The following is a 57041-nucleotide window of genomic DNA, read 5'->3' on the forward strand; positions in this document are numbered from 1 at the left end:
GGCGGTGAAGAGCGTGCCCAGGATCCCCACCGGCATGGCGAGCATGACGGAGAAGGGGATCGCCCAGCTTTCATAAAGCGCCGCGAGACAGAAGAAGATCGCCGCCAGAGAGAGCATGTAGAGCATCGGCGCTTGCGAGCCGGATTCGCGTTCTTCGAGCGACAGACCGGTCCAGGCCACGGCAAAGTTGCCGGGGATCTGCGCCACGAGGCTCTCGATTTCCGCCATCGCTTCGCCGGTGGAGACGCCCGGAGCAGGGGAGCCCTGAATCTGCATCGACGGCGTGCCGTTGTAGCGGTTCAGACCCTGCGGCCCGTAGATCCAGCGCTCGGAGGTGAAGTTCGAGAACGGCACCAGCTCGCCGGAGCTGTTGCGGACCCGCCATTTTTGCAGATCGCTCGGGGTGGCGCGGGAATCCGGTTCGCCCTGAACATAAACGCGTTTGGTGCGGCCCTGGTCGTTGAAGTCGTTGACATAGGAGCCCGCCATGGCGATCGACAGCGTGTTGCCGACCTCGGAGGGGTTGACCCCCATGGCACCCGCCGCACGCCAGTCGATGTCCAGCTTGAACTGGGTCGCATCCTCCTGGCCCGAAGGACGCACCGAGGCAATCAGCGGGCTTTGTGTCGCCATGCCCAAAAGCATGTTGCGCGCCTCCAAGAGCTGTTCGTGGCTCTGACCGGCCGGGGCCTGAATATAGAAGTCAAAGCCCGAGACGTTGCCCAGTTCGATCACCGCAGGCGGCACGATGGGGAAGGCCATGGCTTCCTGAATGCCCATCATCGCCGGGAAGGCGCGGCCTGCCATGGCTTGGACGGATTGCTGTGCCTCGGGGCGTTCTTCCCAGTCTTTCAGGCGGACAAAGGCGAGGCCGTTGTTTTGCCCCACACCGGAGAAAGAGAAGCCGACGACGGAGAAGACCGAGTCCACGTTATCGCTCTCGGCGGAGAGGAAATAGTCGCGGATCTGGTCGGTGGCGGCCTGGGTGTTTTCTACGGTGGAACCCGACGGGCCTTGGACCAGCGCCATCATGATGCCCTGGTCTTCGTCCGGCAGGAACCCGGTGGGCGTCTGCATGAAGAGCCAGACGATGCCACCGCCCATCAGGGCATAAACGGCCACCATGCGCAGCGGACGGCGGATGATGTAGCCGACCGTGCCGCCGTAGCCGCCAGAGATTTTGTCGAAAGCTTTGTTGAACCAACCAAACGGTCCTCGCGACGCGTGATGCGCGTCCTTGCCACGCAGAATTGTGGCGCAAAGGGCGGGTGTCAGGGTCAAAGCGACCAGAACGGAGAGCATCATCGCGGAGACGATGGTGATCGAGAACTGGCGATAAATCACGCCGGTGGAGCCGCCGAAGAAGGCCATGGGCACGAACACTGCGGAGAGCACCAATGCGATGCCGACGAGGGCGCCGGTGATCTGGCCCATGGATTTCTTGGTGGCTTCACGAGGGCCGAGGCCTTCCTCTTCCATGATGCGTTCGACGTTTTCCACCACAACGATGGCGTCATCGACCAAAAGACCGATGGCGAGCACCATGGCGAGCATGGTGAGCACGTTGATGGTAAAGCCGAAGGCCGCGAGGATGGCGAAGGTGCCAAGGATAACCACCGGCACGGCGAGCGTCGGGATGAGCGTCGCGCGGAGGTTTTGCAGGAACAGGAGCATCACGAAGAACACCAGAACGATGGCTTCGATCAGGGTTTTCTGTACCTCGTGAATCGAGATTTCGATGAAGGGCGTGGTGTCGTAGGGGATCACATAGGTCATGCCCTCGGGGAAATATTGGGCATAGTCCTCGATCTTTTCCCGCACGCGATGCGAGGTGTCGAGCGCGTTGGCGCCGGGTGCCAACTGGATCGCCATGCCGGAGGCCGGTTTGCCGTTAAATTCCGCAATAGTCATGTAGTTTTCCGCGCCCACTTCGACACGGGCCACATCGTCGAGCAACACAAGCCCGCCGTTCTGTTCCGAGCGCAGGATGATGTTGCGGAAATCTTCCGGCGTTTCCAAAAGGGACTGCGCCGTAAGCGTCGCGGTAAAGGCCTGACCGTCGGGCGAGGGCAAGGAGCCGAAAGAGCCAGCGGAAATCTGGGCGTTATAGCCGGAGATGGCACCGGTCACATCCGTCGGCGTCATGTCAAACGCGGCAAGTTTCGACGGATCCAGCCAGATGCGCATCGCGTATTTCGCGCCGAACACCTGTGTGCCGCCCACGCCTTCGATCCGACTGAAGGCATCCACGAGGTTGGAGTTGAGATAGTCCGAGAGGTCGGCCTGGTCCATGCTGCCGTCTTCGGAAATCACCCCGATCACCATCAGGAAGCCAGCGGAAGATTTTTCCACCGTCACACCTTGGCGCTGCACCGCATCGGGCAACAGCGCCGTGGCCTGTGACAGTTTGTTCTGCACCTGCACCTGCGCGATGTCCGGGTCCGTGCCGGTCTCGAACGTCAGCGTGATCTGCGCCGAGCCCGAAGAGGTGGAGGACGAGGACATGTAACGCATGCCGTCGAGACCCGTCATCTGTTGTTCGATGATCTGGGTGACGGTATTGGCCACGGTTTCCGCCGAGGCACCCGGATAGGTGGCGCGCACGGAGACGGAAGGCGGCGCGATCTGCGGATATTGCGCCACGGGCAGGGTGAAGATCGACAACAGGCCGACCCCCATGATCAGGATGGAAATCACCCAGGCAAAGACCGGGCGGTCGATGAAAAAACGAGCCATATAATCAGGTCCTTATCGGGTTATTCGCTGGCTTCGGGCGCAGCAGGCGCCTCTGCACTTTGGTCTTGCGGGGCCACGGTGGCGCCCGGAGCGGCTTTTTGCAGACCGGCCACGATCACCCGGTCGCCTGCGGCCACACCGCCGGTGACCACCCAATTCGCGCCCTGATCGCTCACCACGTCCAGAATGCGCTGTTCGACCACGTTCTCGGCATTCACCACCAAGGCCATCGGACGGCCGCGACGATCGCGGCTGACGGCCTCTTGCGGCACGAGCACGGCATTGGGCACCACGCCCTGGGGCATCTCGACCTGCACATACATGCCCGGAAGCAGGAAATGATCCGGGTTCGGGAAGGACAGGCGCAGAACGGTCGTGCCGGTGTCCTCGTTCACATAGGGCTCAGCGGCGGACAACTCGCCACTATACTCATAGCTCAACCCATCGGAGAGCGTCAGTGTCACGCTTTGATCAAAGTCCTCAACCGTCTCCGCCTCCGAGCCGTTGCGGCGCCACCGCAGGATGTCTGCGGCCGCCTGGGTCACGTCGACATAGATCGGATCGAGCGCGCGGATCGTGGTCAGGGCATTGGCCTGACCGGCGGTCACCAGCGCACCCTGGGTGATCTCGCTGAACCCCGTGACCCCGGAAATCGGCGCACGAATTTCCGTGCGGTCCAGGTCAATCTCGGCAGAGAGAAGATTGGCTTCGGCCACTTTCACTGCGGCTGCGGCGGAGTCGCGCGCGGCGATGGCGCTGTCGAGGTTCTGCTGGGCCACCACGTTGCGGGTGCGCAGTTCCTCTTGGCGGTTGTATTCGATCTCCGCCGATTTCAGTGCGGCTTCGGCTTGGGCGAGGCTGGCTTCGGCGACGGCTTTTTGTGCCTCATAGGTGGCGGCGTCGATCTGATAGAGCGGATCGCCCTCGGAGACCGTGCTGCCTTCCTGGAACAGGCGCGATTGGATGATGCCGCTGACCTGCGGGCGCACTTCGGCGGCGGAGGAGGCGGCAACACGCCCCGGCAGTGGCGCGGAGAGGGTCACGTCTTTGGCCTCCAGCGTCACGACGGTCACCGGCGTCGGGGGCGGGCCGTCCTGAGCCAGCGCCGGAGCGGCCAGTGCGAGGGCCTGCGTGAGGGCAAGAACGGGCAGGGCCCGGCGCAGAGAGGGGGAAAAACGGCTGTGCATGAGGGTCTCCGAGGAAAACATCCCGGCCTTTGCGAGACCGGGGAAGGGAAGCAGGCGCAGGGGCCAGCGAATTCTATGACATTTTTGTATGTCAAACGTGCGTCACATGTGATTTTACGAGTTGTGCTTGAATTTCGATTAAAGAAACCCGATAGTTTTGTAAAGCGGTGCCGCCGGTTGTGGCTGTGCGCCACCGCTCAATGGGGTGTGGGGAGGTGCAGATGACAAAAAAACAGGCAAATGACGCGCCTTGCGATCACGCGCCCGCCGCGCGGCGGCGCGGGCGTCCGGTGCAAATGGATATGGCCGCGCGCGAAGAGCGCATTGTCGAGGCCGCGAGTTCACTGTTGACCGAGGGCGGGTTCGACCATGTCACCATGGCGGCCATCGCGCGGCGTGCGGGCATGTCGAAACGCACGCTTTATGAGCATTTCGAAAGCCACGAAGCCCTGTTGGGGAGTGTCATTTCGCGCATGGGGGAGCGGATTTTTCGCCCGCTACGCCCCGAGGATGAAGGGCGCTCGCTGACGGAGCGCTTGCAGATTTTGCTGACCCTGAACAAGCCGCCGGGGGCCGAGAAGAGCAAGCTGGAATTCCTGCGGACCCTGATTGCACGGGCGCAGACCTATCCGACGCTGTCGCGACAATTGCTTGAAAACGGACGCGGGCGGTTGATCGGCCATGTCTCCGAAGAGCTGGCCCGCGCAAGCCGGGCTGGCGAGATCGAACTTGCGCCCGACGCTGCCGCGCTTGCCGCGGAAATGTTGGTGAATTTGACCTTCGAGGATCCGGTGCCGCGGCTGTTGCTGTGTGTCGAGTGCGATCCCTCGCCGGAAGAAATGGTGCGCCGCCGCGATCTGGCGATTTCGCTGTTTCTTCACGGCTGCGGTGCGAAAAACTTGGGCGCGTCTGACTGAAAATGAGGCAGGCGGGGCTGCGTGTCGGCCCATCTGTCGAAATCGCGGGCCTTTGCCGTCGCGCGCGGTAAGGTCTCGGGACGGACGACAGAGACGAGACATGACATGAGCGCCTATTCCTGCACGCTTGGCGGCGAAAACTTTCGGTTCAAAACCCTCGCGGAGGTCATGGCCAAGGCCACGCCCGCGCGCTCCGGCGATGCGCTGGCCGGGCTGATGGCCGAGAGCGATGTGGAACGCGTCGCTGCCCAGATGGTGCTGGCCGATCTGCCGCTTAAGGTCTTTCTCGAAGAGCTTTTGATCCCCTATAACAGTGACGAGGTCACGCGGCTGATCGTCGACAGTCATGACGCGGCGGCCTTCGCGCCGGTGTCGCATATGACCGTCGGTCAGTTCCGCGATTGGCTCCTGTCAGATGCCGCCACGCCCGCCGCACTCGCCGCACTTGCGCCGGGGCTGATGCCGGAAATGGCCGCCGCTGTCTCAAAACTCATGCGCAACCGCGATCTCATCGCTGTGGCCCGCAAAATCACCGTCGTGACGGCATTTCGAACCACGCTGGGCCTTGAGGGCCGCATCGGCTCGCGTCTTCAGCCAAACCACCCGGCGGATGACCTGAAGGGCATCGTCGCCTCCACCCTCGACGGGCTGTCCTATGCGGTGGGTGACGCGGTGATCGGCATCAACCCGGCGACCGACAATATCCCGACCGCGATGACGCTTTTGTCGATGTTGGACGACCTGCGTGCGCGCTACGACATCCCGACGCAAAGCTGTGTCTTGACCCATGTCACCAACTCGATCGAGATCATCGAGCGCGGTGCGCCTTTGGATTTGGTGTTCCAATCCGTCGCGGGAACGCAGGCTGCGAATGAGGGCTTTGGCGTGACGCTTGCGATGCTCAAAGAGGCCCATGAGGCCGCGCTGTCGCTGGGTCGCGGCACGGTCGGGCAAAACGTGATGTATTTCGAAACCGGGCAGGGCAGCGCACTTTCCGCTGACGCGCATCATGGCATTGACCAGCAGACGCTGGAGGCCCGCGCCTATGCCGTCTGCCGCGCCTATGATCCGCTCATTGTGAACACCGTGGTGGGGTTCATCGGGCCGGAGTACCTCTATGACGGCAAAGAGATCATCCGTGCGGGGCTGGAGGATGTGTTCTGTGGCAAACTCCTCGGTCTGCCAATGGGGTGCGACGTCTGTTACACGAACCACGCCGAGGCCGATCAGAACGACATGGATGTGCTGATGACGCTTCTGGCCAATGCCCGCGCGCAGTTCCTGATCGGGGTGCCGGGCGCCGATGACATCATGCTGAATTACCAAAGCCTCTCGTTCCACGACATCGCTTATCTGCGCAATGCGTTGGGGCTCAAGGCGGCGCCGGAGTTTGAGGCGTGGTTGGAGGTCATGGGATTGGTGAACGAGAGCGGCCATCTGTTGCAAAGCGATCTCGGTGCGCAGCGGCTTTTGGAGGCGGCGCAATGAGTGATGTCGTCAAAGACCCATGGGCCAAGCTGCGCGACGTAACGCCCGCCCGCATCGGCCTTGGTCGCAACGGCGCCGGGCTGCCGACAGGGGCCAATCTCGAGTTCCAATTTGCCCATGCCCGTGCCCGCGATGCGGTGCATTCGGCATTGGATGTGGCGGCTTTGGAGGCAGAGCTTGCGCCCTTCGAGGTGATCCGTGTCACCTCCGCAGCTATGGATCGTGCGAGTTACCTGCGCCGTCCCGATTTGGGGAGGAAACTGGGGGCGGGTGAGGCAGAAAAACTGAACGCCAGACCGCCCTGCGACGTGGCCTTCGTCATCGCCGACGGCCTGTCCTCGGCGGCGGTGCAGGCCCATGCGGCGGCTGTCGTGCACGCCGCCTCCGAGAAACTCGACGGTCTTACCCTTGGCCCTGTCACCATCGCCACCCAGGCCCGTGTCGCCATCGGGGACGAGATCGGCGCGGCTTTGGGGGCGCGTCTCGTGGTGCTTTTGGTGGGTGAACGGCCCGGCCTCACAGTGGCCGACAGCCTTGGCGCTTACCTGACTTACGCGCCCACTCCTGGCACAAAAGACAGCCAGCGCAACTGCCTGTCGAACATCCACGGCAAAGGCGGGATGAGCTATGGTCAAGCCGCCGCCAAGATCGCCTGGCTCACCCGCGCAGCGCTCGAACGCGGGGTGACCGGCACCGGTCTCAAGGAGGAAAGCGGGTCGCTGGAAATAGAAAATGCCCCGCTGATCGACGGGGCATAATCCATATTTATCAAACTATTGCGTGGGTGTCTTACATCGCCGCCGCAACGGTCGTCAGGCCATTGTCCACCGCGTCCAGAATGCGGTCGATGTCGTCGGCTTTCGAGATTAGCGCCGGCGAGAAGCACAGCGTGTTGTTAAAGCCCGGCACCGAGCGGTTGGTCGCGCCGATGATCACGCCCTGCTTGTCGCATTCGGCCACGACCGCCTGCACCAGCTTTTCGTTCAGAGGCTCTTTCGTCTCGCGATCCGCCACCAATTCGGCGCCACAGAACAGGCCAAGCCCGCGGGTGTTGCCGATCAGCGCATGCTTGTCCATCAGCGCGGCCAAACCGTCCTGAAGCCGCTGGCCCATCACCTTGGTGTTGTCCAAAAGGCCCTCTTCCTCGATGATCGCCACGTTCTCGATCGCCGCCGCAGGCCCGCCGGTGCAGCCGCCAAAGGTGGAGATGTCGCGGAAGTAGTTCAGCGGGTCTTCGGCGTTGTCCTTGAACATGCCGAACACCTCGTCGGTGGTCAGCATCACGGCGATGGCGGCATAGCCCGAGGCGACGCCTTTCGCGGTGGTGACGAAATCCGGTTTGATGCCGTAGTTCTGATAGCCGAACCACTCGCCCGTGCGCCCCATGCCACAGACGACCTCGTCGATGTGCAGCAGGATGTCGTATTTTTTGCAGATCTCCTGCACCTTCTCCCAATAGCCTTTGGGCGGCGTGATGACACCACCTCCCGCCGTCACCGGCTCAAGGCAGAGCGCGCCCACGGTGTCGGGGCCTTCGCGCAGGATCACCTCTTCGATGGCCTCAGCGGCGCGTTCGCCGTAATTCTCGACGTCCCATTGTTTGCGATACTCAAGGCAATGCGGCACCTCGACGAAATCCGGCACAAAGGGGCCGTAATGCGTCGCGCGTTGTTTCTGACCGCAGGCGGACAGAGTGGCCACGGTGGTGCCGTGGTAATCGCGGTCGCGGTAGAGGATTTTCGACTTCTTGCCGCCGTAGCGTTGCGCAGAAATCTGACGGACCATTTTAAAAGCCTTTTCATTGGCTTCCGAGCCGGAGTTGCAGTAATACATGCGCGACAGACCCGGCGTTTTCGCGGTCAGAATCTCGGCAAATTTCGCGCCGGGAACGGAGCCCGCAGAGCCCGCGAAATAGTTCATCTTGATCAGCTGATCGCGCACCGCATTGGCGATCCGCTCGCGGCCATAGCCGACGTTCACGGTCCAGACACCGCCGGAGACCGCATCCAGAAATTCGCGCCCGTTCTGGTCCCAAACCGACATGCCTTTGCCCTCGACAATGATCCGCGGATCACGGCTGTCCAGAAGCTGGTGCTGGAACATATGGTGCCAGACGTGGGCGCGGTCGGCCTCGACGATGGCGGAGAGATCATTGTCATGCATTGGGGAAACTCCATTCTTGACCCGACAATCCAGTCGGGCGTGCGCGAGCGGTCATAGTCTCAGTCAAAAGCAATTATAAGGACAGATCAATGGGGCGGGCTGTCTGGACTCACTCTTTCCATTCTCTGGCACCTTTGCCGTCGCCGTTTTTGCGGCAAGGAAAGGGTATGACAAAAGCATTCACCCCTCCCGCCGACGCCGTGGCCGCCATCGCCGCCTATCGCAACCTCAACCTTGTGGGTGGCGCGGGGGTGACCGTGGACCGTGGCCTCGACGTGTTGAACCCTGCCACAGGCGCGGTTCTGGGCCAAGCGGCGGCTTCCGGTGTGGCGGAGACCGAGGCAGCGGTGGCGGCAGCGAAAGCGGCGGGTTCGGGTTGGGCCGCCATGCCAGCGCGCGAACGCGGCAAGGCGGTGGCCGCAGGTGGACGTGCCCTGTTGGAGCATTTCGAAATCGTGGCGCAGGTTCTGGCCCGCGAGACCGGAAAAGCGATCCGCACCGAGTGCAGGGGCGAGGTGAAGACCGCCGCAGACATCCTTGAATTCTATGGCGGATTGGGGTCGGAGCTTAAAGGCGAAACCATCCCGTTCAACCCGCGCATGTTGACTATGACCACCCGCGAACCGCTGGGTGTGGTCGCCGCGATCGTGCCGTGGAACGTGCCTTTGGTCCTGATGATGCTGAAGATCGCGCCTGCGCTGGTGGCGGGCAACACGGTGGTGGTGAAGGCGTCCGAGGAAGCGCCTTTTGCCACCTATCTGGCCGCAGACATTCTGATGCAATTCCTGCCCGATGGCGTTTTGAACGTGATCAACGGCACTGGCGCCGACTGTGGCGCGGCGCTCACGGCGCATGCGGATGTCGCTAAGATCACCTTCACCGGCTCGGAGGCCGTGGGCGAAACCGTCTACAAAGCGGGGGCCGCGCGCATCGTGCCGGTGTCCTTGGAATTGGGCGGCAAATCCCCGATGATCGTCTGCGACGACGCCAATCTGGACAAGGCGGTGGCGGGCGCCATCTCTGGCATGCGCTTCACGCGGCAGGGGCAAAGCTGCACGGCGTCCTCGCGGATTTATGTGCATGAGAGCCTCTATGACGCCTTCCTCGCGGCGTTGATCGAGGCGTTGAACGCGCTCAAAATTGGCGACCCGCTGGATGAGGCCACAGACATCGGCACGATCATCAACGCCAAACAGGCCGCCGTGGTCGCGGGCTATGTGGCGCAAGCCGAGGGCACAGAAGGCGCGCGTGTGATCCGCTGTGGTCAATTGCCCGAAGGCGCCAATCTGACCCCCGATCTCTTTGCTCTGCCGACGCTGTTGCTCGACCTGCCCGAAGATCATCCTTGCGTGCAAAACGAGATTTTCGGCCCCGTCGCCGTGATCCAGAAATGGTCCGATTATGACGATGTGATCGCGAAAGCCAATGACAGCCGCTACGGGCTGGCCGCCACCGTCTGGACCGAAAACCTGTCCCGCGCTTTGGATGCCACGTCGCGGCTCAACGCGGGCTATGTGCAGGTGAACCAGAACCTGACGATCCAGCCCAACGTCTCCTACGGCGGTTTCGGGCGGTCGGGGCTGGGCAAGGAGGCGTCTCTGGAGGCGATGCTCGCGCATTTCACGCGCTCGAAGACGATTGTTATTGCGATGGATTGAGGGGCGCTGAAAAGCAGGGAAAGGTTTTGAGGAAGTGGCGTAAGTCGGGCTTGCGTCCAGAGAGGACATTGGCCACGAGGGTGTGCGCCGGACCGTGGGCAGGCGCTAAAACATCTGAATGATGCGCTTTATGTTGGCAAAATCCGAAAAAGATCAGATCGTTGCGCGAGGATTGCAATGCGCCTGACCGCCGGGACGGTCCGGCGCACGCCCGGCGCCTTCGGCTTGATTCCGGGCGGTTGTGCTTCGTTTGCAGGAAAGGTTTTCCGATAGCCGTAAATCAGCTTTTCTGAGCGCCGCGAACCGCTTCAATCACGACCCTCAACTCCGCAATTCCCGGCGCGATCTTGTCAAAGTCAATCGCGCCGAAGCCCAGCCTTAGGCGGTTGCGCGGCGCGCCCTCGCGCAGATAATGCGGTGTGCCGTCCTCGACCAGAACGCCGCGCGCTTCGGCCTTGTCCTTGACCAATCCGGCCTCGACACCCTCGGGCAGGGTGATCCAGACACCCGAGCCGCCGGTGGTCATGGTCACCTCACAGCCGGGCAATTGCCGGTCAATCTCGCGCAGCATTTCGCGCCATTTTTCCGCCATCCCACGCCGATGCCGCCGGATGTGGGCGTCGTAATGGCCTTCGGACAGAAACAGCGCCATGGCGCGTTGGGCCAGCGCGGACGGATGGCGATACATCAGGCGCCGCAGGTGACGCAATTCGCGGATCACCTCGCGGTCGGCGGCGATGAACCCCAGTCGGATGCCGGGAAACAGCGGTTTCGTCAGCGAGCCGATGTGGATCACCCGCCCCGTGGCATCGAGCGCCTTGAGCGTCGGGTGTTGGGCGCCGACGAAGTTCAGCTCATGTTCGTAATCGTCCTCGAGAATGAGGAAATCCTGCGCGGCGGCGGCCTCCAGAATGGCCAGACGGCGCTCCATCGGCATGGTGATATTGGTCGGGCTCTGATGCCCCGGTGTCAGGTAGACCATGTCCGCCTCGGCCAATTCCGGCCCGGGTTTCAAGCCCTTGCGGTCCACCGGCAGGGGGATGACCTGCGCGCCTTGAGCGGCAAAGATGTTGCGCGCATCGACATAGCCGGGGTCCTCGATGACAATGCTGCGTCCGGGCGCCAGAAACAGGTTGGCGACCATCCAGATCGCGTTTTGCGCGCCCACGGTGATCAGCAATTCATCGGGTTCGGCGCGAAAGCCGCGCTGGGGCAGGATGCGGCGCGAGATTTGATCGAGTAAAAGCGGATCGTCGGCGTCGACCCGGTCGTCTGCCCAGGACCCGACATGGCGCGTCGTGCCCGCCCGGCGCAGGCAATCGCGCCAGCGGGCGACGGAAACCTCGTCGCGCCCGACCTGGCCGTAGAGAAACGGGTAGGGGAAGTGCCGCCAATCCTTGCGCTTGTCGATGTTGATCTGCTCAGAAAACCTGCGCGGCAAAAAACGGTCGAAATCGGGGGGCGTTCCGCCACCGCTTTGACGACGCGGCGGCGCGACGTTGAGTTTTTCGCGGACGAAATTCTCGTCGATGAAATAGCCGCGCCGGGGTTTTGCGGTGATGAACCCGTCCTGATGCAAGCGGTCGTAGACAATCGAGATCGTATTGCGCGAGACCTTGAGCGTCTTGGCAAACTCGCGCGACGAGGGCAGTGGATCGACGGGCGAAAGCGCGCCGTCGAGAATGGCCTGAATGAGGCGCTCCTGAATCTGATGCTGAAGCGAGGCGCTTTGGTCAAAGCCCTGTTCGAAATACCGGTCCAGCATCCTCGTGTCTCTTCTGCCCAAGGGCCTCTGGCCCGTTTCGGTTCTGCCAGTGTGGCGGGCGCTCTCCTTGCGTCAACGCCACTCTATTGTGCAGCGTGGTGCCGTCCAGAGGGGAAAGCGCCTCTGGTCCTATAGTTTGCCCCTTCTGGCTCTAAATTGAGCAGAAGCCGCCCTCCTAGGCTTTTGCAAGAGCGGTCTCTGATCGGTCTCTGACCAGTTTCGGGCCAGAGGACCGCCGCATAACAACCAAAAAGTTCACGGCAAAACGTTCACGGGGAGTGACATGACGACATTCAAAACCAGCAGCCGCACCAACACTGGCCTCAAGCGCCGCAGCTTTCTCAAAGGGTCCGCCACAGTTGTGGCCGGCCTCGCAGCCCCCACCATCGTGAGCCGGTCGGCTTTGGCGTCTTCGGGCGAGATCAACGTGATGATGTGGTCCGACTACCTGCCGGAAAGCTTCGTGACGGCCTTTGAAGGCTCGACCGGCATCAAGCTCAATTTCACCGGCATCGGCTCCAACGAGGAGATCATCAACAAACTCAAAGCCACCGGCGGAGAAGGGTTCGACATCGTCTCGCCGACCGTGAACCGCAACCTTTTGTGGGCGGAACTGGGGCTTTTGCAGCCCTTCGATATGACGAAAATCGCCATTGAAAAGGTCAACCCGGCGATGGCTCTGGGCGAAAAACACTGGAACTTCGGCGGCGAAGGCACGTTTTGGGTGCCGCATATCTGGGGCACCGAAGGGGTTGCTTGGCGCACCGACATGTTCACGCCTGCGGGCGAGTTCCCGTCGTATTACGACATTTGGGACGACGCCAATGCGGGCAAAACCATGGGCCGCGGCCATTCTATGTTGTTGGGGCTTGGCCTCGGCATGGAACGCCTTGGCATGATGGAGCCGGGCTCGATGTGGGCGGCCTATGAAAGCCCTGAGAAAATGACCGAGGTCTGGACCAAGGTTGTCGAGCATGCAATTGAAAAGAAAGGCAATATCAAGCTGATCTGGAATGATGCCGACACTCAGAAGAACGGGCTTTTGAACGAGGGCGTCATTGTCGGCCAGACCTGGGACGGCCCGCCGATCGCTCTGAAAAACGAAGGCGAGCCGGTGATGTACCGCGCGCCGGTCGAGGGCGCGATGGCCTGGGTCGATGGCATGGCGATGCCGACGGGGGCGACCAATATCGAACAGGTCTATGCTTTCATCGACGCCTGTTACAACCCGGAATGGGCCGGTGAGGCGATCAAGACCCATGGCTATAACTCGCCGGTGCTGGGCGCTGATGCCTTTGGTGGTGAGATCTATGCCAAGAACTTTGCCGATGCCTATCCGGGCGAGGCCTTGGCGAACCTCAACGCCTGGCCGGCAGAGGCGCCGTGGTATTCGGAAATGCGCACCGAATTCACCAATAAATTCCTCTCCGCCTAATTCCGATCTGGCCCCGTGCGGATCTGCGCGGGGCCTTTTCGCACTCAATTCATAAGAGAGGCAACATGCCCGACCAGACCCCAGATCGCATCCCCGACCGTTCTGTCCTCCTCGATCACGTCTCCATCCGCTTTGGCAACTTCACCGCTGTCGACAACGCCAATCTGAAAATCAATTCCGGCGAATTTTTCTCCTTTCTCGGGCCGTCTGGCTGCGGCAAGACCACCATGCTGCGCTGTATTTCTGGCTTTTCCGAACCGACCGAGGGCAAGGTTTTGATCGGTGGCAAGGATATGGCCGGTGTCGGCCCGAACAAACGCCCGACCGCGTTGATTTTCCAGCATCTGGCGCTTTTCCCGCTGATGACTGTGGCCGAGAACATCGCCTTTCCTCTGGAGGTGCGGGGCGTGTCTAAAAAAGAGCGGCGCAAAAAGGCGGACGAATTGTTGGACATGATCGCCCTGCCGGGGATCGGCGACAAGAAGGTCTCGGAACTCTCCGGCGGCCAGAAACAGCGCGTGGCGATTGCTCGTGCGCTGGCCGTGGAGCCGGATATTTTGCTCTTGGACGAGCCTTTGTCAGCGCTCGATCTCAAGCTGCGCCAGCACATGCGCACGGAGCTGCGTGCTATTCAAAAGCAGGTCGGCGTGACCTTTATCTACATCACCCACGACCAAGGCGAGGCGTTGACCATGTCCGACCGTGTGGCCGTGATGAGCCGCGGTGTGATCGAACAGGTGGGCGAACCGGATCGAATTTACAATCGTCCTCGGTCGGCTTTCGTGGCGTCTTTTGTTGGCGAAAACAACGCGTTGCAGGGCGTCATCAAGGGGCAGTCGGGTGACTTGGCAGCCCTTGAGACGCCGATGGGCACCTTTGAGGCGCGTGTCGGTGGCGGGCGTAAATACAAGGCAGGTGACGAGGCGCTTTTGTTTGTGCGGCCGGAACAGCTCATTCCCTGTGCAACCGAAAACACGTTTCAGGCGACGCTTTCCCGTCAGGAATTCGAAGGTGCGACCAACCATGTTTTTGCCAAGGCTGGCGACACGGAATTGCGTATCTCCATGGTGAACGCGGGGCTGGCGGGCAGCTTGCCGGGGCAGGGCGAAAGCCTGTCGTTAGGCTTCGCGCCGATGAATGGCACCATCCTTCCGGTCGGCCATATGGCGAGTGAATCATGAAACAGTTGAAGCTCGCTTACACCACCTTGCTCGCCAAACACGGCATGGGGGCCGCGCTGTTCATCGCCATCGCGGTGACGCTTTGGGTCGTCGTGTTCATCACCCTGCCGCAGCTTTCGATGCTGGATTATTCCTTTCGCTTCAACCTGCCCGCCGATCAGCTCGGCACCGAGGCGGATCACTACACGCTGGAGCAATATCGCAGCTTTTTCTTCAACGCGGACGGCTCCTTCAACACGCTCGACATCATGATCCTGATCCGCACGCTGATTGCGGCGCTGATCGTGACGATGATCGATGTGCTGATCTGCTATCCCATCGCCTATATCCTCGCCCATGGCGCCAAGGGCGTCGCCGCGCGGCTCATGGTGATCGGGCTGGTCATTCCCTATTGGATCAACGAGATTCTGCGCGCTTTTGCCTTTCGCGTCTTGTTTGGCTCCACGGGTGTCGTGAACACCTGGGGGATGCAAATGGGGCTTTGGGACGCGCCGGTGGATTTCATCCGCGCCGATGTGGCGCTCTATTGTGGTCTCGCCTACGCCTATATCCTCTTGATGGTGTTTCCGATGTACAACGCCATCGAAGCGCTGGATCACACCCAGGTCGAAGCCGCCCGCGACATGGGCGCGCCTTTGTGGCGGGTGCATTGGCGGGTGGTCTTGCCGATGGCGAAACCCGGCATCGTCTCGGGGGCGACGATGGTTTTCATGCTGACCGCAGGGGCACTGGCCGCGCCGCAAATCCTGGGCGGGCCCTCGTCCCTGTGGTTCACGCAGCTCATCTATCAATGGTTTAACGAATCCTCGAACTGGCCCAGAGGCTCGGCCTATGCCGTGGTGCTTTTGGTGACCTGTATCAGTTTCGTTTTGCTGATGATGCGGGTGTTCAAGGTCTCCGTCGGGGAGATTGGCAAATGAGCAGGCACACGCTTTTCGGCGGCGCCTATGCGCTTGCCTTCTTCGCTTTCCTCTTCGGCCCGCTGGTTATCATGGCGACGACCGCTTTCAACTCCTCGCGCTTTCCGCGTGTGGCGCCGTGGGAGTGTTTCACCACCGGCTGGTTCGGCGAGTTGTTCGGCAATGCGCGCCTGATGGAAGGCTTGATGAATTCCGTGATCATCGGCGTGGGGGTCGTGGCCTTGGCCGTGCCCATCGGGCTGGCGGGGGCTTTGGCCTTGTCCGAGCTACCACCCAAGCTGCGCTCGATGCTCTACACGGTGTTGATCCTGCCGATCCTGATCCCCGGCGTTGTTTTGGGGATTTCGACCATCGTGCTCTGGGGCCAGATCACGCGCGGCACGGGAGCGGGGTTCTTGTATAACGGCTATTTCCTGACCATCGTGGGCCAGATCACCTTTGTCTCCGCCTATGCCATGTTGGTGTTCATCGCGCGACTGCAACGGTTTGACGCGACCCAGACCGAAGCCGCGCTGGATTTGGGCGCCACGCCCGGTCAGGCCTTCCGCAAAATCCTCTTGCCCTTCATGGCGCCCGCCATCGGCTCGGCGGCGTTCATCACGCTTTTGGCCTCCTTCGAGAACTACAACACGACTGTGTTCACCGTTCTCTCTGAAAGCACCTTCACCACGGCCTTGGCCTCCAAAGTGCGTCACGGCACCGATCCTTCGCTCTCTGCGCTGGCGGTGATCATCATCACGCTGACACTGGTCGGCGCGCTCACGAATGAGGCCTATCAGCGCCGCAAAGAGGCCGAAGCCGGTGGCCGCGCCTCGCGCTCGCCGCTTTATGCCAATCCGGTGACCCGCGCGCTGACCCATCCCGGCATCGTGTTTGCGATCCTCGTGACGGCGATCGGCGGGATAACTTACGCGGGCTCGCAATATGACAGCTCGGTCTGTGAGGCCGCCGTGTTGCAGGAGAAACTGGATCGTCAGGAAGAGCTGCGCGCCGAACAACGGGCGAGGATCGAAGCGCAGGAAGCGGAGCAGGGCGTGACCGTGCCGAAACCCGACAGCGCCTTTGGTGGGGCCTTCGGGGGTGTTGGGACACCTGCCGCACCCGCGGCTCCGAAGCCCGAAAGTCCGTCGGCTTTTGGTGGGGCGTTTGGCGGGATCACGGCTCCGAAAACGGAGGAATAGGAAAGGGGGCCAAACGGGCCCCTTTTTCTTCGCCCGAATAGCACCGCAGGTGCCGGGCGAGCGCCTGCCCGTTCCGGCGGGCTGGCGCTTTTCTGCGTCTGACGTCGTCTCAATGGACTACGGATTTGGCTGGCATAAACTGCACTGCTCAAAGCTCGGAGCGCCACCCCACGGGCAGGCGCTCGCCCTTTGTGAATCCGATCACTCCGGGATCGTCCGCGCGTAGCCCTCTGTCGACAAATCGCGCAACTCCTTGAGCATCTCAACAAAGCCCGCAACCTGATGTGCACAGGTGGCCGCACCCTTCTCAGCCGTCGCCAGATGCGCCTCGCCCACCGTGCCTTTCGGGTTCAAATCCTTTGAGACCCACGCGAGGTTCACCGGACCAATCGGAGAAATCGGCGCGGTCTCCGCCGTCGAACGGAAATCCTCGGCCATCTCCATATCCACCAAAGCGGGCTTGAAATGCAGCATCAAGGAGGTCTCAAGATCGCCGCCATGGATGCCAAAATTGCTCTCTTGCGCGCTATACATGCCCTCGGGTTTGCCGAAATTGCCCCATTGGCATTTCACGACCATCATGCCCGCCTGCACGCGCAGCTCACGCCCCAGAATGGAGATCAGGTCCAGATTTCCGCCATGGGAATTGACGATCACCATCTTCTTGAGACCGGCGCGGGCCACGGAAAGCCCGATCTCGGTCCAGGCGTCCAAAGCCGTTTTGGCCGTATAGGTCAGCGTGCCCTTGGCGTGGATATGCTCGTTCGACTTGCCCACCGCCTGCACCGGCAGGATGAGGATGTCGAGATCCTCGGGGCAGGTCGCGCGCAACTCGGCCAACATGCCCTCGTTGATGTAAGTGTCCACGCCCACAGGCAGATGCGGCCCATGCTGTTCCACGGCTGCGGTAGGCAGGATGACGATGGTTTTCTCGGGGTCAAAGGTGGCGAATTCCGTGGTGCGGAACTCGGCCCAGTCAAAGCGTCTCATGTGATGTCCTTCGGTGTGTAGGTCGCGTCCAACCTTGAGCGCAGATAATCGGCGCCGGTGACCGCGGGGTATTTGGCCTCGCCCGTGCCCGGCAGAGCGGCAATCACGCTGTCAGGGTTCGGGTCGAGGAAAAAGGCGATGGAGCGGCGGGCGGTTTTGGGCGGCAACACCCGGTGCGGGGTCGAGACATAGATGTCATTCGACCAACGCATCAGGCAATCGCCGATGTTGACCACGTATGCCCCCGGCACATGCGGCACGTCGATCCAATCGCCGCCACGGGGGCGGACCTGCAACCCGCCGACACCGTCGGTCATGAGCATGGTCACAGAGCCGTAATCCGTATGCGCGCCTGCGCCGATGCCTTCGCCGTCCGGGGCCGCCGGGTAGGAGAGCACACGCAGCGTCGCCATCGGTTCGGTGAAGTGCGGCGGGAAGTAGCCTTCGGGCAGGTTCAAATCCATCTCGAACGCCCGGTGCAGCGCGACCGAGAGGTGCAGCACGGCGTCGTAGTAATCGAGCATGGTATCGCGAAAACCGGGCACCTCGGGCCAGACATTCACACCACGAAACGGCTCACCGGCAACGACGCGCGGGTCGTCAGAGGGAAGATCAAAGCCGACGTTGAACGCCTCTTTGCGGTCCATCTGGCCGGAGGTCTCGTCCAAGGCTTCGGAGCCCTGACAGGCCCAGCCCCGGTTGTGCGGGTTGTTTCGAATGTCGATTTTCGCTTTTTCCGCCATGGGCAGCGCGAAAAATGCGTCGCCCTTGGCGAAGACATCCGCGATCAAATCCTCTGGGATGCCGTGGTTCGACACGAGAAAGAACCCCGTGTCGCGGCAGGCACGCCCGAGGTCTGTCACGAAGCCGTCGACGTCCGTGCCTGTGGCAAAGCGGCTCCAATCGAGAACAGGAATGTCCATTTACCCCTCCTTCGGCGCAGGCGCCGCGATCAATTTGTCGAGCCGCTTTTGAACCCGCGTCAGGTGTTTGGCGCGGCTATCCGGCGTCGAGCTGTCCATCAGGAAATGCGCGGCAAAGGCGGTTTTGCACCGCTTGGCCAAGATCACCCGAAGCCCGCGCATGAGCGTGCGTTTGCCGGGTGCTCCGACAAAGAAGGTCAGCCAGCGCGAGGCGCCGCAGGTGGTGAAAACGCCCAGCTTGGTGATGTGGGTCAGGCCGGGTTTGATGTCATCGCCCTCTTTTTGCGGCATGATGAAGGCGACGCCCGACACCATGGTGCGGTCGAGCCAGCCCTTGAGCATGGCGGGCAGGCCGTACCACCAGGTCGGATAGACGAAAATAAGGCTGTCGCACCACTCAAGGTCCGTGCAGTCGCGGTCCACGAGGACGCGGTTCTCCGGCACGTTTTCGTAGATTTCATGCTCATGGGCGGAGAGCACCGGATCGAAGCCCTCGGCATAGAGATCGCGCAGGCGATACTCCACGCCTGCGGTCTCAAGGCGCGCGACCACGAGGTCGCGGATGCCGCGGTTAAACGAGGTCTCGCGCGGGTGACAATAGACGACGAGGGCGCGTTTCATGACTGAATCTCCCCCGCGCGGAACAAAGGCCGCAGGCCGCCGCGCGCTCGCCTGACCGTCCCGCGGTCTGGCGATTTTGCTGTCGAATTGCACTGACGAGAATGCGCAAGGACTTGGCTGGCATAAAGCACTTTGCTCAAAGGGTGTTTCGCCAGCCCCCGGTCAGGCGACCGCGCGGCGTCTTGGGAGGTCTGCATCACATCGCCTCCATTTCGCGCCGCACCCGCTCCAGATGCGCTTTGAGCTTCGGCTCCGTGTTCCGGTTCATGTCGTAACAGGCGATGTATTTTTTCTTCGGCATGCCACAGGCATACCACACCGGCCGGGTGACGCATTTGCGGGGCGGGTCGCCGTTCATCATCGCTCTCAGACGTGTGCCGCCATAGGTGGTGCAGGCGTAGAGCTTCTTGATGTTGGTGAGACCCGGACGGACCTTGCCATCCACCAGTTTGAAGCTGACGCCCGGAAGGAAAATCCGGTCGAGAAAGCCCTTGAGGATCGCCGGATAGCCGAAATTCCACACCGGGAAAACCATGACCAGCGCATCGGCGGCCTGAAGCCGTTCGACGTATTCGCGTACTGGTTCGATATTGGCGGGCTCGTCGTGATAGCCGCGACGGTCCTCCATCGTGAGCACCGGTTGAAAGCCCTCGACGTTCAAATCGCAATCGTCGACCTCCCAGCCGGATTTGGTGAGCGTCTCCACGACCACCTCATGCACCGCCGCGTTGAAGCTTTCCGGGCAGGGGTGGGCGTAGAGGACGAGAACGCGTCCTTTGGAACTCATTCCTCACCTTCGCTTTCTGGCTCCGGTTTCGGCGTGATCTTGGCGTAGGAATACATGTCGGCGTAGTCGAAATCCGGCTCGTCCCAAGCGATCATCTTGCCGGGGTTCAAAAGGCCCTTCGGGTCCGCCTCGCGTTTGAAATCGAGCTGGCGTTTGTCGGTCGACTGACGCCCGCCTTCCTCCAAGGTGTAGCGATGCGGGTTGAAGATCATGCAATCCATCGCCTCGTGTTTGGCGACCAAGTCATCGAGCTGCGCCTTGTCCTTCGGGAAGACAATCGGCAGACCCGCAAAGGACAGCCCTGCGCCCTCGCGCATGACTTCGAGATGCATGTAGAGATCGTCCTTGAAGGTTTCATAGGCACTCATGATCTTTTCGATGTCCGACCCGTAGCGTACCTGAAGATAGGTCAGGTCTTTCTCGAACTTGAGCGCGCGCAGCGTGGTATGGTTCCAGCCATATTCATAGACCGGACCGGGGTGGCGATCCCATTGCACATCATCGGAGCGGTAGATCACCTCCGCCCCCTCATAGCGGTCCAGAAGCGTCTGGAAGCCCGCCATGGAGTGCGGCGCGACCATGAGGCCACAGAGGTGGTCACTCTCGGTGACATGGGCCTTCACACGCTGGAAATACTTATGCGCGATGGGGGCGGCATAGACCGAGGCGAGTTTGATCAGAATGCCCGGCTCGGAGGTCAAAGCGCCTGCGAATTCAGTCGCCATGCGGAAGGTGTCAAAGCGCACGAACATCTCGACCCATTCGTAGGCGGGGGCGAGCGGCATTTCGATCTCGGTGATGATGCCGTTGGTGCCATAGGCGTGGGAGACGCGGTGCAGCTCCTCGCCGGTGAACTCAAGCGCGCGCGGTTCGGCCTCCATGGTGATCACCCGCAGGCGGTCGATGTTGCCGAGATCGCGCAAAGCGCCCCAGTTTGCGGACCCGACCCCACCGGAGCCGCCCGCGATGAAGCCGCCAAGCGAGGCCTGCGAATAGGTCGAGGGGAACATGCGCAGCTCCTGACCCGACTTTTCTTTCAACTCGGCGTCCATCTCCTTGATGATGATGCCGGGTTCGGCGACGACATAGCCCGCGCCGATCTCCTTGATCTTGTTCATCTTTGTCAGATGCATGACGCAGCCGCCGGAAAGGGGCATCGCCTGACCGTAGTTGCCGGTGCCGCCGCCGCGACAGGTGACGGGCACGTCATGTGCGTAACAGGTCTTCAAGACCTCGATCACCTCGGCTTCGGAGGTCGGGTTGACCACGAAATCGGCCTGAAGGTGATCCATCTCGGCCTTCAAAACCGGCGAGTACCAAAAGAAGTCGCGCGATTTGTTGCGGACGGTGGCGGGGTTTTCTTCGATGTCCAGATGGGACAGGGCGGCCATGGCCGCAGCGGAATTTTTGTTCATGATATTAGCTCACGATCTCATCAAGTTCAGAGTAAGACGGCAGGGTGCGGTCAATGGGATCTCCGTCCCTCAAAACCACCCTGTCGGATTGCGGGCGGGCGAAGAGCTCGGTCCAGCCGCGTGCGTTGCAGATGACCAGATCGGCAGGGGCGCCGTCCGTCAGGTTTGGGGTGTCAAACCCACAGGCCCGCGCCGGATTGGTCAGAAAGGCATTCACCCAGGGCACATCCGTGTGGTCGAGGTGACAAATCCGCGTCGCCTCGCGCATCACCTCGATCATGTCGAGATCGCCATAGGCGTAGAACGGATCGCGGGTGTTATCAGAGGCGAAGGAGACGTTGACCCCCGCCGCGTTCAACTCATGCGCCATGGTGACACCGCGCCAACGTGGCGTGCGGCCCTTGTAGCGGTCTTGCAGATACATGTTGCACATCGGCAGCGACACGACGTTGAGCCCGGCCTTGGCGACGAGCGCGATGATCTCTTCGGCCACCTCGTCCGGCATCACCGAAATGGAACAGCAATGGCCCACCGTGACGCGGTTCTTGAACCCCAGCTCGATCACCGTCTCCGCAATGGTGCGCAGCGTGTCGGAGGTCGGATCGTCTGTCTCATCGACGTGGAAATCGACGTCGAGATCATAGATCACCGCGAAGTGGAAGAAATCCAGCAGCCGTTCTTTCAGATCCGGCACCGGGTAGGTGACAGAGCCTAAGATCTGTCCGGCGTCCGCGACGATTTTCGCAATGGCCGGGAAGTCGCCCTGATCCTTGAAAACCTTGTCGATGGCGACCAGACAGGAGGCCTGCAACTCGATCTTGCCCCCCCATTTGTCTTGCATCCGCTTGACCACGCCAAAGGACGACGACGCCAGCGCGTCCAGGCTGTCGATATGGGTGCGGATGGCCTTGGTGCCATGGGCATAGGCGCAGCGCAGCGCGAAATCCATCCGCGCTTCGACATCCGCCGCCGTCCAATTCGCGTGGTCCGCGTGAACGGTCTCCAAGGCCCCCATAAAGGAGCCATCCGGGTTCGAGGCGCGGGGCCAAATATGGCCCTTGTCGAGATGCGTGTGCATGTCGACGAAGGCCGGAAAGACCATCGCGCCTTTCATGTCGATCTGAGGTATGTCGATCACGGTTTCGGCCGGTTGCCCAGCGTCCGTTTGCGTGATCTTTCCATCTGTGATCGTGAGATCGGTGGTGATGAGGTCCCCGGATTGGCCCATGAGGCTGGCCGGGACCGTGACATTTCGAAGTGTCTTCGCGCCGCTGGGCAGAACGCAAAAGCTCATATAAGTCCTTATGACTCCCGTTTGATCGCACTTTCGTGCCATTTGTGCAGCAATGCGTGAGAGAGCAAAGAGGCTGCGGTGAAGATCACGACACCTGTCGCCGCAATCAAAAGAAGGGCCGCGAACATGCGCGGAATGTTGAGGCGGTAACCGGCCTCAAGAATGCGAAACGCCAGCCCCGATCCGATGCCGCCGGTGCCTGCGACATATTCGGCCACAACGGCGCCGATCAGGGACAGACCACCCGCGATGCGAAGCCCGCCCAAGAAATAGGGCAGAGCGGTCGGCAGTTGCAAATAGCGCAGCCGCTGCCAGCGCGTTGCGCCGTAGATTTTATAGAGATCGCGCAGGTTGTGGTCCGTCGAATTGAGGCCGAGCGTGGTGTTCGACAGGATCGGGAAAAACGCCACGATCCAGGCACACAAGAGCAGCCCCGCAATCCGGCTATCGACATAAATAAAGATCAGGGGCGCGATGGAAACCACCGGCGTCACCTGCAAGATGACGGCGAAGGGGTAAAACGACATCTCGAAATAGCGCGACTGGGTGAAGAGGATCGCAAGGCCCACGCCGCCAATCACAGCGACCGCCAGCGCGGCCAGCGTGATCTTCAGCGTCACAATGAGCGCATCCGACAACATGCCCCAATCCTTGATCAGCGTCTCAAGCACCAACCCCGGCCCCGGCAGGATGTAATGCGGAATGTCGTTCCACACCACCATGCGGTCCCAGAGGAAAATCGCCAAGGCGATCACCAACACGGGCAAAAGCCATTTCGCAATCTTTTCGCGCTTTTCAGCGCGGGCGTAGCGCAGCTCTTCTTCGTCCACGAGAGTTGCGGTGTTCATATCTGTCGTGCTCATGCCGAGGCCCTCGTGCCATGTTCATTCATTGCACCATGCAGCGCGTCGGAGGCCTTGCGGCACAGCTCGGCATATTCCGCAGAGGTCCGAAACTCCTCGGTGCGCGGGTAGGGCGCATCGACGGTCACCTCGGATGACACCCGCCCGGGGCGCGCCGCCATGACGACGATGCGGTCCGACAGGAACACGCTCTCAAACACCGAGTGGGTGACGAAAATCACCGTGCATTTCAATTTGTCACGCAGCTCCAACAGATCGTTGTTCAGCTTGTGCCGGGTGATTTCATCCAGGGCCGCGAAAGGTTCGTCCATCAGGATCAGCCGCGGCTCGGTCACAAGAGAACGCGCGATGGAAACGCGCATTTTCATGCCACCCGACAGCTCGCGCGGATAGCTCTTTTGGAACTTCTCCAGACCCACCATCTTGAGCGCCCACATGATCTCGTCTTGCACGTCGCGAATGGATTTGCCGCGCAGACGGAAGGGCAACCAGACGTTCTGTTCGACTGTGGCCCAGGGCATCAGCGTCGGTTCCTGAAACACCACGCCCAGATCGCCGGTCTTCTGCCCGCCTTCCCAGTTGATATGCCCGGAGGTTGGGCGCATCAGGCCGGAAATCAGCCGCAAAGCCGTGGATTTGCCACAGCCCGACGGCCCCAGAAGCGAAATGAAATCGCCTTGGTTCACGGTCAGGTTCATATCCTTGAGCGCCACGACCGTGCCGCCGAAGACCTTGTCCACATTGGACATCTCCAACAGTTTGTCGCGCTGGCCCATGGGCGGAATGGATGGGGGGAGGGTCATGTGCGTCTTTCGAAATCAAAGGAGGCGAGGGCGGTGAAAAGCGTGATCCGCCCTCGCTATGTCTTTGGGAAATGGACTTTATTTCAGGTCCATGCCAACTTTTGCGTTGGTGAACTCAAGCGTGTAGGCGGCGGAGTAATCCAGACCCGCTTCGATGACGCCGGCGTCGACCATCTTGTCGTAAAAGTCCGCGATCTTCTCGTCGGTCATCGCCCCGATGCCCAGCTCAAGCGCGTCGCCGCTGTCGACGATGCCTTCGGATTTCATCTTCTCAATCGCGAAGTCGATCTTGTCCTGGGTCATGTCCGGGTTGTCGGCCATGATCATCTCATTGGCGGCGGAGTTGTCGTTATAGAGATAGTTGTACCAGCCCTTCGCCGACCCATCGACGAAACATTTCACCGCCTCCGGGTTTTCGTCGATGGTCTTTTGCATCGTCTCGATGGTGGTCGCATAGGTCGAATAACCGGCGTCCGCGATCAGGAAGACGTCAGGCGTAAAGCCGCCCTCTTTCTCGATCACATAGGGCTCCGACGACAGGTAGCCCTGCATGGATTTCATCTCATCGGCCAAAAACGGCGCCGGGTTGAAGGTGTAGGGCTCGCGCTGCTCAACCGTGAACCCGTAGGCGGCGATCATCCACTGGTAGTAAGACGCAAAGCCGTTGTCGCCGATCAGGAGCGTGGTCTTTTTCAGGTCTTCGAAGGTTTCCGCGACGCCCGGATGCGCGATGATCACCTGCGGGTGTTTTTGGAAGGTGGCGGCCACGGCCACGACCGGAATGCCCTCTTTGGCGGCGTTGAAGGCCTGCAACAGATCGCCGCCCATGTGGAACTGGATCTTGTCGGCCATCATCAGCGCGCGGTTGTTCACCTGCGGGCCGCCGGGCTGAATGGTGACGTCGAGGCCGCAGTCCGCATAGGTGCCGTCGGCCACGGCTTGGTAATAGCCGCCGTGCTCGGCCTGCGCCAGCCAGTTGGTGCCAAAGGACACAGGGGTCAGGTCTTGCGCCATGGCTCCGGTGAGCGCAGTGGTGGACGTGGTCGCGGCAAGGGTCAGCCCCGCGAGGACGCGTTTCATGGTCATGTAAATTCTCCGTGGGTGAAATTCCGACCCCCACGTTAGTGAGCCTCTTGTGCGGAGAGCAGCAGACGCGGGGCGTGTTCTTGTGCACAATCTGCAAATGCCAAAATAGAGGGCAGAATTCTGGCCGCTTGGTCAAATTACAGGCAGTGGGTGGGAAAATCGGATGCGGAATTGTACACAATGGCGGCGTTCCGGGGCCCGAAATGGCACCGTGATCCGGCCTTTTGGCGAATCTGACAGAGACTCATCCCGGAGCATTTCATGCACAAAGCCCTGACCCCATCCTCCATCGCCGCGCCCTTTGGCGCCTATTCGCATGGCATCGCCTCCGCGCCCGCGGGGCAGGTCATCGTGACGTCGGGTCAACTTGGTCTGGCCCCCGATGGCACCTGTCCCGAAGGCGTCAAAGCCCAAGCAGAACAGTGTTTCGCCAATATCGACGCGATTTTGCAGGAGGCCGGCGCGACACGAGACACGGTGGTGCGCGTGAGCGGCTTTGTCACCGCCCGCGAGGACTTTCCAACCTATATGGCGGTGCGCGATGCCTGGCTTGCCGATGTGACGGTGAAACCCGCCTCGACGCTTTTGATCGTCACAGGCTTCACCCGCGAAGAGTTCAAGGTCGAGGTCGAGGTGACGGCGGTGGTGCCTGCTTAATTTGCAACCACAGCGCGTGCCTGTTTTTTCGGCTTTCCGGCGTCTAGCCTTTGAAATCCGGGTTCGGCATCGGGTTCGACCAGGCCCGTTTGCCCGCCCGGTCCATCACGGTGACCCGCAACCACGGACTTTCGTGAAATCGCATCAAAGGCACCTCGGCGCGGGTCAGGCTTTCGCCATGCACCGCCAGTGCCGCCGAGCCGTGGCCTTGGACGATGACGGTCGCCACCGCGCTGCACGCCACTGTGACGGCCTTCTCCGTCACCTTGATCTGGCGCAGCTCCGGGCCTTGGCTGCTATAGAAATCGCCGCGTTTCAGAGCCGCTAAAAGGGCCTCAGGGGCGTTCTCCTCTGCTTTGACCATGACCCAGCCGCCGAAATGATCGGGCTCGGTGAAATGCGCGTCATCGGTGGCGATCACCGTTAGATCGCGGCCTTCCGAGAGCAACAGATCGGCATAAAACGCCCCATCCGCCCGGTCGCAGCCCATGGCGCAGCCGTGGTTGTAAATCTCCACTGCATGGGCTGCCTCAATTGAGCGGGCATCGGCCAAGCTCATTCCCGACCACTGCGGATGCGCGACGGCGACGAAAGCGCCCGCGTCGCGTGCCCGCTGCGCCAGCTCCGGTCCGCTTTCCTGACCGTCCACAGGGACAAAGGCCGGGGAATGTGAGCGGGCGAACTCCAAAGGCAACCCGACCGCAAGAATGTGCCACAGCTCGCCATTCTCCATCGCGCCGGAATGCAGCTCGGCGCCGAAAAGCGTCGTAAAACCCTCGTCGCGGAACGCGGTCGTGTCCACCAGCGGATAGTCATAGATGCCGACGAAATGATCGGTCAGGGCAATGAAATCATAGCCCTCCGCCTTATAGCGACGGCAGACCTCGGCGGGGTCCAGCGCGCCGTCCGAGCGGTTCGAATGGGTGTGCAGGTTGCCGCGATAGAAACGGCCGGGGGCGGTGAAGGCGGATGGGATCATGGTTTGCTCCATTGGTCGAACGCGGGTTTAGGAGCCGCGCGTGACATCACCGTGACAGAGTAGCAAAACCCTGCCGCGGGTCATGGAGCCAGAAGCCGAAAATGTTGGGATCAGAGCTTGACGCCCATGCGTTTGAGCACGGGGGCCCATTGCTGTTTCATCGGCGCGTATTTCGCCTGAGACTGGTCGAAAATCGACAGGCCTTCGCGCGCCAGATCGACATAGGCGGCGCGTTCGGAAATCATCGTGACGATTTCCTGCCCGTTGGCCTCGAGAAACTCCTTCAAAAGCCGCCCGTCCTTGCGCCGCGGGTCGATGCGCGAGCCGATGGGCAGGATGTCGACCTTCTCCTTGCGGATGCGTTTGAGATCGCGCAGCGTCTTCAGGAATCCTTTGACCGCCAGCTCGTCGAACATTGAGGGCATCACTGGCGTGACCATGAAATCCGCCTCTTTCAGAAACGGCTTGGCGTCCTCCGCCTCAAGCCCCGCGCCGCTGTCGATCACCAGCCATTCGGTCTTTTTCGGCACCGAGGGCCGCGCGCCGCTTGATCCGGGCCCGGACCAGTCGAGCACCGGAATATGCGCCGCATAGGCCGAGCGCCGTTTGCCCCACATCCGGGCGGATTGCTGCGGGTCGGCATCGGCCAGCGCGACCTTGCGCCCGGCGGCTTTGAGCGCGGCCGCGAGCGTGATCGCCGTCATCGTCTTGCCGGAGCCACCTTTGCTGTTGGCGACGAGAAGCGTCTTCACGGGTCACGATCCTTTCTTGGAATTCTTCTTGAGGAATTTGCGGATATGGTCGCGCAATTCGCGCGAGGCGGAGGTGTCCATATCCTCGCAAAGCGCCACGAACTCATCCCGGTCCGCCTTGGGCAGGCGGATGATCAGGGTGCTGTCTTTTTTGGTCTTAGGCGCCATGTTTCCATCCTGTTTTGCCTATACGCTGTATATACGTGTCAAAGCAGGGGTCAAGAGAGGCTCAGCGGTTTTTACGCGTTTTTTCCGGTCTTTTTCGACGCTTACAAGAGAGCGGCCGATGCACGGTGGCAGCGGAAAACATCAATAAGACATTGGTCTCGGATCAGACCCCGCCCGAATGTACCACCTCGTAATAGATTTTCTCAAGCTCTTCCTTATGTTCGGCTTCTTCGTTGGCGAGGAAGGTGAAAGCCTCTTTCAAGGGCCCCTCGGGCGCCGTGTCGGCCAGTTCCGTGTACTGATCCATCGCCGCCGTTTCGCGCAAAAGCGCGTATTGAAGTACGGTCTGATCGTCCGGGTTCTCGCCCAGATCGGGCACCTGCACACAGTCGGAAAACTTGCCATCCGCCACGGGGCGCTGGATTTTTTCGGCCATCACGTCGGAGACTTTCGGGTCATTGGCGAGTTTGGTGAACAGGTCCACGTGACCCTGTTCCTCCTCGGCCAGTTCATCCACAAGCCAGCGAATGTTTTTCGACACTTTCGGCGCCAGAGCTTTGTAGAAATCCCGCGCCACGACTTCGAAGGACGTCGCCGTGTCCATGATCTCCTTGACCGTGGTCAGGCCGGAGAGTTTTTCCTTGTTGGCTTCACTCATTGTACTTTCTCCCTTTTGGCCGCGAGCATTTTGCCCACGGAGACGGCGACGCGATGCCCGTCGGCCACGGCATGGATGACGTCGGGGCCAGAGACCGCATCGCCCGCCGCCCAAAGCCACGGTTCCGAGGTCTGCCCAGTGCTGTCGATCATGATCCGGCCCCGGTTCCATTCGAGTTTCTCGGTCAGCGCCTCGCCCAAGAGCGAAATATCGGCCATTTGCCCGATGGCTTCGACGACCATCCCGGCGGGGTGGATCATCTCATCCGCCTCGTCGTATTTCGGAGCAAAGCGGCCTTGGTCGTCGAAAATGGCCTGCACTTTCCAGGTTCTGAGGCCCATGACCGTCTCGCCGTCGAGCACGATCTCCTGCGGCCCGCGCGCTGGGTAGATTACGCAGCCTTCTTCCTGTGCCTCTTCGATCTCTTCGCGGTCAGCGAGGAAGCGATCGAGGTCTTCGAGCGCGGTGACCGTGACGCCGACCCGACCGTATTTGATCTTTTGCAGCCGCGCCATGCTTCGCGCGATGTCCATCGCCACGTTGCCGCCGCCGATGACGGCCACCTGTTCGGGCACGGGAACCTCAACGCCTGCCGTGATCCTGCGCAACAGGTCAATCGCGGCTTCGGCTTTGTCAGACCCTGGCACACGGGTCGAGCGGCCTTGGTGCAAGCCGATGGAAAGCACGACGGCGTCATAGGCCTTGGCAAGCTGCTCCATCGAGATTTCATGGCCCACCCGCATGTTGCAGCGGATCTCTACGCCCATGGCCTCAATGACGGAAATCTCGTGGTCCAAGACGTCATAGGGCAGGCGGTATTCCGGGATGCCGTAGCGCATCATGCCGCCGGGCTTGTCCAGCGCCTCGAACACCACAACCTTGTGGCCTTTGCGGGCGAGATCGAAGGCGGTGGTGAGACCCGCAGGCCCGGCACCGATCACGGCGACCGACTGGCCGGTTTCGGGCACATCGGGTTTCTGGATCAGGTCGAAATAGCGGTCTTTGTCCACGGAATCCGTGATCGCGCGTTTCAGCCAACGGATCGCAATCGCATCGCCTTCGTGCATCGCGGCGCAGGTGGTTTCGCATTTGTGGGTGCAGATGCGCCCGCAGGCCTGCGAAAACGGGTTGGTCTCATAGAGCAATTGCAACCCGCCCTCGAAATCACCGTCGCGGACCTTGGCGATATAATCCGGGATGTCCATATGCGCCGGGCAGGTGGCGACGCAGAGCCCGCATTCGACGCAACGGTCGGCCTCAATGACGGCCTGCTCCGGCGTGAACCCGTCGACGATCTCGCAGAAATTGCCAATTCGGTCCTCGGGCGCCAATTCCCCCATCGGCGCGCGGGTGGTGCCGGTCAGGCGGCGGGTGTCTTCGCGTTGATAGCCTTTCGGCTCCAGATCCCAGCTCTTGCCATCGACGCCGGGGACGAAGCGAAACGCATCGGGGTCGCTGTCGACCCAGGTGTATTCGTTGGACATCGTCAGAGACCCGGTCATGCAGACATCGACGCACAAAGCGCACCAGCAGCAGCGGCCATAGTCGATCATGGGTCTGAGCCCCGAGTCTCCGGGACCGGCCTCTTGGCCCTCGACCGGCACCATATCAATGGCGGCGTTTTGGCAAATCTCTTCGCAGGAGCCACAGCCAATGCATTTGTCCATGTCATTCTGGTGAAAGCCGCGATAGCGATCCGCGCCCGGCCGGTTGAACGGGTCTTTGATGGTCACCGGATCGTTGATCACATGTTTCCACGCGGTGAAGGGGGAGAGTACGTCACGAAGGGACATGTCGGGTTACCTCTCGATCTCGGGCGGATAGGTGTGCAGCGACACCATGAGCGCCGCGATGTCGGAAATATTGGTGCCGGGGATGAGGTGTTCGAGCAAAGCCATGGCGTGGGTGTACGACGGCCCCCGGACATTGACGCGGCGGGGATAGCCGGTGCCGTCGGTGACCAGATAATAGCCATATTCGCCGCGCGAGCTTTCGCCCTTGATATAGGTCTCGCCGCGCGGGATTTTCCAATGCAGCACGTTGGGCAGGTTGGTCATGACCTCGCCCTCTTTCGGCATCTTTTTCAGGATCTGCCGGATGAGTTGAATGGTCTCATGCAGGTCTTTGAACCGCACGAGGGTGCGGGCGTAGATGTCCGACGCGGTCTCCGTGTGCACTGTGAAGTCGAGCTGATCGTAGACCAGATAGGGGCTGTCTTTGCGCACGTCTTTCGCCACACCGCCGGCGCGCGCGTTCGGGCCGGTGACGCCGTAGGTCTCAAACAGCGCCGGGTCGATCACGCCCACGCCTTGAGTACGGGTTTTGAACACAGAGCTGTGGAACATCAGCTTTTCGGCGTCGGCCAAGTATGTCTCGGCGGTCTGAAGCACCTCTTCCATCCGACCCTCAAAGCCCTCGGGCAGATGCGCCCGCACGCCACCCGGCAGGATGAACATGTGATAGATGCGCGCGCCGGTGAGTTCCTCGAACCGATCCAGCATGATGTCGCGGGTGTAGGTCATCCATTGGCCCACGACGCCAAGGCCCAAAGCGCCGGAAATGCCACCCATCGCCATCATGTAGCTGTTGAACCGACCCATTTCCAAAATCAACGTTCTGATCCAATTGGCCATTTCGGGCACTTCGATGCCCGCCAGCTCCTCAACGGCGGCGGCGTAGCAATATTCGTTGAAATCCGGCTCCGGCACGCAGACGCGGCAGACGATGGGAAAGACCTGAATGAAGGTCCGGCGCTCCATCAGTTTCTCAAAGCCGCGGTGCAGATAGCCGACATGGGTCTTGCCCTCGACGACCTCATCGCCACAGACGGTGAGTTCGACCGACATATTGCCGGTGATGCCGGGGTGGTTTGGACCGTGCCAGAGTTTCAGGTACTTGCCGGTCTCCAGATCGACCTCGATTTTGCCATCGGGGCCGGGGGCGGGATATTGCGAGCGGTCGGGCTTAAACGAAAACATCACTTGGCTCCTTTCGGATAATCCGCATAGAGCGTCTTTTGCATATGCGTTTTCGGGTCATGGGTGACGCGGCCCGGGCGGTCGTTGTAGGTCTGCTGTGAATACGCCAGCGTGTCGAAATCGCGCCGGTAGGGGGGCAGGTCGGTCCAGCCCTCAAGGATAAACTCCTCATCCACACGCGGGGAGCCGGGGAAGGTGATGCCGAACATCTCTCTGAGCTCGCGCTGATAGGTGGCCGCCGTCGGCCAGAGGTCGTGGATTGTGTCACCGGTCGCGTCTTCACGGTCCAACATGACCCGCAGCGCCAGCGTCAGGTTGGCGACGCGGTTGTTGACCATATAGGTGAGCTGGAACTGCTGCTCTTCGATCCAGTCGACGGCGGTGAGCAATGTCAGATGGGTGAACCCCTCGACATCGCGCAGCTCGGTCAGGATCGCGCGCAGCTCGAAGCGTTTGACGGTCACGAAACACAGGTCATCGCGTTGAAACACCGGCGTTCCAAGGTGATAGCGGTCTTTGAGGCGGTATAGGATGTGTCTCATGATGCTCACCAATTGTAATCCGGCATGTCCCAGTCACGGATCACCGCCTTTTGGTTGGCTTTGTACTGGTCGAAATTTTCGGCATAGAGGTTCGCGCCTTCGCCCTTGCCCTCTTTGATCACGCGCTTGAGTTCCATGAACCCATGAAGCAGCGCCTCGGGCCGGGGCATGCAGCCCGCGACATACATGTCCACGGGCAGGTAATCGTCGAGACGCTTGATCGTGTTGTAACTGTCCCAATACATGCCGCCGTTGATGGTGCAGGAGCCAAGGCCCATGACATATTTCGGCTGTGGCATCTGCTCATAGGCGCGGATGGCGCGTTTGAGGGTTTTGACCGACAGATAGCCGGAGATCACCAGAAGGTTCGCCTGACGCGGGGTGGGCCGCCACTGGATGCCATAGCGATAGGCATCGAAGCGCGGCGTCATCAGAGGGCGCATCTCGATCGCGCCGCAGCCGGTGCCAAAGCCCAGAATCCAAAGCGAATTCGCCCGCGCCCAGTTGTAGAAATCTTCTACAATCTTGGAATAGGCCTTGGGGTGAACCTTGGGTTTGGCTTCGCAGAAATAATCCCGCAGCGGGTCGATGTCGATTTCCTGCCCGTCGGGGGTTGTGACCTTGCGCGGGCGCAGCTCTTCGCGGAGCGGCACCTCTGTGTCGGGGTTCTTGAGGAACTTGTCGTCAACGTCTTTCATAGGATCACACCACCAGAATGGAGAGGACGCCGATGGGCAGCCCCCATTTGAGGAAGAAACGGATGCTCTGCTCGACCCGGAACCGGGGATGCACGACACCGATCACGACGGAGATCATGTAGAGGCAGAACACTTTGATCGCGAACTCGGCCCAGCTCGTGGCGCCCCCGAAGAAGAGGTTCATGTAGATGACCGTCTTGGCGACCGGGAAGAGCACGCGATTGGTCTGCATCAGAGCAAGGTAGGAGGAATGGTATTCGGTCGGCGGGCCGATGGGGATTTCCTGCGGCGCCATGGCGACATCGAAGGGCGAGCGCATCATGGTGCCGACAAAGGCGACCATCGCGGCGACTGTGGCCAGAGGATTGGTGAAGACCGTCCAGTTGAAGATGGAGCCCTGTTGGGCGGCGACAATCTCGGTGATGTCGAGGGTCTGGTATTGGAGAGAGAGCGCAAAGACGCCCAAGGCCAGAGGCAGTTCGGCCATGGTCACCTGCGCCAGACCGCGAGAGACGCCGATGGCGCTATGTGGATGGCCGCTTTCGCCAGCCCCCAAAGCCATGCCAAGCGTGCCGAAGAACACGAAATAGAGCGCAAGGATCAGATCGCCTGCATAGGAGAAGTTCTGATGCCATTCGGAGCCATAGATCGTCGGGACGAACATCAAAAGGCCGACACCGCCCGTCAGCCGGAACACCGGCCCGAGGTAATACATCACGCCATGGGAGATCTTGGACCGCAGCGCGATGTTCTTGAGCAAATCGACATAGTTCTGCCAGACCGGGATGCCGTAACGCCCCCCGACCCGCGCACCGATCTTGCGCACCACGGCGGTCATCACCATGCCGTAGTTGATCACGATGAAGAGCGTCAAAAGCGCATAGGCGATCTGGACCCATTCGAAATTCGGAAACGCGGTCATGACGAGGCTCCCATGCTGATCAGGTAGACGGCGATGACGAAGAGCAAGAGGTGCACCGCATAGGTCTGGCCGTTGCCGGTGTAGAGTTTGCGGCTGAACTCGGCGGTGCCATGGAGCGCATTGGTGACGCCGGTCCAGAAGCTTGTGGACACAGGGGTCTCAAGGAACCCCATCGCCTTGCGGTAGGGCGCAAAGAAGTTCCAGGCGAAATGCGTGGTCTGCGGTTTGAACGGGCGTTCTGCCGAGAAGACGATGTTGAATTGTTTCACGCGCTGGGCGTTGTGGTTCATCCAAATGAGCAGGCCCAGCACGGTGACGAACACCACGATGATCACGCCCCAGATCGCCACAGGGTTCCAGGTGCCGTAGGCGCTGTTGACGATCCGCCCGGACCACACCAGCGGCTGATCCCCGAAGAGCGTGCCAATATAGCGGTCCACGCGCTGAAGGATCATGCCGGGAAGGGCGGCGAAGGCGATGAGGAAGGCGACAAACAACATCTGCGGCAGGATGATCCAGAAGGGGGCTTCTTTGACTTGGCGCAGGTTGTCCTTCGGTTGACCGAGGAAGATCGTGTGGATGAGCCGGAAAAGATAGAGAAAGCCCACAGGCCCCGCCATGAAGACCAATACCATAGGAAGGCGCAGATCGGTGGACATGATCGCATTGTAGAAAATCCAGCGCCCGCCAAAGCCCGACAGCGGCGGCACGCCGGACATGGCGATGATGCCGACGAGCACAGAGACAAAGCTCAAAGGCATGAGGGTGATCAACCCGCCCATCTGGTACATGAGCCGCGTGTGGGTGCGTTCTTTCACACCACCGACGGCGAGGAACAGCATGCTCTTGTAGACGAAATGGTTGATCGCGAACATCATCGCCAAAAGCCAGCCGAGATGGTTCATCAGAGCGAGACCGAAGACCGCGTAGCCCATCTGGGAAATGGAGCTATAGGCGAGAAGCCGTTTAGCATCCTCTTGGAAGGCGGCGAGAACCGCGCCGATAAAGGCGGAAAGCGCGCCCAGCCAGACGAGAAGATGGGTGAGGTCGACCCCATAGAGGCGTTGATGCCCCATCTCCATCACGAGCACGAACAAGCCGAAGAGACCTGCCTTCAAGAGAATGCCTGACACCATGGGGGAGACATCCGTCTCGGCTTCGGCATGAGCCCCGGGGAGCCAGATATGCAGCCCCATCGCGGCGGTTTTCGTCAGGAACCCCAGAGCCAGAAGGACAAAGACCCAAGGCGCCAGCGTGCCGGTCAGCTCGGAGAGATCTTCGATCCAGAATATCCGCTGGCCTTGGGCCGCGAGGGCAAAGCCCGCCAGCAAAGCAAAGGCCCCGCCCAAAGAGAAGAGGATGTAGGACAACGCATGCGGCTCGCTTTCCTTGCCGCGCAGAATGAGGAAATAGGACCCGATGGTGAGCATTTCCCAGGCGGCAAAGAATTGGAACGCGGTGAAAGCCTCCAAAAGCAGCGCCATCCCCGCATACATGATCATCGCGGGCGCATAAAATCCCATGCGACGGCCCTGATGATGGAAAGACGCGAGGAACAGCACCGCACCGCCCAGCATCATGATGATCATGAACACAAGGCGCAGCGGGTCGAGGTCTTGGTAGGAGATCACGAACCAGACCACGAGGCCCGCCATGGCAATGGCGTTTTTAACCCGCGCGGGCAGGATGTCCATCGGCAGGAACAGAAGCGCGAACAAGAGGGGCAGGGCGGTCATCACATTGCCCTGATCGCTCAACGCGCCCCAGACCCAACCCAAGCCCCAACCCGCGAGCATGGCGATCAGCACGATGGTCTCACGGCTGAGATGATAGGTCAGGCTGCGCTGGGCGTCGTGTTTGATCGCCTTGCCGAACCAACGGAACAGTACACCCGCCTCGATGAGCGCCGCGATCAGGAAGATGGCGAGCATCGGCAGCTGACCCGTGGCGGCGAATTCATGCACCAGCACCCATTTGGCATAGAACGCGGGGAAGGGCGGCAGGCCGGTGAGCATGGCGATGAACGTCGCGAAGGCGACGACCAGAGCCGGGTTTTGGCATAGGGCGGCCCAGTCGGAGAGGGTGCGCCCCTTGACCATGCCGGAAAGCCAGAACAGCCCGGCTTTGGCCACGGCATGCGAAATCACGATCCCGCCCGCGACATAGGCAAAATCCGCGCCCAAAAGCGCCTTTTGCCCGACGACCAGCAGGACAAGTCCGATCTGGCCGACGGAGGAATAGCCCAACAGCCGCCGATCATGGCTTTGCGACAGCGCCAAAAGGTTCGCGCCGACAAAAGTGACGATCCCGACGCCCGTCGCCAGCGGCAACCAAGCGGGACCTGCGGCGGTAAAGAGCTTGTCTGCGGCAAAGAGTGCGGCCGTGCCGGAGGCGGCGGAGAACAGCGCTGAAAATCCGGGATGGGCGGATTCGTAAATGTCCAAGGCCCAGCCATTGGCGGGGAAGGGTTTCAGCTCCAAGACCAAAGCTATGAGCACGAGGAAAGTGGCCAGAGAGGCGCCTGTGAAGGCCATCGGAGTGGCCGCGATGTCGTCGATATTGAGCGAGCCATGGGCGTGATAGGTGAAGATGACGCCCACCAGAAGCAGGATCGAAATCACCTGAGAAACAATGAGATATTTGAACCCGGCGGCCAGCGCGCGGGTGTCTTTCGACAAAAGCACAAGCCCGGCGGTGGCGATCACGATCAGCTCTATGAAGACGAAAAGGTTGAACAGGTCGCGCGTCAGGATCAGCCCCGACAGCGCCATGATCAGCACCAAAAGCACCGCCATCGCCCGGCGCCCCAGCCGCATCAGATCGGCGCGCATATAAAAGGCGGACAAAAGCCCCGTGAGGGTGACCACGGAGATTAACGCCGCCTCTGCGCCGCCCATGAACAGGTTGATCGCAAAGGGCGGTCGCGCGCCTGCGGTCAGGATTTCGACGGGCTGGGTCTGGCCCAGGACCAATCCCACGACCCAGGACAGGGCCACGAATGACATGGCGGCCAGCGCGGCGATGGTGACGTAAAACGCCGGGCGTTCGGAGGTGCCGCGCAAAAGCCCGAGGATGAAAGCGGCGCCGAGGCCGGCTGCGAGGATGAGAAGAGGGCTTACCATTTCAGCTCCGTAAAATCAGAGATGTCGAGGCTGCCGCGGGCGCGGAACAGCCGGTAGGCATAGGCGAGCATCAAGGCGGTGACGCCGAGGCCGATGACGATGGCCGTGAGGACGAGCGCTTGCGGTACCGGGTCGGTGATGCGCGTTGCGGCCTCTGCCACGGGGACCGCCTCATCAAGGATTGGCGCGCTGCGTCCGGGCAGGTAGCCGACCGACACGAGCACCACGTTCACGCCGGTGCTGGCGATGGTGAAACTCACGATCATGCGGATGATGTCGCGGTTGGTGAGCGCGCCGTAAAGGCCCAGAAGGATGAGAGAAAATCCCAAAGCCATGGCGATCTGAGACAGCATCATTGCGCGTCCTCCGTGTCTTCAAGCGAGGTGAGGATCGAGGAGAATTCTGCCCCAACCTTGAGCCCGATGAGGATGTAGATCAGCGGGATGGCGCCTGCGGAAAATACCGACCCGAACCAGCCCAAAGGCAGGATGCGGTTGTCGAGAAAGCCGCCTGCGAAGATCATGCCCAGAAGGCCAAGGATCACGTAGATCAGACCCGCCGAGCTCTCGATCCGGGAAATCAGGCGATGCGAAAACCGCTCCGCCGGATCGGCGAGAAGCATCAACAAAAGGCCCGAGGCCACAATCGCCCCGCCTTGAAACCCGCCGCCCGGGGTCAGGTGGCCGTTGGCGAAAACATAGGCGCCGAAGAGCAAGATCACCGGCACCAGCATCCGCGTGCCCGTGGTCAGCAATTCGCCCGAGGGCAGAAACCCCGAACCGGAGCGGCCTTTCGGCGCTTTCGATTGGGCCAGAACCAGCCCGACAATGGCGGCGGTGAGGAACAGAACCGTCACTTCGCCCAATGTATCGAGGCCACGATAGGTGACGATGATCGCGGTGACCACGTTCTGCGCGCCGGTCTCTGGCACGGTCTGGGTGGCGTAATAGCTGGCCGTGCGGTTCAGCGTCTCATCGGGGGTGAACCCCACGAAAAGTGCGAAAAACACCGTGCCCAAGAGAGCCAGCAACACGAGTGGAATGAAACTGCGTGTGGTCATTTCGAACCCTCCCTACGGATGCGGCCCAGAACGAAAAAGAACAGGAAGGTGGTGAGGCCCGATCCGATTGCGGCCTCGGTCATCGCCACGTCAGGCGCGGCGAGAAGGAGGAAGAGAACCGAGGCGAAAAGCGACACGAGACCGGCGGAGAGCACAGCTATGGCGGTCGAGCGGGTCGTAAGCGCCATGAGCGCCGCGCCCAGAGTTGCGACGGCCAGAACGGCGGCCACGAGGGTCAAAGCGGTCATGCCAAATCCTCCGCATCTTCGTCGAGCCTGTCGGCCTTGGTCTCCGGCGTCATCGGCGCGTCGGAACGATGCGCGGCGCGGGCCAGAACCTGGGATGACAGGGGGTTGGTGAACATCAGGAAAAGCATGATCAGAAGGAGCTTGATCGACCACGAAGGCATGATCAGGGCGGCGCCAACCAGTACCATAAGCGTGCCCAAGGTGGTCGCTTTCGTGCCCGCCTGAATGCGGTTGTATATGTCGGGCATGCGCACAAGGCCAAGGCCGCCAAGCGCCAGAAACAGCGCCCCGCCGAGCATCATCAGGGCACCGATTGTATCGAAAAATCCTGACATCATTCGCCCCCCTCCAGATAGCGCGCGGCGACGATGACGCCGAGGAACGACAGGAGCGCATAGACCAGAGCGACGTCGAGATAGATCGACCGACCGGTGATCAAAGCGGCCAAAACGATGCCAGTGACGGAGATGATCGTCAGCACGTCAAAGGCGACCACGCGGTCCAAGGCGCGCGGGCCTTTGACGAACCGCCACGCGGCCAGAGCGAAGGCCGCAAAGACCAGACAGCCCGCCAATATGAGAAGCACGTCAGCCATACATCACCTCCAGATAGCGTTCGAAGCCGGCGACGATCTCTTGTGTCGCGGCCTCGATGTCGGTGCTTTGGGCGACCACCCAATGCACATAGAGAAACTCGCCCTTGATCTCGCAGGTCAGCGTGCCGGGCGTGAGCGTGATCGCATTCGCCAAAAGCAACCGCCCGACCGGATCGGTCAGTTTCGTGCGCACCTTGACGATGGCCGGATCGACCGGCAGCGCAGGCGTCAGGACCAATTTGGCCAGCGCCAGATTGGCCTTCACCAGCTCTTTCAGGAAATAGCCGATGAACAGGATGGCCGCGCCGATCCCCGCAGGTGTCAGGTGGAACCCCGAGAGAAACGACAGGTTGCGGGCGAAGAAGATCGCGATCACACCCGCGACAACGAGGCCGCTGATCAGGGTTGCAATCGACAGAGAGCCGTTGAGCAAAATCCAGAACAGGAACAGCGTCGCGAACAACCGTGTCGCGAGCGGGCGCCAAGGCGCGGCTGTTCCTTTGGAGAGTAAACCCGTGTCGCTCATTTGTGAGGCCTCCAAACTGTCTAAAGTGCGGTCGAAACGTTGGGTCTGAGCGTCTGGCGCACACCTCCTCCGTTCGGCGCCGCGATGGCGGGCCGTCATCCTCTCGGGAAAACATGACCTTAGGGAAAGACGGGCCATATCGGGGGAGGGTTCGCGCTGTCCTGAGGGTCTTAAAGCACATATTCAAATCTCTCGATTTGACCTCGGACAAAGAAACGGGATTTTTAGGGGGCAGAAAGGCTATTTCTGTTTTCTTATGGAACGGTTTAGGACAGAAATATCCGCATCTTTTTGAAAGGCCGATCATGACCCAAGCTGCCATCCTCGTCTCCGCCCCCTCTTTCACCGACGACGAACGCGCCCGGATCGAAGAGGTGGGCGTAACGGTTTACGCAGTTACGCCGGAAGAGCGCGCGGCCTTGCCCGAAGAAGTGCGTGCGGGCGTGCGCGCCATCGCGAACAAAGGGCACAAACCCATCGACGGCGCGCAGATGGATCTGTTTCCGAACCTCGAGATCATCGCGCAATTCGGCGTCGGCTATGACGCCATCGACGTGGCGGCGGCCAGCGCGCGGGGCATTCGGGTGACCAACACGCCGGATGTCTTGAACGAAGATGTGGCCGATCTGGCGCTGGCGATGATGCTCGCCTGGTCGCGCGAGATCCTGCGTGGCGACGGCTGGGTGCGGGACGGCACTTGGGGTCAGGGCCAGGAATTGCCGCTCAATCGCAAAATGTCCGGCGCGCCTGTGGGGATCGCGGGCATGGGCCGGATCGGGCGCGCCATCGCTGATCGCTGCGCGGGTTTTGGCATGCCGGTGCATTACACCTCGCGCAGCGCAAAGGACACGCCGGAGGGCTGGACCTATCACGGTGAAGACGTCGTGGCGCTGGCTGAGGCGGTCGAGTGGCTGGTCGTGGCCGTGGTGGGCGGCGCGCATACCCAAGGCTACCTGTCGCGTGAGGCGATCCAGGCGCTTGGGCCCCGTGGCGTGGTGATCAACATCGCACGCGGCACCTGCATTGACGAAGAGGCTTTGATCGAGGCGCTTGAAGCGGGCGAGATCGCCGGGGCGGGGCTCGATGTCTTCTACAATGAGCCACATGTGAACCCGCGTCTGATCGCGCTGCCGAATGTGCTCTTGCAACCGCATCAGGCGTCTTCCACCGTGGAAACGCGGCGCGATATGTCCATCGCGCAATGTGCCAATCTGGCCGCTTACTTCGCGGGCCTGCCGCTGCCGACGCCGGTGAACTGACGCGCGGGGTCCGGGCAGCGGTCATGGCAAAAGACCCACACCTGCGCAGAGTTGTGCAAATTTTGAACGAAAACCTGTTTCACGGCGTTTCACAAAGGGCTTTAAGTGGCTCATACGTATGAGAAGACTGCGAAAGGACGAAGGTCGATGAAATATCTGCTCTTGGTGGGGGGGCTTTTGGCCTTGGCGGGGTGTGAGGCCCCTTTGACATCCGAAGGCTATCTTCAGGAGCTTCCTGAAGGTTTGGCAGAGGTGGCTGCGCCGAACCAGAATTTGGCGGCGGTTCAGATCAACCCGGAAGATGGCTGTTACTGGTATCGCCACGACGGCCCGGTCGAGACGACCTTGTTGCCGCTGCGTGCCAAGAACGGTCGCCCGATCTGCACCGAAGCGCCCGCGACGCTTGAAACCGCGATGTGATCACCTTCACAGGACGACATGAAAAAGGCAGGCTTAAGAGCCTGCCTTTTTGTTTTCGGTATTGCCTGTGGTGCTTGGCCGGGACGCTTAGCTGGTCGCGGTCACGTAATGCTCGGCCGGGTAGAGGTGCGCCGTCACGCCGGTTTCCGCCCGGTCATAAAGATCAATGACATGCGCCATCACCATGCGCACACAGCCGGAACTGGCGCGGGTGCCGATGGAGCGCGGGTAGGGCGTGCCGTGGATGCGCAGGTAGGTGTCGCGATTGCCGACATAGAGATAGAGCGCGCGCGAGCCCAAAGCGTTGCGCGGACCCGGGTCCATGCCGTCGGCAAATTGCGCGTAGGTTTCCGGTTCGCGTTTGATCATCGCGGGGGTCGGTGTCCAGGTCGGCCATTTCGCCTTGCGCCGGATCGTGTAGGTGCCGGGGGTGTAAAGCCCGTCCCGCCCGATCGCCACGCCGTAGCGCATCGCAGTGCCGCCCTCTTCGACGAGGTAGAGATAGCGCGCAACCGCATCGACATGGATGTCGCCCGCTCTCAGACCGGCTTTGGCCTCGACCCGACGCGGCAGGAACCGGCTGTGCAGGCCCCAGGGGTTCGAGGTTTCGAGGTTGAAGTCCGCAGGCGTCACCTGTGCGTCCCATCTGTCCCAATCGCTTTTCGTCGCAGCCATGGCGGGCGTGGCAGCCACCGTTCCAAGGGCCGTGGCGCCAAACAGCGCGGTGGAGGTTTGGATGAAATGGCGACGGGTTAACATGGCGAATTCCTTTACGACTGAGCAGAGCGTAGTGATGGATGAGGTGGCAGCCCCAAGTGCGTTTCTTCCTAGGCTAAACCGATAAAAACGCAAGGCGTTCCCGCAGGGGAGTCACTTTTGCGTGTGAGTTTTCAGGATATTTTCAAAACGCGTGACCGATTTGAGGCGAAATATCCCCTCTGACCGGGCCAGTTGGTTACGCGAATTTGCTGAGATGAAGGGCGATAGAGATCGCCCAACTGGTTTAACGATTAAAGAAAACTCTAATATCAGACTCTGGTCAGGTGTTTTGCCTGACCAGAGTCAGAGGGGTCAAAACGACCCCGTGCCCATCACTCGGCTCGGGTCCGGGCCTTTTTCCATTTCGGCGAATTCCTCATAGGTGCGGTATTTGTCGAGAATGCCCGATTGTGCCATCTCAAGAAGCTCGGCGGCTTCCTCGGGGCGCGATTGCGTGAGCTGACGATAGCGCAGCTCGCCATAGGCGTAGTCCTTGAACGGCAAGGTCGGGCGCGGGCTGTCGAGCCGGAAGGGCGGCGTGCCCGTGCCATGCAGTGCCGGATCGAACCGCAACAGCGGCCAATAGCCGGATTTCACCGCTTTTTGCTGTTGGTTCAACCCTTTGCGCATGTCGATGCCATGGGCGATGCAATGCGAATAGGCGAGGATGATCGACGGCCCGTCCCAGGCCTCCGCCTCGCGGAAGGCTTGCAAGGTTTGCTGCGGATTGGCGCCCAAGGCCACCTGCGCGACATAGACATTGCCATAGGCGATGGCCTGAAGCGCCATGTCTTTGCGGTTGGTGCGCTTGCCTGCGGCGGCGAATTTGGCGATTGCGCCCAAGGGCGTGGCTTTGGAGGCCTGACCGCCGGTGTTGGAATAAACCTCTGTGTCCATCACCAGAATATTGACGTTGCGCCCCGACGCCAGCACGTGATCGAGCCCGCCATAGCCGATGTCATAGGCCCAGCCATCGCCGCCGACCAGCCAGATCGCGCGTTTGACGAGATGGTCGGAGAGGGACAGCAAATGTTCAATGTCTTCGGACCGGGGCAGGCCGAGAAGCTTGGTTTTGAGCACTCCCACACGCTCGCGTTGGCTGCGAATTTCGGATTCGCGGACCTGCGGCGCGGTGAGGATGTCCTGCACCAGATCGTCGCCGACATCTGGCGCCAGCCTGCGCAACAGATCCTGCGCCAGAGCGCTCTGTTTGTCGGCGGCCAGACGGAAACCGAGACCGAATTCCGCGTTGTCCTCAAAGAGCGAATTGGCCCAGGCCGGACCGCGACCTTCTGCGTTCTTGGTCCAGGGCGTCACCGGCAGGTTGCCTCCGTAAATCGACGAACAGCCGGTGGCATTGGCGACCATGAGCCTGTCGCCGAACAACTGGCTGAGCAATTTGACATAAGGCGTCTCGCCACAGCCCGCACAGGCGCCGGGGAATTCGAACAAAGGCTCAAGGAATTGCACCCCGCGCACATTGGCGAAATCCACCCGCGAGCGATCGTTGACCGGCAGGCTCTCGAAAAAGGCGATGTTCTCGCGTTCGCGTTCCGGCAGGTCTTCTTTGAGATGCAGGTTGATCGCTTTTTGTGTCGGATCGTCTTCCGAGATCGCCGGGCAGGCCTCGACACAAAGGCCGCAGCCGGTGCAGTCCTCGAGGTAAAATTCCAGCGCAAATTCCGCATCCGGGTAGCCGCGCGCGTTGACCGGGGCATGTTTGAAACCGTCTGGTGCCCCCTCGAGCAGGTCCTCGTCGAAATACTTCGCACGGATCACGGAATGCGGACAGACAAAGGAACATTGCCCGCATTGGATGCAGTCTTCGGCGATCCACACCGGCACCTCATCGGCGACATTGCGTTTTTCCCAGGCGGCAGTGCCGGAGGGGAAAGTGCCGTCGACGGGCAGGGCGGAGACGGGGATGTCGTCGCCCATGCCCTCCATCATTTTCGCGGTCACATCGCGCACGAATGACGGCGCATCTTCGGGCACCAAGGCGGGACGTTCGAGGATACTGGTGGGCGCGGCTGGCACAGCAATTTCATGCAGGCCCTTCAAAGCGCCATCGACGGCGGCAAAGTTTTTCTCCACCACCTCGCGGCCTTTTTTTGCGTAGGTCTTCTCGATCGCGTGTTTGATCTTTTCAATCGCTTCCTCGCGCGGCAAGACGCCCGAGAGCGCAAAGAAACAGGTCTGCAAAATCGTGTTGGTGCGCCCGCCAAGGCCCAGCTCGCGGGCCGCCGTGGTGGCGTCGATCACGTAGAATTTCAGCCCTTTGTCGATGATCACCTGTTGCACGGAACGCGGGAGGCGATCCCAGGTGGCCTCCGCCCCGTAGGGTGAATTCAACAGGAAAATCGCACCGGGTTTCGCCAGTTTCAGCACGTCCATTTTCATCAGGAAATGGAACTGATGACAGGCGAGGAAATTGGCCGAGGCGATCAGGTACGGCGCCGCAATCGGTTCGGGACCAAAGCGCAGATGGCTCTCAGTCACGGCGCCGGATTTGTGGCTGTCATAAACGAAATAGCCCTGGGCGAAATGATCCTCTTCGGCGGCGATGATTTTGACCGAGTTCTTGTTCGCGCCGACCGTGCCGTCCGCGCCGAGACCGTAGAACACCGCGCGCACGACGTTGTCTTTTTCGATGTCATAGGTGGGATCGACCTTGAGCGATGTGAAGGACACGTCATCTGTGATGCCGACGGTGAAATTTGTTTTGGGCTGATCTTTCAACAGGTTGTCGAACACGGCCTTGGCCTGTGCCGGCGTAAAGTCCTTGGACGACAGCCCATAGCGCCCGCCGATCACGCGCGGCATGGTGGCCCGTGTGCCGGTGGCGACGGCTTCGGCAAGCGCCGAGACGACATCGAGATAAAGCGGTTCGCCCGTGGTGCCGGGCTCTTTCGAGCGGTCCAGAACGGCGATTTTCTCGACCGTTTCGGGGAGTGCTGCGAAGAGGTGTTTCGGCGAGAACGGACGATAAAGGCGGACAGTGATCAGGCCGATTTTCTCGCCCTTGGCCTCCAGATCCGCGACGGTCGCAGAGATCACATCGACGCCCGAGCCCATGGCAATCACCACACGGGTCGCGTCCGGCGCGCCAGTGTAATCAAAAGGCTGATAGCGGCGGCCGGTCATGGCGCCCAAGGTGTTCATTTCCTCCGCGACGATCTCCGGCACGGCGGCGTAGAACGGGTTGGCGGCCTCGCGGCCCTGGAAGAACACGTCGGGGTTCTGCGCGGTGCCACGGATAAAGGGATTTTCCGGCGACAAAGCACGTTTGCGATGCGCGCGCACCAGATCGTCGTCGATCATCGCCCGGATTTGATCGTCAGGGATGAGATCGAGCGTGTTGACCTCATGAGACGTGCGGAAGCCGTCGAAGAAATGGATGAAGGGAATGCGGGCTTTGAGCGTTGCGGCATGGGCCACGAGCGCCATGTCATGCGCCTCTTGAACGGAGGCCGAGGCCAGCATGGCAAAGCCCGTGGAGCGTGCGGCCATGACATCGGCATGATCGCCAAAGATCGACAGCGCATGCGTCGCAAGAGAGCGCGCGGCGACGTGGAACACGGTCGGCGTCAACTCGCCCGCGATTTTGAACATATTGGGCAGCATCAGCATGAGACCCTGAGACGCGGTAAAGGTCGTGGTCAGGGCACCCGCTTGCAACGCGCCGTGGACCGTGCCCGCCGCCCCGCCTTCGGATTGCATTTCCTGAATGACCGGGACGTCGCCCCAGATGTTGTGCACGCCCTGCGCGGTCCAATCATCCGCAAGCTCGGCCATGGGGGAGGAGGGCGTGATCGGGTAGATCGAACAGACCTCGTTCACGCGGTAGGCGATATGCGCGACGGCGGCGTTGCCGTCCATGGTGGAATGGCTGTGGGTCGCTTCGCGGGTCTCGTTGGACGGCGGTGTGATGTGGTCGTGGTCAAGCATGGGAGGCCTCCTCAAGCTCTGGGCTCTCTGAAATCATCTCAAGCGCATGGCAGGGGCATTGGTCGAAACAGGTTTGACAGCCGGTGCATTTTTCGGGGTCGATCTCATAACCTTTGCCAACGCCGAGTTTGACGATGGCGTCCTCGGGGCAGGCGGCATAGCAATTGTCGCACTCATAGCATGACCCGCAGGAGTAACAACGCGACGCCTCGTAACGGGCTTCTTTCTCGGACAAACCGCTCAGCACCTCGTCGAAACTGTCGCGTTTGCTGGTGGCGAGTGCTGCCTGCTCCTTCGGGTCCACATCCGAATAGACCGGCAGGTGCAGCATATCGGCGGTGACCAAAGCGGGCGGATCGGCGGGTGCGTAAACGCGCCCTACAAGCCAGGCGTCGATGTGCCGCGCAGCCAATTTTCCGTGGCCGGTGGCGATGGTGACCGATTGCTGATCCGGGACCATATCGCCGCCGGCAAACACGCCTTCGCAGCCGGTCATCCGGCTCTCATCCACCTCGATCGTGCCATTCCAGCTAAACGTCAACCCAGGCACGGATTTGAGGAAAGAGCTGTCGGTCTCCTGACCCAGCGCCAGCACCACCGCATCGGCCGAAAGCGTCTCGAACTCGCCGGTCGGATGCGCCTTGCCATCCGCGCCGATCTCCATCCGCTCGACTTTCAACGCGTCGCCGTCGATCTCCTTGATCGTGGTCAGCCATTTGATTTTGACGCCCTCGGCCATGGCTTCGTCCGCCTCGAATTCATGCGCGGGCATGTGGTCGCGGTCGCGGCGGTAGACGATGAGGGTTTCGGTGGCGCCGAGTCGTTTCGCCGTGCGCGCTGCGTCCATCGCCGTGTTGCCGCCGCCGTAGACCACGACACGGCGGCCTAAAAGCGGGGCTTCGCCCTTGGAGGCCTCGGACAGCAGGTTGACGGCGTCGAGAATTTTCGGCGCTTCCTTGGCCGGGATGTCGACATGTTTGCCTGCACCTGCGCCAATGGCGAGGTAGACGGCATCGAAGCCGCCCGCCGCCTTCTCAGTCATAAGATCGGTGACCTTGTGATTGAGCGTGATTTTAACACCGAGCGCCTCGATCCGGGCGACATCCTGCGCCAGTTCTTCGCGGGGCATGCGGTAGGCGGGGATGCCGAAATGCATCATGCCGCCTGCGATGGGACCGGCCTCAAAGATCTCGACCTCATGGCCCAGCCGCGCCAGATGATAGGCGGCGGAGAGCCCGGAAGGCCCGGCACCCACCACGAGAACCTTCTTGCCGGAGGGCGGGTTCAGCGCCGTGAACTGCCAGCCTTGCTCATTTGCCATATCGCCCAGAAACCGCTCGACCGCATGGATCGACACCGAGGCATCGACCTCGCCACGGTTACAGCCGCCCTCACAAGGATGATAGCACACCCGGCCATGCACGGCGGGCATCGGGTTCTCTGCGGTCAAAATCTCCCAAGCCGCGCGGTAATTTCCCACCATCGCCTCGGCCAGCCATTCGCGGATGTTTTCGCCCGCCGGACAGGCCGCCGCGCAGGGCGGGGTGAGGGTCACATAGGCGGGGATCTGGCTGCGCACGGGGCCGGTGCCCGCGGTTTTGCTCTGTCCTACGAGGGGGGTAAAATCGGCGCGTTTTGTGCCGGGTTTCGGATCGGCAGACTGGGACATGAGAGGCCTCACATGGATGTGGCTGGGCTATGGCTGGACGCAGCATCGCGGGGTTTCCCCGCCCGGGCGTTGACATATATCAAGGCTTGCATGCGAGAGGGTGGTCTCGCAACGCTATGATTTTTTTATCTCTTTTATTGAAACGAAATGTCGCAGGGGATGGGTGCCTTTTGGACGCTGCGCAGGATCCTTGCGTATTGGATGCAGGGTTCGGACTTTACTTTCGCATATGAATTAAATAAATGACTGGTCAGTTATTTGCTGTCGCGACGACTCGGGAGGCCCGGATGTCTGAAGACAAAACGCCAGATACGGCACCCAAATTCCGCCGCCGCAAAGAGGCGCGCCCCGATGAAATTCTCGACGCCGCCTTGGATCTCTTTGTTGAGAAGGGCTTCGATCGCACAAGGGTCGAGGACATCGCCACGCGGGCGGGCGTCTCGAAGGGCGCGGTCTATCTCTATTTTTCCTCGAAAGACGCGGTGATCGAGGCGCTGGTGGACCGGGCCGTGGGGGGGATCGTGGGCGAGGTGGTCGATCAGATCGGCGGCTTTCGGGGCGATCCGCGTGACATCCTGCGCCGCCTTGTGCCTCTGTTCATGGCGCGCACGTCCGACCCGCGCATTCTGGCCGTGCCGAAACTGGTGATCCGCGAGGCGCCGACCCATCCGAAACTTGCCACGATGTATCGCGAGCGCGTGATCGGCCGCGCCTTGCCCGCGCTTGTCGCACTGTTTCGGCGGGGCATGGAGGGCGGCTATATCCGCAAGGTTGATCCCGACATGGCCGTGCGCTGTGTGCTTGGACCATTTCTCATGCATGTGCTTTTGGCGGATGTGTTCGACATCTGGCCTGACAGTGAGGCGCCAAAGGACCGGCCAAAGGACCTGCGTATCCCCGATCTGATCGACACTCATTTGACCCTGCTCTTTGCGGGACTCGACCCCATTCCCACCGATCCTCATACCGAAAAGGAGCCGCAAAATGGCTGATCTTCCAAGCTGGCTGGCCTCTGCCATCGCGGCGATTTATCCCGGATTTCTCGACACGCCGCCCTATGTCTATGACGGCTATATTGAGGGCGATTTTACCTATGCGGCGCCGGCCTCGGGCGGGCGGATCGAGACCATCGCGGTCTCCGAGGGCGATCAGGTCGCCAAAGGCGCGCTGATCTTTGCTTTGGAAGACGATCAAACCCGCGCAGCGCTGCGTTCGGCTGAGGCGCAATTGGCGCAGGCCGAGGCGCAGTTTGAGAACCTCTCGACCGGCTCGCGGCAGGCGGAAACGGATGTGATCCGGGCGTCCCTCAATCAGTCCCGCGTGGCCTTGGACATCGCGCAGACGCGGCTGACGCGGTCGGAAACGCTTTTGGCCCGAGGCGCCACGACACAGGCCACGGTGGACGATCAACAGGCCGCCGTGGATGAGGCGCAGGCGGCGGTGACGCGGCTTGAGGCCGAATTGAAAGTCGCGGAACTGCCCGCCCGCGATGCCGAGCGGCTGGCTTCCGAAGCGGCGGTGGAGGCGGCGCGGGCGCAGGTCGATCTGGCGCGCTCCGATCTCAATGACCGCAAGGTTTACGCCCCCGTCACGGGACAGGTGGAAAAGGTGTTTTTCGAGGCGGGCGAAGTGGCCGCCAGCGGCGCGCCCGTGGTGTCGCTCTTGCCGCCCGGGCAGATGACCGCGCTGTTTTTCGTGCCCGAATATGAGCGCGCCGATCTGAGCCCCGGCGATGTGGTGGCGCTGTCTTGCGAAGGTTGTGCGCCGGGGCTCAGCGCCAAGATCACCCGGCTCGCCTCCGACCCGCAATACACCCCGCCGATCCTCTACACGAAAGCCGAACGCGGGCGGCTCGTCTACCGCATCGAGGCCGAGGTGATCGACCCGCAGGGCGTGTTGCCGGGGCAGCCGATCACGGTCGATGCCTCCGCCGCTGTGGAGGAGTGAGCCGTGCCAGAGAAGGATGATGTTGCCATTTCCGTCACCGGCCTGACCAAGGTTTTTGGTGACCGCAAGGTTGTCGATGACTTCGATATGGAGGTCAAAAAGGGCGCGATTTACGGCTTTCTGGGCCCGAACGGCTCGGGCAAAACCACCACGATCCGTATGATGTGCGGGCTTTTGACGCCGGATGGCGGGGCGGGGCAGTGTCTCGGCCTCGACATCGTGAAAGACAGCCGCGAGATCAAGAAACGCGTCGGTTACATGACGCAGAAGTTTTCGCTCTACGAAGACCTGACCATCGCCGAAAACCTCGATTTCGTGGCGCGGATGTTCGGGATGGCGGGGCGCAAGCGTCTCGTCGAAGAGGCGGTGCGGGATCTTGGGCTTGAGGGCCGCGCGGGGCAATTGGCGGGCACGCTTTCGGGTGGCTGGAAGCAAAGATTGGCGCTCGCCGCCTGCATGATCCACAACCCCGATCTCTTGCTTTTGGACGAGCCGACCGCCGGGGTGGACCCCAAGGCGCGGCGAGATTTTTGGGATGAAATCAGACGTTTGGCGGCGAAAGGTGTGACGGTTCTGGTGTCGACCCACTATATGGACGAGGCGGTGCAATGCGATCACATCGCCTATATCGCCTATGGCAAGAAGCTGATCGATGGCGCGGCGGAAGACATTCCGACGACCATCGGGCTGTCGACCTATGTGGTGAAAGGTCCTGATCTGAATGCCTTGGAAGAGCGGTTGAAACAGGAGGACGGCGCCGGGCAGGTGATCCGTTTTGGCGCGGAGCTGCATGTGTCGGGAACGGATAAGGTCGCGCTCGATGCGCTGGCCGCGCGTGAGGCGAATGGGCCCTATGAGTGGCAGGCGAAAAAGGCCGGGCTTGAAGAGGCGTTTATCTATCTCATGGCCGGCGCAAAGGACAATTTCGGCGCGCCGCTGGAGGAGGTCAAATGAATCGTCTGTTTTCCTGGACCCGCTTTCTGGGCGTTCTCATCAAGGAATTCATCCAGATGAAGCGCGACCGCGTCACTTTCGCGATGATGATCGGCATGCCGGTGATGCAGCTTTTGCTCTTTGGCTATGCCATCGACACCGATCCGCACAACCTGCCGACCTTGGTTGAAGTGGCCGATGAAAGCCCCGTGGTGCGCAGTCTGACGGCGGCGATGGACACATCGGATTACTTTGATTTCATTGGCATTGTCACCTCTGAGGCCGAAAGCGCCGAAGCCTTGAAAGACGGCACGGCGACGGTGATCCTGACCGTGCCGCCGGGGTTCGAGCGCGATATGATCCGGGGGCTTAGGCCTGAGATTTTGCTTACAGTCGATGCCTCCGATCCGGTGGCGGCGGGCGGTGCGATTGGGGCGATGAACGGCGTGGTCGAGACCGCGATGAAGCAGAGCCTCACGGGGCCTCTGTCCTTTGCGGCAGGCTCAGAGCCGCCCTTCGAGATGGTGGTGCATCGGGCGTTCAACCCGTCGGAGGAAACCTCGATCAACATCGTGCCGGGGCTTTTGGCGGTGATCCTGTCGATGACGATGATCCTGATCACGGCGGTGGCCATCGTGCGCGAGACCGAAAAAGGCACGATGGAAAGCCTGATCGCCACACCCGTGACCGCCGCCGAGGTGATGCTGGGCAAGATTTTGCCCTATGTGTTCGTGGGATACGTCCAGACCTTCGTCTTTCTGATCGCCGCGCGAGTGCTGTTCAATGTGCCGTTTTCCGGCTCGTTTCTGGCGTTCTTCCTGGGCTTTAACCTCTATATCATCGTCAATCTCGCCATCGGATTTCTGGTTTCGACCGTGGCACGGACCCAGATGCAGGCGATGCAGCTGTCGTTTTTCACCATCCTGCCGACGGTTCTGCTCTCCGGTTTCATGTTCCCGTTTTCCGCCATGCCCGGCTGGGCGCAGACCATCGGCACGGCGATTCCCGCAACGCATTTTCTGCGCCTCGTGCGCAAGGTGATGCTCAAGGGCGGGGGGCTTCCGGAGGTGGCGGGCAATATGATGGCGATTGTGGTGATCCTCGTGGTGGTCGTGGCGATTGCTTTGCGACGCTATCGCCAAACGCTTGACTAAAAGGCGAAAAAGAGAGGGTCGCGCGGTTTTCGAAGGCCCTCTGACGGCTTTGTCATATTCCTATTAAAATAATCAGGATTGACATATCTGACCAAAGAAGTCAGTTAATCTCCCTATGAAGAGTCAGGCGTGTCACAGCACGCAGATTGGAAGGCCTCCGCAGAACGCAAGCAAAGCAGCGGGGGGAGACAAAGGGACAAGACCACATGAAACGTATGATGACGGCCATGATCGCAGCCACGCTTCCGGCCGCCGCTTTTGCGGGCGAAGCCGAAGTTGTGAGCAACTACGCCGACATGGCCCACGCCGTCTATGAGGACAGCCTGATCAAGGCGCAGGAGTTGGACGCCGCCATCGCGGATTTCGTCGCGTCCCCCTCCGACGTGACGCTGGCCGCCGCCAAAGCCGCATGGCTTGAGGCCCGCGTGCCCTACCAGCAATCCGAGGTTTACCGTTTCGGCAACCCGATTGTCGACGATTGGGAGGGCAAGGTGAACGCCTGGCCGCTCGACGAAGGTCTGATCGACTATGTCGATGGCTCTTATGGCGGTGCGACCGACGAAAACCCGCTGGCCGCGTTGAACGTCATCGCCACGCCGTCTTTCGAGCTGTCGGGCGAAACTGTCGATGCCTCCGAGATCACGCCGGAACTTCTGGCCGAGACGCTGCACGAGGCCGATGAGGTCGAGGCCAACGTGGCCACCGGCTATCACGCCATCGAATTCCTGCTCTGGGGGCAGGACCTGAACGGCACCGATCATGGCGCGGGCGCACGTCCTTACACCGATTACCTGACCGGCGACGACTGTACCGGCGGCAACTGTGAGCGCCGGGCCGAATACCTCGTGTCCGCGACGAAACTTTTGGTCTCCGATCTGGAATGGATCACCGAGCAATGGGCCGAAGGCGGCGAAGCGCGCGCGGCTGTCGTGGACGATCCGACCGCAGGCATCACCGCGATGCTCACCGGCATGGGTTCGCTGTCCTACGGCGAACAGGCGGGCGAGCGGATGAAGCTTGGCGTCATGCTGAACGACCCCGAAGAAGAGCACGATTGCTTCTCCGACAACACTCATAACTCGCATTTCTATGACGGCATGGGCATCCACAATGTCTATTTCGGCAAATACATGCGCGTCGATGGCACTGAGGTGAAAGGCGAGAGCCTTGCAAGCCTTTTGGCCGAGAAGGACGCAGGCCTCTCGAACGATCTGGGCCACGCTTTGGATCATACCATGGTCGAACTGGCCGAGATCAAAGCGGCGGCGGAAGCCGGGTTCTCCTATGACCAGATGCTGGCGCGCGGCAATGAAGCAGGCGAAGAGTTGATCATGTCGGCGGTCGATGCGCTGGTCGCTCAGACGCGCGAGATCGAGCGTGCCGTGAGCGTGCTCTCAGCCTCCGAGATCGAGGTCGAAGGCTCCGACAGCCTCGACAACCCGGACGCTGTTTTCCAGTAAACACACTTTGGGGCGGCGCATCGAGCGCCGCCTTTTTCCACAAGCCAAGAGCCGAGATCATGATCGTCTGTTCCTGTAACGCCATCACCGACCGCGACATCCATGCCGCCATCGACTGGATGCGGGCCGCGGACCCGGAGACGATCATCACCCCCGGAAAAGTCTACCGCGCCTTGGGGAAATCCCCCGATTGCGGCAACTGCATGTCGCTTTTCCTTTCCTCCATGCGCCAGAATGCTAACCTCAAGGTGCCCGCCGAATTGCGCGGGCTGAAAGACCACCGCAAGAGAGGATAATCCCATGAAAGGCGACGCCAAGGTCATTGAGTACCTGAACGCAGCACTCCGGTCCGAATTGACAGCCGTTTCCCAATACTGGCTGCACTTCCGACTTCAGGCCGATTGGGGGCTGGCGAAAATGGCTAAGAAATCGCGCGAGGAAAGCATCGAAGAGATGAACCACGCCGACAAGCTGATTGACCGGATCATCTTTCTCGAAGGCCACCCGAATTTGCAAAAACTCGATCCGCTCAGGATCGGTGAAACCCCGAAAGAAACGCTCGAGGCGGACCTCGCCGGCGAGCAGGACGCGCTGGCGCTCTACAACGAGGCGCGGACTTACTGTGAATCTGTCGGCGACCATGTGTCGAAAGCGCTGTTCGAAGAGCTGATCGCCGACGAGGAAGGCCATGTTGATTTTCTCGAAACCCAGCTCGATCTCTACGCCCGACTTGGCGAGCAAGGCTATGCGCTGCTCAATGCGGCCTCGATGGACGAAGCCGAGTAAGGCCACTTTGCTTTTGGCCCTGTCCCTCATGGGGCAGGGTGCGTTTGCCGACCAACTTCTGATTTCTGGCCTGACAACTGATCCGCATCTGTCCACCGTGCCCCGCACGGAGGCCGAGCGCGCGCGAATTGCGACGGTCATCGCACCCACAACGGATTTCACCAAAGCCGAAGCCTTCGAGGCCAACCAAGGCGGCGCGGGCACCGTCGCCGATCCGGGCGATGACACGGCTTTCACCTTGCCACCTGCGACGCTGCCCTTCGAGAAGAAACTGGATTTCGAACTGGGCAATGCGCTCTTTGCCAAGCTCTGGGTCTCCTCGCCGTCCTCCACCAAAGCCTCCGACGGGCTGGGGCCGCTTTATAATGCGCGGTCGTGCCAGCGTTGCCACGTCAACGACGGACGCGGCCATCCGCCGGAGCACGCGGGTGACGACCGCACTTCGATGTTCCTGCGTCTCTCCGTGCCCGCTGGTGACGCGCCTCTGACGGAACTCGAATCCTATCTCGCTCAAGTCGATGGGCAGGGCGCCACCCCGCGCACCCGCCCCGTGCCGGGGTACGGTGGGCAGTTGCAGGACCTCGCGCTGGTCGGGTTTGCCCCGGAAGGCCGGATGGAGATCAGCTATCAGGAGATCCCCGTCACGCTGTCGGGCGGCGAGGTGGTCACCCTGCGTCAGCCGACTTATAGCATCGGCAATCCGGGTTACGGGCCTTTGCCCGACGACCTGCAAGCCTCCCCCCGGATCGCCAACCCGATGATCGGGCTGGGGCTCTTGGAGGCGATTCCCTCCGAAGACATTCTCGCGCTGGCCGACCCGGGGGATCGCGATGGCGATGGCATCTCCGGGCGGCCCAATCTGGTCTGGTCACGGCATTTTGATGCCCCCATTTTGGGACGCTTCGGCTGGAAAGCCGGCGAGCCGACGGTCGAAGAACAATCCGCTGCGGCCTTTCATGGCGACATCGGCATTTCCTCTCCGCTCTTCCGCGCGCCTGCGGGCGATTGCACGGCGGAACAGGCCGACTGCCGCGCGGCACCGCACGGCGCAGGCGACGCGCGCGGCGATGAGATCGACCAGACCGGCATGGATTTGGTGACGTTTTACGCCCGAAACTTGGCGGTGCCCATGCGTCGCGACGTGGATGACCCAGAGGTCCTGCGCGGCAAAGAGATGTTTGCCGAGGCCGGATGCGCGGCCTGTCACACTCCGAAACATGTCACCGCACGGCTCAGCGACGAGGACGATGCGCCGCGCTCGTTCCAGCTCATTTGGCCCTACACCGACCTGTTGCTCCATGACATGGGTGAAGGGCTGGCCGATCATCGCCCCGAACATCGCGCCACAGGGTCCGAGTGGCGCACAGCGCCTTTGTGGGGGATCGGTTTGACGGCGCGCGTTTCAGGGCCTACGACCTACCTTCATGACGGACGTGCGCGCACGCTTTTGGAGGCGGTGCTCTGGCATGGCGGCGAGGCCCAGAAGGCCCGCGACGCCGTGGTGGAGATGCCCCCCGAAGACCGCGCCGCGCTCATTCGTTTTCTTGAAAGCCTCTAGGGGACCCCACATGCGTTATTTCACGGCTCTTTGCTTTTCTCTGGCCCTGTCTGTGCCTCTGGTGCCTGCCATGGCCACGCCCTTGGACGAAGCACTGAGCCGTGCGGTGAACCAGCACACCATCCCAGCGGTGGACCGCTTTGATGTCGCGACGGCGTTTCTGGCGGATGTGACGGAGGCCAATTGCCTGCCGGGCAATGTCAAACCCGCCTATGACGTGGCTTTTGATGCCTGGATGGGCCTGCAACATCTGCATATGGGGCCGATTGAAAAGAACGGCCGCATCCTCGCCATCGCCTTTTGGCCCGACAAAAAGGGCATGATCCCGCGCACGCTCTCGGGCTACATCGCGGACCAGGACCCGGTGGTCGAGACGCCCGAGGCCTTCGCCGACGCCTCCATCGCGGTGCGCGGGCTTTTTGCCTTGGAGTACATGCTGTTTGACGATCAGTTCGACGGCTACGCCGAGGACAGCTATTCCTGCCACCTCGTCCAAGCCATCACCCACGACCTGCACCGTATGGCGGCGGAGATCAAAGAAGAATGGATCGCGCCCGACGGGTTCGCCCAGACGCTTTTGATGGCCGGGGAGGCGCCTCAGCCGCTTTATCTGACGAAAGAGGAAAGCGTTCAGGCGCTTTACACCATGCTGCTCTCGTCTTTGGAAAACACCAAGGATCAGCGCATCGGACGGCCCATCGGCACCTTTGACAAGCCGCGTCCCGAACGCGCCGAGGCGCGCCGCTCCGGCCGCTCCGAGCGCAATGTGATCCTGCAACTCGAAGCCGCCCGCGATCTGGCACGCAACCTGGCGCCGGGCGAGATGCCGCTCTCCGAGGAGGCTTTCGCAAAAACCATCGCCCTGACGGAGGCGCTGAATGATCCGTCCTTCGCGGGCGCGGGCGATCCGATGGGGCGGTTGAAGATCGAGATCATCGGCCAGAATATCACCACCCTCATGGGCAACCTCGCCAATGAGATTGGCGCGCCTTTGGGGGTCGCCGCCGGGTTCAACTCGTCCGATGGCGACTGACCTCCGCCATTTTGAAAATCTTTTCCCGCAATAAAATCAAGAAACTGGAAACATGAGCACACGTCGTAACTTTCTCAAGGCAGCTTTGGCCGCAACTCTCGTTCCTCGTCTGAGCTGGGCGGATGCCGGATCGCCTGCCTTTCTAGGCGCGGCCAAGGACACCAATGGCGATTACGCACTTTACGGGTTGGACGAGACGGCCCAAATCCTGTTCCGCGCGCCCTTGCCGGCCCGCGGCCACGCCGCCGCGGCCCATCCGACAAAGCCTGAGGCAGTGGCTTTCGCGCGCCGTCCGGGGACTTTTGCTGTCGTGGTGAACTGTGCCACCGGCAAGATCACCCATCGTTTGGATGCCCCCGAGGGGCGACATTTCATGGGGCACGGGTTGTTTGTGAACGAGGGCGCGCTTTTGGTGACGCCGGAGAACAATTACGCCGAGAAAAAGGGCGTTTTGGGCATTTGGGACCGCGCCAAGGGCTATGCCCGCGTTGGCGAAGTCGCGACCCACGGCATCGGTCCGCATGACATCCGCGCGCTCTCCGACGGCACGCTGGTGGTGGCCAATGGTGGCATCTTTACCCACCCGGAGATTGGCGAGGGGCGGCAAAAGTTAAACATTGACGAGATGGAGCCTTCGCTTGCCTATCTCTCTGCGAGTTTTGCCCTAGAAGAGAAGGTGGTTCTGGCGCCTGAGCTGCATCAGAACTCGATCCGTCACCTCGCGATCGGCCCGGACGATCAGGTCGCCTTTGCCATGCAATGGGAGGGCGATGAGATGGAGCTCGTGCCTCTGATCG

General features: G+C 61.2%; 53 protein-coding genes (2 of these 53 only partly in view). 21 read left to right on the forward strand and 32 right to left on the reverse strand.

The window, feature by feature from the left end; all coding sequences use genetic code 11:
- Together HCZ23_RS03040 and HCZ23_RS03045 are read right to left on the reverse strand one after the other, a co-directional pair.
- A protein-coding gene (locus HCZ23_RS03040) for an efflux RND transporter permease subunit (protein WP_167600196.1) crosses the window boundary here: on the reverse strand, positions 1-2736 show its 5' portion. Its footprint begins 372 nt before the window's first position; 2736 of the gene's 3108 nt are visible here — the first part of the coding sequence; its start codon is at positions 2734-2736; the stop codon falls past the left edge of the window.
- Between the two features lie 20 nt (positions 2737-2756).
- Positions 2757-3923: an efflux RND transporter periplasmic adaptor subunit gene (locus HCZ23_RS03045; protein ID WP_167600197.1), complete on the reverse strand. Its 1167-nt coding sequence runs from the start codon at positions 3921-3923 to the stop codon at positions 2757-2759.
- A gap of 221 nt (positions 3924-4144) precedes the next feature.
- Here HCZ23_RS03045 and HCZ23_RS03050 point away from each other — a divergent pair, with 221 nt between their 5' ends.
- The 3 genes from HCZ23_RS03050 to eutC all read left to right on the forward strand — a co-directional run bounded on the left by HCZ23_RS03050 (position 4145) and on the right by eutC (position 7086).
- Positions 4145-4840, forward strand: coding sequence for a TetR/AcrR family transcriptional regulator (locus HCZ23_RS03050; protein ID WP_167600198.1), 696 nt, complete (start codon positions 4145-4147; stop codon positions 4838-4840).
- 105 nt (positions 4841-4945) lie between these two features.
- The gene (locus tag HCZ23_RS03055; RefSeq protein WP_167600315.1) at positions 4946-6328 is read left to right on the forward strand and encodes an ethanolamine ammonia-lyase subunit EutB; all 1383 of its coding nucleotides are present in this window, start codon (positions 4946-4948) and stop codon (positions 6326-6328) included.
- Positions 6325-7086 (forward strand): ethanolamine ammonia-lyase subunit EutC, encoded by a 762-nt coding sequence (gene eutC, locus HCZ23_RS03060; RefSeq protein WP_167600199.1) that lies wholly within the window; start codon positions 6325-6327, stop codon positions 7084-7086. The genes HCZ23_RS03055 and eutC overlap by 4 nt, the downstream gene beginning before the upstream one ends.
- A gap of 31 nt (positions 7087-7117) precedes the next feature.
- On the opposite strand, the gene HCZ23_RS03065 is transcribed toward eutC, so the two are convergent.
- Positions 7118-8491 (reverse strand): aspartate aminotransferase family protein, encoded by a 1374-nt coding sequence (locus HCZ23_RS03065; RefSeq protein ID WP_167600200.1) that lies wholly within the window; start codon positions 8489-8491, stop codon positions 7118-7120.
- A 167-nt stretch (positions 8492-8658) separates the two neighbouring features.
- On the opposite strand from HCZ23_RS03065, the gene HCZ23_RS03070 reads away from it, so the two are divergent.
- Complete coding sequence (locus HCZ23_RS03070) at positions 8659-10149, forward strand: aldehyde dehydrogenase family protein (protein WP_167600201.1); 1491 nt, start codon at positions 8659-8661, stop codon at positions 10147-10149.
- A gap of 280 nt (positions 10150-10429) precedes the next feature.
- Here HCZ23_RS03070 and HCZ23_RS03075 read toward each other — a convergent pair whose 3' ends face one another.
- Positions 10430-11914 (reverse strand): PLP-dependent aminotransferase family protein, encoded by a 1485-nt coding sequence (locus HCZ23_RS03075; RefSeq protein WP_167600202.1) that lies wholly within the window; start codon positions 11912-11914, stop codon positions 10430-10432.
- 283 nt (positions 11915-12197) lie between these two features.
- Here HCZ23_RS03075 and HCZ23_RS03080 point away from each other — a divergent pair, with 283 nt between their 5' ends.
- From HCZ23_RS03080 to HCZ23_RS03095, 4 genes are all read left to right on the forward strand, one after another.
- The gene (locus tag HCZ23_RS03080; protein WP_167600203.1) at positions 12198-13349 is read left to right on the forward strand and encodes an extracellular solute-binding protein; all 1152 of its coding nucleotides are present in this window, start codon (positions 12198-12200) and stop codon (positions 13347-13349) included.
- A gap of 65 nt (positions 13350-13414) precedes the next feature.
- Positions 13415-14530: an ABC transporter ATP-binding protein gene (locus HCZ23_RS03085; protein WP_167600204.1), complete on the forward strand. Its 1116-nt coding sequence runs from the start codon at positions 13415-13417 to the stop codon at positions 14528-14530.
- A complete protein-coding gene (locus tag HCZ23_RS03090; protein WP_167600205.1) occupies positions 14527-15450 on the forward strand; it encodes an ABC transporter permease in 924 nt (307 codons plus the stop codon). Before HCZ23_RS03085 ends, HCZ23_RS03090 begins: the two co-directional genes overlap by 4 nt.
- Positions 15447-16631 carry an ABC transporter permease gene (locus HCZ23_RS03095; RefSeq protein ID WP_167600206.1) on the forward strand — a complete coding sequence of 395 codons (1185 nt, stop codon included), beginning with the start codon at positions 15447-15449 and terminating at the stop codon, positions 16629-16631. The genes HCZ23_RS03090 and HCZ23_RS03095 overlap by 4 nt, the downstream gene beginning before the upstream one ends.
- A gap of 201 nt (positions 16632-16832) precedes the next feature.
- Here HCZ23_RS03095 and HCZ23_RS03100 read toward each other — a convergent pair whose 3' ends face one another.
- The 9 genes from HCZ23_RS03100 to HCZ23_RS03140 form a co-directional block, all read right to left on the reverse strand.
- Positions 16833-17621, reverse strand: coding sequence for a creatininase family protein (locus HCZ23_RS03100; protein WP_167600207.1), 789 nt, complete (start codon positions 17619-17621; stop codon positions 16833-16835).
- On the reverse strand, positions 17618-18544 hold the full coding sequence (locus HCZ23_RS03105; RefSeq protein ID WP_167600208.1) for an isopenicillin N synthase family oxygenase: 927 nt from the start codon (positions 18542-18544) through the stop codon (positions 17618-17620). Before HCZ23_RS03105 ends, HCZ23_RS03100 begins: the two co-directional genes overlap by 4 nt.
- Complete coding sequence (locus tag HCZ23_RS03110) at positions 18545-19165, reverse strand: NAD(P)H-dependent oxidoreductase (protein ID WP_167600209.1); 621 nt, start codon at positions 19163-19165, stop codon at positions 18545-18547.
- A 196-nt stretch (positions 19166-19361) separates the two neighbouring features.
- Entirely contained in the window at positions 19362-19952 is a 591-nt protein-coding gene (locus tag HCZ23_RS03115; protein WP_167600210.1) for an NAD(P)H-dependent oxidoreductase, read from the reverse strand.
- Positions 19949-21367: an FAD-binding oxidoreductase gene (locus HCZ23_RS03120; RefSeq protein ID WP_167600211.1), complete on the reverse strand. Its 1419-nt coding sequence runs from the start codon at positions 21365-21367 to the stop codon at positions 19949-19951. The genes HCZ23_RS03115 and HCZ23_RS03120 overlap by 4 nt, the downstream gene beginning before the upstream one ends.
- 4 nt (positions 21368-21371) lie before the next feature.
- Complete coding sequence (locus tag HCZ23_RS03125; RefSeq protein ID WP_167600212.1) at positions 21372-22661, reverse strand: cytosine deaminase; 1290 nt, start codon at positions 22659-22661, stop codon at positions 21372-21374.
- Between the two features lie 8 nt (positions 22662-22669).
- Positions 22670-23524 carry an ABC transporter permease gene (locus HCZ23_RS03130; RefSeq protein ID WP_167600213.1) on the reverse strand — a complete coding sequence of 285 codons (855 nt, stop codon included), beginning with the start codon at positions 23522-23524 and terminating at the stop codon, positions 22670-22672.
- The gene (locus HCZ23_RS03135) at positions 23521-24327 is read right to left on the reverse strand and encodes an ABC transporter ATP-binding protein (RefSeq protein ID WP_167600214.1); all 807 of its coding nucleotides are present in this window, start codon (positions 24325-24327) and stop codon (positions 23521-23523) included. Before HCZ23_RS03135 ends, HCZ23_RS03130 begins: the two co-directional genes overlap by 4 nt.
- A 78-nt stretch (positions 24328-24405) precedes the next feature.
- Positions 24406-25413 (reverse strand): ABC transporter substrate-binding protein, encoded by a 1008-nt coding sequence (locus tag HCZ23_RS03140; protein ID WP_167600215.1) that lies wholly within the window; start codon positions 25411-25413, stop codon positions 24406-24408.
- A 261-nt stretch (positions 25414-25674) separates the two neighbouring features.
- On the opposite strand from HCZ23_RS03140, the gene HCZ23_RS03145 reads away from it, so the two are divergent.
- On the forward strand, positions 25675-26070 hold the full coding sequence (locus tag HCZ23_RS03145; RefSeq protein WP_167600216.1) for a RidA family protein: 396 nt from the start codon (positions 25675-25677) through the stop codon (positions 26068-26070).
- A gap of 43 nt (positions 26071-26113) precedes the next feature.
- Here HCZ23_RS03145 and HCZ23_RS03150 read toward each other — a convergent pair whose 3' ends face one another.
- From HCZ23_RS03150 to HCZ23_RS03220, 16 genes are all read right to left on the reverse strand, one after another.
- On the reverse strand, positions 26114-27049 hold the full coding sequence (locus HCZ23_RS03150; RefSeq protein ID WP_167600217.1) for a PHP domain-containing protein: 936 nt from the start codon (positions 27047-27049) through the stop codon (positions 26114-26116).
- A gap of 110 nt (positions 27050-27159) precedes the next feature.
- Positions 27160-27801, reverse strand: coding sequence for a ParA family protein (locus HCZ23_RS03155; RefSeq protein ID WP_167600218.1), 642 nt, complete (start codon positions 27799-27801; stop codon positions 27160-27162).
- A gap of 3 nt (positions 27802-27804) precedes the next feature.
- Positions 27805-27969 carry a hypothetical protein gene (locus HCZ23_RS03160; RefSeq protein ID WP_167600219.1) on the reverse strand — a complete coding sequence of 55 codons (165 nt, stop codon included), beginning with the start codon at positions 27967-27969 and terminating at the stop codon, positions 27805-27807.
- Between the two features lie 163 nt (positions 27970-28132).
- Complete coding sequence (locus HCZ23_RS03165; protein ID WP_167600220.1) at positions 28133-28627, reverse strand: ferritin family protein; 495 nt, start codon at positions 28625-28627, stop codon at positions 28133-28135.
- A complete protein-coding gene (locus HCZ23_RS17950) occupies positions 28624-30420 on the reverse strand; it encodes an FAD-dependent oxidoreductase (protein ID WP_175580862.1) in 1797 nt (598 codons plus the stop codon). Before HCZ23_RS17950 ends, HCZ23_RS03165 begins: the two co-directional genes overlap by 4 nt.
- A gap of 6 nt (positions 30421-30426) precedes the next feature.
- Positions 30427-31605, reverse strand: a complete 1179-nt coding sequence (locus HCZ23_RS17955; RefSeq protein ID WP_175580863.1) for an NADH-quinone oxidoreductase subunit D — start codon at positions 31603-31605, stop codon at positions 30427-30429.
- Positions 31605-32147: an NADH-quinone oxidoreductase subunit C gene (locus HCZ23_RS03175; RefSeq protein ID WP_167600221.1), complete on the reverse strand. Its 543-nt coding sequence runs from the start codon at positions 32145-32147 to the stop codon at positions 31605-31607. The genes HCZ23_RS17955 and HCZ23_RS03175 overlap by 1 nt, the downstream gene beginning before the upstream one ends.
- A gap of 5 nt (positions 32148-32152) precedes the next feature.
- Positions 32153-32845, reverse strand: a complete 693-nt coding sequence (locus HCZ23_RS03180) for an NADH-quinone oxidoreductase subunit B (RefSeq protein WP_167600222.1) — start codon at positions 32843-32845, stop codon at positions 32153-32155.
- 4 nt (positions 32846-32849) lie between these two features.
- A complete protein-coding gene (locus HCZ23_RS03185; RefSeq protein ID WP_167600223.1) occupies positions 32850-33767 on the reverse strand; it encodes a respiratory chain complex I subunit 1 family protein in 918 nt (305 codons plus the stop codon).
- Entirely contained in the window at positions 33764-36889 is a 3126-nt protein-coding gene (locus HCZ23_RS03190; protein ID WP_167600224.1) for a proton-conducting transporter membrane subunit, read from the reverse strand. The genes HCZ23_RS03185 and HCZ23_RS03190 overlap by 4 nt, the downstream gene beginning before the upstream one ends.
- Positions 36883-37245, reverse strand: a complete 363-nt coding sequence (locus HCZ23_RS03195) for a sodium:proton antiporter (RefSeq protein ID WP_217703107.1) — start codon at positions 37243-37245, stop codon at positions 36883-36885. Before HCZ23_RS03195 ends, HCZ23_RS03190 begins: the two co-directional genes overlap by 7 nt.
- Positions 37242-37949 (reverse strand): Na(+)/H(+) antiporter subunit B, encoded by a 708-nt coding sequence (locus HCZ23_RS03200; protein WP_167600226.1) that lies wholly within the window; start codon positions 37947-37949, stop codon positions 37242-37244. The genes HCZ23_RS03195 and HCZ23_RS03200 overlap by 4 nt, the downstream gene beginning before the upstream one ends.
- Positions 37946-38197, reverse strand: coding sequence for a hydrogenase subunit MbhD domain-containing protein (locus tag HCZ23_RS03205; RefSeq protein WP_167600227.1), 252 nt, complete (start codon positions 38195-38197; stop codon positions 37946-37948). The genes HCZ23_RS03200 and HCZ23_RS03205 overlap by 4 nt, the downstream gene beginning before the upstream one ends.
- On the reverse strand, positions 38194-38535 hold the full coding sequence (mnhG, locus tag HCZ23_RS03210) for a monovalent cation/H(+) antiporter subunit G (RefSeq protein WP_217703108.1): 342 nt from the start codon (positions 38533-38535) through the stop codon (positions 38194-38196). Before mnhG ends, HCZ23_RS03205 begins: the two co-directional genes overlap by 4 nt.
- On the reverse strand, positions 38532-38792 hold the full coding sequence (locus HCZ23_RS03215) for a monovalent cation/H+ antiporter complex subunit F (protein WP_167600229.1): 261 nt from the start codon (positions 38790-38792) through the stop codon (positions 38532-38534). Before HCZ23_RS03215 ends, mnhG begins: the two co-directional genes overlap by 4 nt.
- Positions 38785-39318, reverse strand: a complete 534-nt coding sequence (locus HCZ23_RS03220; protein ID WP_167600230.1) for a Na+/H+ antiporter subunit E — start codon at positions 39316-39318, stop codon at positions 38785-38787. The genes HCZ23_RS03215 and HCZ23_RS03220 overlap by 8 nt, the downstream gene beginning before the upstream one ends.
- A gap of 305 nt (positions 39319-39623) precedes the next feature.
- Here HCZ23_RS03220 and HCZ23_RS03225 point away from each other — a divergent pair, with 305 nt between their 5' ends.
- A complete protein-coding gene (locus tag HCZ23_RS03225) occupies positions 39624-40577 on the forward strand; it encodes a 2-hydroxyacid dehydrogenase (protein WP_167600231.1) in 954 nt (317 codons plus the stop codon).
- Between the two features lie 147 nt (positions 40578-40724).
- Complete coding sequence (locus HCZ23_RS03230) at positions 40725-40997, forward strand: hypothetical protein (protein WP_167600232.1); 273 nt, start codon at positions 40725-40727, stop codon at positions 40995-40997.
- Between the two features lie 87 nt (positions 40998-41084).
- Here HCZ23_RS03230 and HCZ23_RS03235 read toward each other — a convergent pair whose 3' ends face one another.
- From HCZ23_RS03235 to HCZ23_RS03245, 3 genes are all read right to left on the reverse strand, one after another.
- Positions 41085-41756 (reverse strand): L,D-transpeptidase, encoded by a 672-nt coding sequence (locus HCZ23_RS03235; protein ID WP_167600233.1) that lies wholly within the window; start codon positions 41754-41756, stop codon positions 41085-41087.
- 312 nt (positions 41757-42068) lie between these two features.
- Entirely contained in the window at positions 42069-45704 is a 3636-nt protein-coding gene (gene nifJ, locus HCZ23_RS03240) for a pyruvate:ferredoxin (flavodoxin) oxidoreductase (protein ID WP_167600234.1), read from the reverse strand.
- Entirely contained in the window at positions 45697-47373 is a 1677-nt protein-coding gene (locus HCZ23_RS03245; RefSeq protein WP_167600235.1) for an NAD(P)-binding protein, read from the reverse strand. The genes nifJ and HCZ23_RS03245 overlap by 8 nt, the downstream gene beginning before the upstream one ends.
- 287 nt (positions 47374-47660) lie before the next feature.
- On the opposite strand from HCZ23_RS03245, the gene HCZ23_RS03250 reads away from it, so the two are divergent.
- The 10 genes from HCZ23_RS03250 to HCZ23_RS03295 all read left to right on the forward strand — a co-directional run.
- Entirely contained in the window at positions 47661-48365 is a 705-nt protein-coding gene (locus HCZ23_RS03250) for a TetR/AcrR family transcriptional regulator (RefSeq protein WP_167600236.1), read from the forward strand.
- Complete coding sequence (locus HCZ23_RS03255) at positions 48358-49320, forward strand: HlyD family secretion protein (protein WP_167600237.1); 963 nt, start codon at positions 48358-48360, stop codon at positions 49318-49320. Before HCZ23_RS03250 ends, HCZ23_RS03255 begins: the two co-directional genes overlap by 8 nt.
- A 3-nt stretch (positions 49321-49323) precedes the next feature.
- Positions 49324-50274, forward strand: coding sequence for an ABC transporter ATP-binding protein (locus HCZ23_RS03260; protein ID WP_167600238.1), 951 nt, complete (start codon positions 49324-49326; stop codon positions 50272-50274).
- Positions 50271-51407, forward strand: coding sequence for an ABC transporter permease (locus HCZ23_RS03265; RefSeq protein ID WP_167600239.1), 1137 nt, complete (start codon positions 50271-50273; stop codon positions 51405-51407). Before HCZ23_RS03260 ends, HCZ23_RS03265 begins: the two co-directional genes overlap by 4 nt.
- A gap of 206 nt (positions 51408-51613) precedes the next feature.
- On the forward strand, positions 51614-52867 hold the full coding sequence (locus HCZ23_RS03270; protein WP_167600240.1) for an imelysin family protein: 1254 nt from the start codon (positions 51614-51616) through the stop codon (positions 52865-52867).
- A 59-nt stretch (positions 52868-52926) separates the two neighbouring features.
- Entirely contained in the window at positions 52927-53163 is a 237-nt protein-coding gene (locus HCZ23_RS03275; protein ID WP_167600241.1) for a bacterioferritin-associated ferredoxin, read from the forward strand.
- Between the two features lie 4 nt (positions 53164-53167).
- A complete protein-coding gene (gene bfr / locus HCZ23_RS03280) occupies positions 53168-53653 on the forward strand; it encodes a bacterioferritin (RefSeq protein WP_167600242.1) in 486 nt (161 codons plus the stop codon).
- A gap of 28 nt (positions 53654-53681) precedes the next feature.
- A complete protein-coding gene (locus tag HCZ23_RS03285; protein ID WP_254869913.1) occupies positions 53682-55211 on the forward strand; it encodes a di-heme oxidoredictase family protein in 1530 nt (509 codons plus the stop codon).
- Between the two features lie 10 nt (positions 55212-55221).
- Positions 55222-56244 carry an imelysin family protein gene (locus HCZ23_RS03290; protein WP_167600244.1) on the forward strand — a complete coding sequence of 341 codons (1023 nt, stop codon included), beginning with the start codon at positions 55222-55224 and terminating at the stop codon, positions 56242-56244.
- Between the two features lie 52 nt (positions 56245-56296).
- Positions 56297-57041, forward strand: the 5' portion of a protein-coding gene (locus tag HCZ23_RS03295) for a DUF1513 domain-containing protein (RefSeq protein WP_167600245.1). The gene runs 347 nt beyond the window's last position; only the first 745 of its 1092 coding nucleotides appear in the window; its start codon is at positions 56297-56299; its stop codon lies off the right edge, out of view.

It is taken from the genome of Celeribacter sp. HF31 (assembly GCF_011806455.1).
In the GTDB taxonomy this organism is placed as follows: Bacteria; Pseudomonadota; Alphaproteobacteria; order Rhodobacterales; family Rhodobacteraceae; genus Celeribacter.

Excerpts from the sequence above, each read along its gene's own strand:
- HCZ23_RS03045 (WP_167600197.1), bottom strand. The coding sequence starts at position 3,923 with ATGCACAGCCGTTTTTCCCCCTCTCTGCGCCGGGCCCTGCCCGTTCTT.
- HCZ23_RS03050 (WP_167600198.1), top strand. The coding sequence starts at position 4,145 with ATGACAAAAAAACAGGCAAATGACGCGCCTTGCGATCACGCGCCCGCC.
- HCZ23_RS03055 (WP_167600315.1), top strand. The coding sequence starts at position 4,946 with ATGAGCGCCTATTCCTGCACGCTTGGCGGCGAAAACTTTCGGTTCAAA.
- eutC (WP_167600199.1), top strand. The coding sequence starts at position 6,325 with ATGAGTGATGTCGTCAAAGACCCATGGGCCAAGCTGCGCGACGTAACG.
- HCZ23_RS03065 (WP_167600200.1), bottom strand. The coding sequence starts at position 8,491 with ATGCATGACAATGATCTCTCCGCCATCGTCGAGGCCGACCGCGCCCAC.
- HCZ23_RS03070 (WP_167600201.1), top strand. The coding sequence starts at position 8,659 with ATGACAAAAGCATTCACCCCTCCCGCCGACGCCGTGGCCGCCATCGCC.
- HCZ23_RS03075 (WP_167600202.1), bottom strand. The coding sequence starts at position 11,914 with ATGCTGGACCGGTATTTCGAACAGGGCTTTGACCAAAGCGCCTCGCTT.
- HCZ23_RS03080 (WP_167600203.1), top strand. The coding sequence starts at position 12,198 with ATGACGACATTCAAAACCAGCAGCCGCACCAACACTGGCCTCAAGCGC.
- HCZ23_RS03085 (WP_167600204.1), top strand. The coding sequence starts at position 13,415 with ATGCCCGACCAGACCCCAGATCGCATCCCCGACCGTTCTGTCCTCCTC.
- HCZ23_RS03090 (WP_167600205.1), top strand. The coding sequence starts at position 14,527 with ATGAAACAGTTGAAGCTCGCTTACACCACCTTGCTCGCCAAACACGGC.
- HCZ23_RS03095 (WP_167600206.1), top strand. The coding sequence starts at position 15,447 with ATGAGCAGGCACACGCTTTTCGGCGGCGCCTATGCGCTTGCCTTCTTC.
- HCZ23_RS03100 (WP_167600207.1), bottom strand. The coding sequence starts at position 17,621 with ATGAGACGCTTTGACTGGGCCGAGTTCCGCACCACGGAATTCGCCACC.
- HCZ23_RS03105 (WP_167600208.1), bottom strand. The coding sequence starts at position 18,544 with ATGGACATTCCTGTTCTCGATTGGAGCCGCTTTGCCACAGGCACGGAC.
- HCZ23_RS03110 (WP_167600209.1), bottom strand. The coding sequence starts at position 19,165 with ATGAAACGCGCCCTCGTCGTCTATTGTCACCCGCGCGAGACCTCGTTT.
- HCZ23_RS03115 (WP_167600210.1), bottom strand. The coding sequence starts at position 19,952 with ATGAGTTCCAAAGGACGCGTTCTCGTCCTCTACGCCCACCCCTGCCCG.
- HCZ23_RS03120 (WP_167600211.1), bottom strand. The coding sequence starts at position 21,367 with ATGAACAAAAATTCCGCTGCGGCCATGGCCGCCCTGTCCCATCTGGAC.
- HCZ23_RS03125 (WP_167600212.1), bottom strand. The coding sequence starts at position 22,661 with ATGAGCTTTTGCGTTCTGCCCAGCGGCGCGAAGACACTTCGAAATGTC.
- HCZ23_RS03130 (WP_167600213.1), bottom strand. The coding sequence starts at position 23,524 with ATGAGCACGACAGATATGAACACCGCAACTCTCGTGGACGAAGAAGAG.
- HCZ23_RS03135 (WP_167600214.1), bottom strand. The coding sequence starts at position 24,327 with ATGACCCTCCCCCCATCCATTCCGCCCATGGGCCAGCGCGACAAACTG.
- HCZ23_RS03140 (WP_167600215.1), bottom strand. The coding sequence starts at position 25,413 with ATGACCATGAAACGCGTCCTCGCGGGGCTGACCCTTGCCGCGACCACG.
- HCZ23_RS03145 (WP_167600216.1), top strand. The coding sequence starts at position 25,675 with ATGCACAAAGCCCTGACCCCATCCTCCATCGCCGCGCCCTTTGGCGCC.
- HCZ23_RS03150 (WP_167600217.1), bottom strand. The coding sequence starts at position 27,049 with ATGATCCCATCCGCCTTCACCGCCCCCGGCCGTTTCTATCGCGGCAAC.
- HCZ23_RS03160 (WP_167600219.1), bottom strand. The coding sequence starts at position 27,969 with ATGGCGCCTAAGACCAAAAAAGACAGCACCCTGATCATCCGCCTGCCC.
- HCZ23_RS03165 (WP_167600220.1), bottom strand. The coding sequence starts at position 28,627 with ATGAGTGAAGCCAACAAGGAAAAACTCTCCGGCCTGACCACGGTCAAG.
- HCZ23_RS17950 (WP_175580862.1), bottom strand. The coding sequence starts at position 30,420 with ATGTCCCTTCGTGACGTACTCTCCCCCTTCACCGCGTGGAAACATGTG.
- HCZ23_RS17955 (WP_175580863.1), bottom strand. The coding sequence starts at position 31,605 with ATGTTTTCGTTTAAGCCCGACCGCTCGCAATATCCCGCCCCCGGCCCC.
- HCZ23_RS03175 (WP_167600221.1), bottom strand. The coding sequence starts at position 32,147 with ATGAGACACATCCTATACCGCCTCAAAGACCGCTATCACCTTGGAACG.
- HCZ23_RS03180 (WP_167600222.1), bottom strand. The coding sequence starts at position 32,845 with ATGAAAGACGTTGACGACAAGTTCCTCAAGAACCCCGACACAGAGGTG.
- HCZ23_RS03185 (WP_167600223.1), bottom strand. The coding sequence starts at position 33,767 with ATGACCGCGTTTCCGAATTTCGAATGGGTCCAGATCGCCTATGCGCTT.
- HCZ23_RS03190 (WP_167600224.1), bottom strand. The coding sequence starts at position 36,889 with ATGGTAAGCCCTCTTCTCATCCTCGCAGCCGGCCTCGGCGCCGCTTTC.
- HCZ23_RS03195 (WP_217703107.1), bottom strand. The coding sequence starts at position 37,245 with ATGATGCTGTCTCAGATCGCCATGGCTTTGGGATTTTCTCTCATCCTT.
- HCZ23_RS03200 (WP_167600226.1), bottom strand. The coding sequence starts at position 37,949 with ATGACCACACGCAGTTTCATTCCACTCGTGTTGCTGGCTCTCTTGGGC.
- HCZ23_RS03205 (WP_167600227.1), bottom strand. The coding sequence starts at position 38,197 with ATGACCGCTTTGACCCTCGTGGCCGCCGTTCTGGCCGTCGCAACTCTG.
- mnhG (WP_217703108.1), bottom strand. The coding sequence starts at position 38,535 with ATGATGTCAGGATTTTTCGATACAATCGGTGCCCTGATGATGCTCGGC.
- HCZ23_RS03215 (WP_167600229.1), bottom strand. The coding sequence starts at position 38,792 with ATGGCTGACGTGCTTCTCATATTGGCGGGCTGTCTGGTCTTTGCGGCC.
- HCZ23_RS03220 (WP_167600230.1), bottom strand. The coding sequence starts at position 39,318 with ATGAGCGACACGGGTTTACTCTCCAAAGGAACAGCCGCGCCTTGGCGC.
- HCZ23_RS03225 (WP_167600231.1), top strand. The coding sequence starts at position 39,624 with ATGACCCAAGCTGCCATCCTCGTCTCCGCCCCCTCTTTCACCGACGAC.
- HCZ23_RS03230 (WP_167600232.1), top strand. The coding sequence starts at position 40,725 with ATGAAATATCTGCTCTTGGTGGGGGGGCTTTTGGCCTTGGCGGGGTGT.
- HCZ23_RS03235 (WP_167600233.1), bottom strand. The coding sequence starts at position 41,756 with ATGTTAACCCGTCGCCATTTCATCCAAACCTCCACCGCGCTGTTTGGC.
- nifJ (WP_167600234.1), bottom strand. The coding sequence starts at position 45,704 with ATGCTTGACCACGACCACATCACACCGCCGTCCAACGAGACCCGCGAA.
- HCZ23_RS03245 (WP_167600235.1), bottom strand. The coding sequence starts at position 47,373 with ATGTCCCAGTCTGCCGATCCGAAACCCGGCACAAAACGCGCCGATTTT.
- HCZ23_RS03250 (WP_167600236.1), top strand. The coding sequence starts at position 47,661 with ATGTCTGAAGACAAAACGCCAGATACGGCACCCAAATTCCGCCGCCGC.
- HCZ23_RS03255 (WP_167600237.1), top strand. The coding sequence starts at position 48,358 with ATGGCTGATCTTCCAAGCTGGCTGGCCTCTGCCATCGCGGCGATTTAT.
- HCZ23_RS03265 (WP_167600239.1), top strand. The coding sequence starts at position 50,271 with ATGAATCGTCTGTTTTCCTGGACCCGCTTTCTGGGCGTTCTCATCAAG.
- HCZ23_RS03270 (WP_167600240.1), top strand. The coding sequence starts at position 51,614 with ATGAAACGTATGATGACGGCCATGATCGCAGCCACGCTTCCGGCCGCC.
- HCZ23_RS03275 (WP_167600241.1), top strand. The coding sequence starts at position 52,927 with ATGATCGTCTGTTCCTGTAACGCCATCACCGACCGCGACATCCATGCC.
- bfr (WP_167600242.1), top strand. The coding sequence starts at position 53,168 with ATGAAAGGCGACGCCAAGGTCATTGAGTACCTGAACGCAGCACTCCGG.
- HCZ23_RS03285 (WP_254869913.1), top strand. The coding sequence starts at position 53,682 with ATGGGGCAGGGTGCGTTTGCCGACCAACTTCTGATTTCTGGCCTGACA.
- HCZ23_RS03290 (WP_167600244.1), top strand. The coding sequence starts at position 55,222 with ATGCGTTATTTCACGGCTCTTTGCTTTTCTCTGGCCCTGTCTGTGCCT.